This window comes from Salipiger sp. PrR007 (assembly GCF_010499845.1).
GTDB lineage: Bacteria > Pseudomonadota > Alphaproteobacteria > Rhodobacterales > Rhodobacteraceae > Salipiger > Salipiger pacificus_A.
The window spans coordinates 1-55,111 of sequence record NZ_JAAGOZ010000015.1 but is presented as its reverse complement, the minus strand read 5'-3'; the positions used below and the strand labels follow the sequence as shown (position 1 = coordinate 55,111).

58 protein-coding genes are annotated in these 55,111 nt (G+C 65.7%); 37 read left to right on the top strand and 21 right to left on the bottom strand.

Annotated elements, in window-relative coordinates; all coding sequences use genetic code 11:
* Window positions 1-318 precede the first annotated feature (318 nt).
* From G0Q01_RS06070 to G0Q01_RS06035, 8 genes are all read left to right on the top strand, one after another.
* Window positions 319-1,155, top strand: coding sequence for a transporter substrate-binding domain-containing protein (locus tag G0Q01_RS06070; RefSeq protein ID WP_164213092.1), 837 nt, complete (start codon window positions 319-321; stop codon window positions 1,153-1,155).
* 119 nt (window positions 1,156-1,274) lie between these two features.
* A complete protein-coding gene (locus tag G0Q01_RS06065; protein ID WP_164196036.1) occupies window positions 1,275-2,012 on the top strand; it encodes an amino acid ABC transporter ATP-binding protein in 738 nt (245 codons plus the stop codon).
* Complete coding sequence (locus G0Q01_RS06060) at window positions 2,009-2,677, top strand: amino acid ABC transporter permease (protein WP_108970913.1); 669 nt, start codon at window positions 2,009-2,011, stop codon at window positions 2,675-2,677. Before G0Q01_RS06065 ends, G0Q01_RS06060 begins: the two co-directional genes overlap by 4 nt.
* A 12-nt stretch (window positions 2,678-2,689) precedes the next feature.
* Complete coding sequence (locus G0Q01_RS06055) at window positions 2,690-3,358, top strand: amino acid ABC transporter permease (protein ID WP_164195951.1); 669 nt, start codon at window positions 2,690-2,692, stop codon at window positions 3,356-3,358.
* Window positions 3,359-3,380: 22 nt separating this feature from the next.
* Entirely contained in the window at window positions 3,381-4,307 is a 927-nt protein-coding gene (locus G0Q01_RS06050; RefSeq protein WP_164195953.1) for an N-carbamoyl-D-amino-acid hydrolase, read from the top strand.
* 88 nt (window positions 4,308-4,395) lie between these two features.
* Entirely contained in the window at window positions 4,396-5,850 is a 1,455-nt protein-coding gene (gene hydA / locus G0Q01_RS06045) for a dihydropyrimidinase (RefSeq protein ID WP_164213091.1), read from the top strand.
* Window positions 5,850-6,503, top strand: a complete 654-nt coding sequence (locus G0Q01_RS06040; protein ID WP_164195957.1) for an aspartate/glutamate racemase family protein — start codon at window positions 5,850-5,852, stop codon at window positions 6,501-6,503. Before hydA ends, G0Q01_RS06040 begins: the two co-directional genes overlap by 1 nt.
* Entirely contained in the window at window positions 6,500-7,441 is a 942-nt protein-coding gene (locus G0Q01_RS06035) for a LysR family transcriptional regulator (RefSeq protein ID WP_164195959.1), read from the top strand. Before G0Q01_RS06040 ends, G0Q01_RS06035 begins: the two co-directional genes overlap by 4 nt.
* Window positions 7,442-7,513: 72 nt before the next feature.
* On the opposite strand, the gene G0Q01_RS06030 is transcribed toward G0Q01_RS06035, so the two are convergent.
* The 5 genes from G0Q01_RS06030 to G0Q01_RS06010 all read right to left on the bottom strand — a co-directional run bounded on the left by G0Q01_RS06030 (window position 7,514) and on the right by G0Q01_RS06010 (window position 12,779).
* Window positions 7,514-8,314 (bottom strand): ABC transporter ATP-binding protein, encoded by an 801-nt coding sequence (locus G0Q01_RS06030; RefSeq protein ID WP_164195961.1) that lies wholly within the window; start codon window positions 8,312-8,314, stop codon window positions 7,514-7,516.
* Complete coding sequence (locus G0Q01_RS06025) at window positions 8,311-9,168, bottom strand: ABC transporter ATP-binding protein (RefSeq protein WP_164195963.1); 858 nt, start codon at window positions 9,166-9,168, stop codon at window positions 8,311-8,313. The genes G0Q01_RS06030 and G0Q01_RS06025 overlap by 4 nt, the downstream gene beginning before the upstream one ends.
* A complete protein-coding gene (locus G0Q01_RS06020) occupies window positions 9,165-10,097 on the bottom strand; it encodes an ABC transporter permease (protein ID WP_164195965.1) in 933 nt (310 codons plus the stop codon). Before G0Q01_RS06020 ends, G0Q01_RS06025 begins: the two co-directional genes overlap by 4 nt.
* Window positions 10,094-11,095 carry an ABC transporter permease gene (locus tag G0Q01_RS06015; protein ID WP_255455555.1) on the bottom strand — a complete coding sequence of 334 codons (1,002 nt, stop codon included), beginning with the start codon at window positions 11,093-11,095 and terminating at the stop codon, window positions 10,094-10,096. Before G0Q01_RS06015 ends, G0Q01_RS06020 begins: the two co-directional genes overlap by 4 nt.
* Before the next feature lie 67 nt (window positions 11,096-11,162).
* Window positions 11,163-12,779, bottom strand: coding sequence for an ABC transporter substrate-binding protein (locus tag G0Q01_RS06010; RefSeq protein ID WP_235939691.1), 1,617 nt, complete (start codon window positions 12,777-12,779; stop codon window positions 11,163-11,165).
* A 518-nt stretch (window positions 12,780-13,297) separates the two neighbouring features.
* Here G0Q01_RS06010 and G0Q01_RS06005 point away from each other — a divergent pair.
* From G0Q01_RS06005 to G0Q01_RS05990, 4 genes are all read left to right on the top strand, one after another.
* Complete coding sequence (locus G0Q01_RS06005) at window positions 13,298-13,642, top strand: RidA family protein (protein WP_164195967.1); 345 nt, start codon at window positions 13,298-13,300, stop codon at window positions 13,640-13,642.
* A 184-nt stretch (window positions 13,643-13,826) separates the two neighbouring features.
* Window positions 13,827-13,967 (top strand): glycosyltransferase, encoded by a 141-nt coding sequence (locus tag G0Q01_RS06000; protein WP_164213090.1) that lies wholly within the window; start codon window positions 13,827-13,829, stop codon window positions 13,965-13,967.
* A gap of 28 nt (window positions 13,968-13,995) precedes the next feature.
* Window positions 13,996-14,706, top strand: a complete 711-nt coding sequence (locus tag G0Q01_RS05995) for an IS6 family transposase (protein WP_164213089.1) — start codon at window positions 13,996-13,998, stop codon at window positions 14,704-14,706.
* Window positions 14,707-14,916: 210 nt separating this feature from the next.
* Window positions 14,917-16,392: an MDR family MFS transporter gene (locus G0Q01_RS05990; protein WP_164213088.1), complete on the top strand. Its 1,476-nt coding sequence runs from the start codon at window positions 14,917-14,919 to the stop codon at window positions 16,390-16,392.
* A gap of 170 nt (window positions 16,393-16,562) precedes the next feature.
* On the opposite strand, the gene G0Q01_RS05985 is transcribed toward G0Q01_RS05990, so the two are convergent.
* Both G0Q01_RS05985 and G0Q01_RS05980 read right to left on the bottom strand, forming a co-directional pair.
* Entirely contained in the window at window positions 16,563-18,686 is a 2,124-nt protein-coding gene (locus G0Q01_RS05985; protein WP_164213087.1) for an FG-GAP-like repeat-containing protein, read from the bottom strand.
* Window positions 18,687-18,837: 151 nt separating this feature from the next.
* A complete protein-coding gene (locus G0Q01_RS05980) occupies window positions 18,838-19,518 on the bottom strand; it encodes a hypothetical protein (RefSeq protein WP_164213086.1) in 681 nt (226 codons plus the stop codon).
* 727 nt (window positions 19,519-20,245) lie between these two features.
* Between G0Q01_RS05980 and G0Q01_RS05975 the strand changes: the two genes are divergently transcribed.
* From G0Q01_RS05975 to G0Q01_RS05960, 4 genes are all read left to right on the top strand, one after another.
* The gene (locus tag G0Q01_RS05975; RefSeq protein WP_108970973.1) at window positions 20,246-21,550 is read left to right on the top strand and encodes an AAA family ATPase; all 1,305 of its coding nucleotides are present in this window, start codon (window positions 20,246-20,248) and stop codon (window positions 21,548-21,550) included.
* Window positions 21,547-22,662 carry a ParB N-terminal domain-containing protein gene (locus G0Q01_RS05970; RefSeq protein ID WP_164195977.1) on the top strand — a complete coding sequence of 372 codons (1,116 nt, stop codon included), beginning with the start codon at window positions 21,547-21,549 and terminating at the stop codon, window positions 22,660-22,662. The genes G0Q01_RS05975 and G0Q01_RS05970 overlap by 4 nt, the downstream gene beginning before the upstream one ends.
* 713 nt (window positions 22,663-23,375) lie before the next feature.
* A complete protein-coding gene (locus G0Q01_RS05965) occupies window positions 23,376-24,893 on the top strand; it encodes a peptide MFS transporter (RefSeq protein ID WP_164213085.1) in 1,518 nt (505 codons plus the stop codon).
* Window positions 24,894-25,322: 429 nt separating this feature from the next.
* Window positions 25,323-26,984 carry an alpha/beta hydrolase fold domain-containing protein gene (locus tag G0Q01_RS05960; RefSeq protein ID WP_164213084.1) on the top strand — a complete coding sequence of 554 codons (1,662 nt, stop codon included), beginning with the start codon at window positions 25,323-25,325 and terminating at the stop codon, window positions 26,982-26,984.
* Window positions 26,985-27,020: 36 nt separating this feature from the next.
* Here G0Q01_RS05960 and G0Q01_RS05955 read toward each other — a convergent pair whose 3' ends face one another.
* The 4 genes from G0Q01_RS05955 to lysM all read right to left on the bottom strand — a co-directional run bounded on the left by G0Q01_RS05955 (window position 27,021) and on the right by lysM (window position 30,491).
* Window positions 27,021-28,307, bottom strand: coding sequence for a surface lipoprotein assembly modifier (locus G0Q01_RS05955; RefSeq protein WP_164195983.1), 1,287 nt, complete (start codon window positions 28,305-28,307; stop codon window positions 27,021-27,023).
* Between the two features lie 2 nt (window positions 28,308-28,309).
* Window positions 28,310-29,203 (bottom strand): transferrin-binding protein-like solute binding protein, encoded by an 894-nt coding sequence (locus tag G0Q01_RS05950; protein WP_164213083.1) that lies wholly within the window; start codon window positions 29,201-29,203, stop codon window positions 28,310-28,312.
* Between the two features lie 194 nt (window positions 29,204-29,397).
* On the bottom strand, window positions 29,398-29,880 hold the full coding sequence (locus tag G0Q01_RS05945; protein ID WP_164213082.1) for a CYTH domain-containing protein: 483 nt from the start codon (window positions 29,878-29,880) through the stop codon (window positions 29,398-29,400).
* A 191-nt stretch (window positions 29,881-30,071) separates the two neighbouring features.
* Window positions 30,072-30,491, bottom strand: a complete 420-nt coding sequence (gene lysM, locus G0Q01_RS05940) for a peptidoglycan-binding protein LysM (RefSeq protein WP_164195990.1) — start codon at window positions 30,489-30,491, stop codon at window positions 30,072-30,074.
* A gap of 261 nt (window positions 30,492-30,752) precedes the next feature.
* On the opposite strand from lysM, the gene G0Q01_RS05935 reads away from it, so the two are divergent.
* Together G0Q01_RS05935 and G0Q01_RS05930 are read left to right on the top strand one after the other, a co-directional pair.
* A complete protein-coding gene (locus G0Q01_RS05935) occupies window positions 30,753-30,923 on the top strand; it encodes a hypothetical protein (protein WP_159099745.1) in 171 nt (56 codons plus the stop codon).
* A gap of 127 nt (window positions 30,924-31,050) precedes the next feature.
* Complete coding sequence (locus G0Q01_RS05930) at window positions 31,051-31,539, top strand: MaoC family dehydratase (RefSeq protein ID WP_164195992.1); 489 nt, start codon at window positions 31,051-31,053, stop codon at window positions 31,537-31,539.
* A 54-nt stretch (window positions 31,540-31,593) separates the two neighbouring features.
* On the opposite strand, the gene G0Q01_RS05925 is transcribed toward G0Q01_RS05930, so the two are convergent.
* The 6 genes from G0Q01_RS05925 to G0Q01_RS05900 all read right to left on the bottom strand — a co-directional run bounded on the left by G0Q01_RS05925 (window position 31,594) and on the right by G0Q01_RS05900 (window position 36,362).
* Entirely contained in the window at window positions 31,594-32,292 is a 699-nt protein-coding gene (locus tag G0Q01_RS05925; protein WP_164213081.1) for a GntR family transcriptional regulator, read from the bottom strand.
* A 292-nt stretch (window positions 32,293-32,584) separates the two neighbouring features.
* Window positions 32,585-33,334, bottom strand: a complete 750-nt coding sequence (locus G0Q01_RS05920; RefSeq protein ID WP_164213080.1) for an SDR family oxidoreductase — start codon at window positions 33,332-33,334, stop codon at window positions 32,585-32,587.
* A complete protein-coding gene (locus G0Q01_RS05915; protein ID WP_164213079.1) occupies window positions 33,334-34,260 on the bottom strand; it encodes a dihydrodipicolinate synthase family protein in 927 nt (308 codons plus the stop codon). Before G0Q01_RS05915 ends, G0Q01_RS05920 begins: the two co-directional genes overlap by 1 nt.
* The gene (locus G0Q01_RS05910; protein ID WP_164213078.1) at window positions 34,257-34,766 is read right to left on the bottom strand and encodes a hypothetical protein; all 510 of its coding nucleotides are present in this window, start codon (window positions 34,764-34,766) and stop codon (window positions 34,257-34,259) included. Before G0Q01_RS05910 ends, G0Q01_RS05915 begins: the two co-directional genes overlap by 4 nt.
* Before the next feature lies 1 nt (window position 34,767).
* Window positions 34,768-34,932 (bottom strand): hypothetical protein, encoded by a 165-nt coding sequence (locus tag G0Q01_RS05905; protein WP_164213077.1) that lies wholly within the window; start codon window positions 34,930-34,932, stop codon window positions 34,768-34,770.
* Between the two features lie 542 nt (window positions 34,933-35,474).
* Window positions 35,475-36,362, bottom strand: coding sequence for a MurR/RpiR family transcriptional regulator (locus G0Q01_RS05900; RefSeq protein WP_164213076.1), 888 nt, complete (start codon window positions 36,360-36,362; stop codon window positions 35,475-35,477).
* A 138-nt stretch (window positions 36,363-36,500) separates the two neighbouring features.
* On the opposite strand from G0Q01_RS05900, the gene G0Q01_RS05895 reads away from it, so the two are divergent.
* The 7 genes from G0Q01_RS05895 to G0Q01_RS05865 all read left to right on the top strand — a co-directional run bounded on the left by G0Q01_RS05895 (window position 36,501) and on the right by G0Q01_RS05865 (window position 43,518).
* A complete protein-coding gene (locus G0Q01_RS05895) occupies window positions 36,501-36,728 on the top strand; it encodes a glycine cleavage T C-terminal barrel domain-containing protein (protein WP_164213075.1) in 228 nt (75 codons plus the stop codon).
* A gap of 3 nt (window positions 36,729-36,731) precedes the next feature.
* Window positions 36,732-37,490 (top strand): 3-keto-5-aminohexanoate cleavage protein, encoded by a 759-nt coding sequence (locus G0Q01_RS05890; protein WP_164213074.1) that lies wholly within the window; start codon window positions 36,732-36,734, stop codon window positions 37,488-37,490.
* Window positions 37,487-38,815, top strand: a complete 1,329-nt coding sequence (locus tag G0Q01_RS05885) for an aspartate aminotransferase family protein (protein WP_108970957.1) — start codon at window positions 37,487-37,489, stop codon at window positions 38,813-38,815. Before G0Q01_RS05890 ends, G0Q01_RS05885 begins: the two co-directional genes overlap by 4 nt.
* A 436-nt stretch (window positions 38,816-39,251) precedes the next feature.
* Window positions 39,252-40,709, top strand: a complete 1,458-nt coding sequence (locus G0Q01_RS27290) for an ATP-binding protein (protein ID WP_164213073.1) — start codon at window positions 39,252-39,254, stop codon at window positions 40,707-40,709.
* A gap of 35 nt (window positions 40,710-40,744) precedes the next feature.
* Window positions 40,745-41,335: a response regulator gene (locus G0Q01_RS05875; protein WP_203594919.1), complete on the top strand. Its 591-nt coding sequence runs from the start codon at window positions 40,745-40,747 to the stop codon at window positions 41,333-41,335.
* A 54-nt stretch (window positions 41,336-41,389) separates the two neighbouring features.
* Window positions 41,390-41,749 carry a response regulator transcription factor gene (locus tag G0Q01_RS05870; protein ID WP_164213071.1) on the top strand — a complete coding sequence of 120 codons (360 nt, stop codon included), beginning with the start codon at window positions 41,390-41,392 and terminating at the stop codon, window positions 41,747-41,749.
* 158 nt (window positions 41,750-41,907) lie between these two features.
* Window positions 41,908-43,518, top strand: coding sequence for an arylsulfatase (locus G0Q01_RS05865; protein ID WP_235939688.1), 1,611 nt, complete (start codon window positions 41,908-41,910; stop codon window positions 43,516-43,518).
* Between the two features lie 496 nt (window positions 43,519-44,014).
* Here the strand turns inward: G0Q01_RS05865 and G0Q01_RS05855 are convergent, their stop codons facing one another.
* A complete protein-coding gene (locus G0Q01_RS05855; RefSeq protein WP_164196016.1) occupies window positions 44,015-44,263 on the bottom strand; it encodes a hypothetical protein in 249 nt (82 codons plus the stop codon).
* A 148-nt stretch (window positions 44,264-44,411) separates the two neighbouring features.
* Here G0Q01_RS05855 and G0Q01_RS05850 point away from each other — a divergent pair, with 148 nt between their 5' ends.
* From G0Q01_RS05850 to G0Q01_RS05795, 12 genes are all read left to right on the top strand, one after another.
* Window positions 44,412-45,152, top strand: coding sequence for a Crp/Fnr family transcriptional regulator (locus G0Q01_RS05850; RefSeq protein ID WP_164196018.1), 741 nt, complete (start codon window positions 44,412-44,414; stop codon window positions 45,150-45,152).
* A 140-nt stretch (window positions 45,153-45,292) separates the two neighbouring features.
* Window positions 45,293-45,637, top strand: coding sequence for a hypothetical protein (locus G0Q01_RS05845; RefSeq protein ID WP_164196020.1), 345 nt, complete (start codon window positions 45,293-45,295; stop codon window positions 45,635-45,637).
* Window positions 45,638-45,742: 105 nt separating this feature from the next.
* Window positions 45,743-46,576, top strand: a complete 834-nt coding sequence (locus tag G0Q01_RS05840; protein WP_108970949.1) for a transglutaminase family protein — start codon at window positions 45,743-45,745, stop codon at window positions 46,574-46,576.
* A 144-nt stretch (window positions 46,577-46,720) separates the two neighbouring features.
* Complete coding sequence (locus G0Q01_RS05835) at window positions 46,721-47,215, top strand: hypothetical protein (protein ID WP_203594918.1); 495 nt, start codon at window positions 46,721-46,723, stop codon at window positions 47,213-47,215.
* 64 nt (window positions 47,216-47,279) lie between these two features.
* Window positions 47,280-47,585, top strand: coding sequence for a hypothetical protein (locus G0Q01_RS05830; protein ID WP_159099743.1), 306 nt, complete (start codon window positions 47,280-47,282; stop codon window positions 47,583-47,585).
* 217 nt (window positions 47,586-47,802) lie between these two features.
* Window positions 47,803-48,675, top strand: coding sequence for a transglutaminase family protein (locus G0Q01_RS05825; protein ID WP_164196022.1), 873 nt, complete (start codon window positions 47,803-47,805; stop codon window positions 48,673-48,675).
* A gap of 248 nt (window positions 48,676-48,923) precedes the next feature.
* On the top strand, window positions 48,924-49,130 hold the full coding sequence (locus G0Q01_RS05820; RefSeq protein WP_164213070.1) for a cold-shock protein: 207 nt from the start codon (window positions 48,924-48,926) through the stop codon (window positions 49,128-49,130).
* Entirely contained in the window at window positions 49,127-49,354 is a 228-nt protein-coding gene (locus G0Q01_RS05815; protein WP_164196025.1) for a hypothetical protein, read from the top strand. Before G0Q01_RS05820 ends, G0Q01_RS05815 begins: the two co-directional genes overlap by 4 nt.
* A gap of 247 nt (window positions 49,355-49,601) precedes the next feature.
* Window positions 49,602-49,766, top strand: coding sequence for a hypothetical protein (locus G0Q01_RS05810; protein ID WP_159099742.1), 165 nt, complete (start codon window positions 49,602-49,604; stop codon window positions 49,764-49,766).
* A 383-nt stretch (window positions 49,767-50,149) separates the two neighbouring features.
* A complete protein-coding gene (locus G0Q01_RS05805) occupies window positions 50,150-50,401 on the top strand; it encodes a DUF982 domain-containing protein (protein ID WP_108970944.1) in 252 nt (83 codons plus the stop codon).
* Between the two features lie 253 nt (window positions 50,402-50,654).
* Complete coding sequence (locus G0Q01_RS05800; RefSeq protein WP_164196027.1) at window positions 50,655-51,089, top strand: hypothetical protein; 435 nt, start codon at window positions 50,655-50,657, stop codon at window positions 51,087-51,089.
* Window positions 51,090-51,091: 2 nt separating this feature from the next.
* On the top strand, window positions 51,092-52,327 hold the full coding sequence (locus G0Q01_RS05795) for an HlyD family secretion protein (RefSeq protein ID WP_164196029.1): 1,236 nt from the start codon (window positions 51,092-51,094) through the stop codon (window positions 52,325-52,327).
* A gap of 257 nt (window positions 52,328-52,584) precedes the next feature.
* Here the strand turns inward: G0Q01_RS05795 and bioB are convergent, their stop codons facing one another.
* From bioB to G0Q01_RS05780, 3 genes are all read right to left on the bottom strand, one after another.
* Window positions 52,585-53,589 carry a biotin synthase BioB gene (bioB, locus tag G0Q01_RS05790; protein WP_164196031.1) on the bottom strand — a complete coding sequence of 335 codons (1,005 nt, stop codon included), beginning with the start codon at window positions 53,587-53,589 and terminating at the stop codon, window positions 52,585-52,587.
* Window positions 53,586-54,143: a biotin transporter BioY gene (locus G0Q01_RS05785; protein WP_164213069.1), complete on the bottom strand. Its 558-nt coding sequence runs from the start codon at window positions 54,141-54,143 to the stop codon at window positions 53,586-53,588. Before G0Q01_RS05785 ends, bioB begins: the two co-directional genes overlap by 4 nt.
* 83 nt (window positions 54,144-54,226) lie before the next feature.
* Window positions 54,227-54,889: a GntR family transcriptional regulator gene (locus G0Q01_RS05780; RefSeq protein ID WP_108970986.1), complete on the bottom strand. Its 663-nt coding sequence runs from the start codon at window positions 54,887-54,889 to the stop codon at window positions 54,227-54,229.
* Window positions 54,890-55,111 lie beyond the last annotated feature (222 nt).

The window sequence follows — 55,111 nt, the reverse complement described above, 5'->3', positions numbered from 1 at the left end:
CCGCAGGCATCGTAAAGGGGGGCTGCAGAGGCGCCTTGGCGCAATGCGCCGTCTGCGCGGGCGTCAGAAGGTCACGTCAGGTGGTCGGGCGAAGATAAAAATAACTCAATAAAATCATTGTCTTGTAATTGTGGTTTCCGCAACCGGCCGCGCCGATCCGAGCGGTAGCGAGCGGCCAAGTATAAACTGACCTTATTATTATAGTTCCATTATAATCCTGATTTGTATTGCTCCTCCCCGGGCCCGGCGGCTTTTTGAGATCACGTCTCGCATCCTCTCGATGCCAAGAAAACAGATCATCCAACACGGAGCCACCCCATGACACCCAAGAGCCTTCTGCTTTCTGCCGCGCTCACCGCCCTTGCCGCCATCCCGGCCCATGCCGAAGGGTACAAGGTCGCGCTCGACGGCACCTTTGCCCCCCACGCCATGCCCAGCCTCTCGGGCGGGGTCGAGGGCTTCAATATCGATCTCTCCGCCGCCATCGGCGAGAAGCTCGGCGTCCCGATGGAGATGGTCGCAGCGCAGTTCTCCGGCCTCATCCCGGCGCTGCAGGCGGGCACCTACGACTTCCTCGTCGCCCCCACCACCGTCACCGAGGAGCGCGCGTCGAACCTGCTCTTCTCCGAGGGCTTCATGGACACCAACTTTGCCTTCACTGTCCCCGCGGGGACAGAGGCGATGGAGGGTCTCGACGCCTTCAAGGGCAAGACCATCGCGGTCAACAAGGGCTCGGTCTACGAGAGCTTCCTGAACGACAAGGCCGGTGAATACGGCTGGGAAGTCGTCGCCTACGGCACCAACACCGACGCGGTCGAGGCGGTCTCGACCGGCCGCGCCGACGCCAACCTCGCCGGTGCCACCGTCTCGGCATGGGCGGCCAAGCAGAACCCGCGCATTGATCTCAGTTACGAGTATCCCACGGGCCTCGTCTGGGCCTTCCCGTTCCGCAAGGACGACGTCGAGACCCGCGACAAGATCGACGCCGTGCTGGAATGCCTGAAGACCGACGGCACCATGGTCGCCCTGTCCGAGAAATGGTTCGGCGTGACCCCGACCGAGGGCACCACCATCGTCACCCCGACCCCCGGCTACGGCACCCCCGGTTTCGACGGCTACGACGAGACCGCGCATGAGGTCTCCTGCGACTTCTGATCGCTGACACTGCTCCCTGACATCTCCGGGCGGGGCGCCCGCCGCCCCGCCCGTTCATCGAAAGTTTACGCATGCACGCAGCCCCCTCTCCCGCCTCTGCCAAGGTCCACCAAAGACCGATGCTCGAGATCAACCAGCTCGAAAAGCGTTTCGGCGACACCCAGGTGCTGACCTCGATCGACCTCAGCGTGAAGCCGGGCGAGCTGGTCTTCGTGATCGGCCCCTCGGGCTCTGGCAAATCCACCATGCTGCGCTGCTGCAACCGGCTCGAAGAGCCCACCTCGGGCAGCATCCTTCTCGACGGCGCGCATGTCACAGCCTGCCACGGCGCCGCGCTCGACAAGATGCGGCTGAAGATCGGCATGGTGTTTCAGGGCTTCCACCTCTACCCGCACAAGTCGGTGCTGGCCAACGTCATGCTGGCGCAGGTCAAGGCGCTGAAACGGTCGAAGCCCGAGGCCAAGGCCCGCGCCATGGAGATGCTCGAGCACGTCGGGCTGGCGCATAAGGCCGAGGCCATGCCGTCCGAGCTGTCGGGCGGCCAGCAGCAGCGCGTCGCCATCGCCCGGGCGCTGGCGCTCGATCCCAAGGTCATGCTCTTCGACGAGCCCACCTCGGCGCTCGACCCCGAACTGGTGGGCTCGGTGCTCAAGGTGATGAAACAGCTGCGCGACGAGGGCATGACCATGGTCGTGGTCAGCCACGAGATGGACTTCGCCCGCGAGGCCGCCGACCGCGTCGTCTTCATGGATGGCGGCGTGGTGGTCGAGGCCGGTCCCCCCGAGGAGATCTTCGGCAACCCGAAATCAGAGCGCCTGCGCGCCTTCCTCTCCCGCCTGCACCCGAGCGCCGCATGAGATTCCTCGACACCTTCTTCGACGGCACGGTGATGGCGAAATACCTGCCGGATCTGCTCTCGGCCATCGTCACGACGCTCTGGCTCAGCGCGATCATCGTGGTCGGCGGGCTCGCGCTCGGCCTCGCGCTGGCCTGCCTGCGCACGCTCGGCCGCTGGTACCTGACCCTGCCCATCGTCGCCTTCGCCGACATCGGCCGCGCGCTGCCGCCGCTGGTCGTCATCCTGATCTTCTACTTCGGCCTGCCCGGACTCGGCATCAACCTTTCGGGGCCGATGGTGCTGATCCTCGTGCTCGGCGGCGTGCTGGCCGCCTTCGCCGAGGAAATTTTCTGGGCCGGTCTCACCGCCGTGACCAAGGGCCAATGGGAAGCCGGCCGCGCCACCGGCCTCAGCTTCGCGCAGACGCTCTTCGAGATCGCGCTGCCGCAGGCCATCCGCATGGGCATCCCGCCGCTGGTCAACCGCGCGCTGGCGATCACCAAGATGACCGCGCTCGGCTCGGTGATCGGGGTGAAGGAAATCCTCGCGGTCTCGTCGTCGGCGCAGAGCTTCTCGGGCTCGGCAACGCCGCTGACCATGGCCGCGCTCGCCTACCTCGCGATCTTCCTGCCGGTGGTCATCCTCTCGCGCCTGCTCGAACGGCGCTACGCCTGGGCCGTGTAAGGGGCGCATGACATGAGCAACTTCATCGACCTCTTCTTCAACTTCGGCATCATGGCGCAGGCCTGGCCGCTGCTGCTCAAAGGGCTCGTCATCACGCTCGAGCTTTGCGCAGTGGTCATCGGGCTCGGCCTCGTCGGCGGTCTGCTGCTGGCGCTTGGTGCGCTGTCGCCGAGCAAGTGGTTGAAATGGCCGTCGGTCGGCTTCATCGACCTCTTCCGCGCGCTGCCGCCGCTGGTTCTGCTGGTCTTCGTCTTCTCGGGCCTGCCCTTTGCCGGGCTAGATCTGAGCCCCTTCATGGCCGTGGTCATCGCCTTCTTCCTCAACAACTCGGCCTATTTCGCCGAAGTCTTCCGCGCAGGCATCCAGTCGGTGCCGAAGGGCCAGACAGAGGCCGCCCGCGCCACCGGGCTCGGCAAGGCGCAGACCCTGACCCATGTGGTCCTGCCGCAGGCGGTGCGCAACGTGCTGCCCGACCTGCTTTCGAACACCGTGGAGGTGGTCAAGCTGACCTCGCTCGCCTCGGTCGTCTCGCTTTCCGAGCTGCTCTACTCGGCCAACATGGCCCGCTCGGTCACCTACAACTCCTCGCCGCTGATCCTCGCGGCGCTGATCTACCTCGCGATCCTCTGGCCGCTGGTGCGCCTGATCTCGCGGTACCAGCGCGGGCTCGCGGTGCACTGAACGTCCCTGAAAGGAAAGACCCATGACGAAGATGATTATCGGCGGCGCCCAGATCGGCGGCATCCAGAAGGACGAGACCCGCGACGAAGTCGTCGCCCGGATGGTCGCGCTGATGGACGAGGCCCACGGCAAGGGTGTGAAGTTCCTCGTCTACCCCGAGATGACGCTGACCACCTTCTTCCCGCGCTTCTACGTCGAGGACCGCGCCGAGTTCGACCACTGGTTCGAGACCCAGATGCCGAACCCGGCGGTGCAGCCGCTCTTCGACAAGGCGAAGGCCTGCGGCATGGGCTTCACCTTTGGCTATTGCGAGCTGACCCCTGAGGGCGAGCACTTCAACACCTCGATCATCGTTTCCCCCGAGGGCGAGATCGTGCTGACCTATCGCAAGACCCACCTGCCCGGCCATGCCGAGTTCGAGCCCGAGCGCACCCACCAGCATCTCGAAAAACGCTACTTCCTGCCCGGTGACACCGGCTTCGGCGTCGTCAGGAACCAGGACGTGATCATGGGCATGGCGATCTGCAACGATCGCCGCTGGCCCGAGACATGGCGCGTGCTCGGCCTGCAGGGCGTGCAGCTGGTGACCATTGGCTACAACACCCCCTCGCAGAACAACCTGTCGAAGGAAGAAGGCATCGAGCGCCGCATGTACCACCACGAGCTCTCGGTTTGCGCCGGCGCCTACCAGAACTCGACCTATGCCGTGGCCGTCGCCAAATGCGGCATGGAAGACGGCAACCACATGTTCGCCGGTTCGATCATCGTCGACCCCGACGGCTTCGTTGTGGCAAAAGCCGAAGGCGAGGGCGACGAGCTGATCGTGCATGAGGCGGATTTCGCCAAATGCGACTTCGGCAAGTCGACCGTCTTCAACTTCGCGGCGCACCGCCGGATCGAGCACTACGGGCTGATCGCCAGCCAGACCGGCGTCAAGGTGCCCGAATAAGACAGGCGCGCCGGGGAGCCCTCCCCGGCGCCCGTCCCCGCGGGGACAGACGGACAGCGGCCCATGGCGGCCGGCAAGGAGAGACGAGATGCAATTCGACACGGTGATCCACGGCGGCCTGATCGCGACCGCCGATTACACGGCGAAGGGGGACATCGGCATCCGCGACGGGCGCATCGCCGCGGTGGCCGAAAAGCTCGAGGGCGGCGACCGCCGCATCGACGCGGGCGGGCGCATCGTCGTGCCCGGCGGCATCGAGGCCCACGCCCATATCGCGCAGGAAAGCTCCTCGGGTGTGATGACCGCCGACGACTACCTCTCGGGCTCGATCTCGGCGGCCCATGGCGGCAACTCCTCGTTCATCCCCTTCGCGGCGCAGCAGCGCGGCCAGTCGGTCGACGACGTCATCGCCACTTATGACGCCCGCGCCGCGCGCTCGGTCATCGACTATTCCTACCACCTGATCATCTCCGACCCGAAGCCCGAGGTGCTCGAGGACCAGCTGCCCCGCGCCTTTGCCCGCGGCATCACCAGCTTCAAGGTCTTCATGACCTATGACCTGATGAATCTCGGCGATGGCGGGATGCTCGACATCCTCACCGTCGCGCGCGCACATGGCGCGATCACCATGGTCCATGCCGAGAACAACGACATGGTCAAATGGATGAACAAGCGGCTCGCGGCCAAGGGGCTCACGGCACCGAAATACCACGCCATCTCGCGCCCCGAGCTGGCCGAGGAAGAGGCGATCAACCGCGCCATCCAGCTGGCCAAGCTGGTCGACGCGCCGCTCTTCATCGTGCACGTCTCGACGCAAGGCGGGGCCGAGATCGTCCGCCGGGAGAAATTCAACGGCGCCAAGCTCTTTGCCGAGACCTGCCCGCAGTACCTCGCCCTCACCCGCGAAGACCTCGACCGGCCGGGCATGGAAGGCGCGAAATACATCTGTTCTCCGCCGCTGCGTGACCACCGCACGCAGGACGCGCTCTGGCACCATATCGCGCAGGGCACCTTCGAGAGCGTCAGCTCGGACCACGCGCCCTACCGTTTCGACGAGACCGGCAAGTTCCTGAACGGGAAGGACATTCCCTATCCCAAGATCGCCAACGGCATGCCCGGCATCGCCGCGCGTCTTCCCTATCTCTTCTCCGAAGGGGTGGTGAAGGGGCGGATCACCCTCGAGCAGTTCGTGGCGCTTTCGTCCACCAACGCCGCCAAGACCTTCGGCTGCGACCGCAAGGGCCGTATCGCGCCCGGCATGGACGCAGACATCGCCATCTGGAACCCCGAGGCACGGGTGACCGTCACCGCGGCAGACCAGCACGACAACATGGACTACACGCCGTTTGAAGGCATGGAGATCATCGGCAAGCCCGAGCTCGTGATGAACCGGGGCGCGGTGATCGTCGAGCACGGCGAGCTGAAGGCAAAAGAGGGCCAGGGCCGCTTCGTCGCGCGCCAGCCGGTCGACCTGCGCGGCAGGCCCGGCGTCACCGCCAAGGAGTTCGATCCGGCGCAGAACTTCGGCGCGGAGCTGCGCTGATGGGCCCGATCCTGATCATCAACCCCAACTCCGCCGCCAGCGTCACGCAGGGCATCCGCGACGCCATCGCCCATCTCGCCCCGGCCCACGGCCCGGCGTTCGAGGTCACCGATCTGCCCGCCTCGCCCGCGACGATCATGACCGCCGAGGACGTCGCCCGCGTCGGGCTCGGCGTCGCCGAGGCGGCGCAGGCGCGGCCCGATGCCGCCGCCTATGTCTCGGCCTGCTTCTCCGATCCGGGCGTGGAGCTGACCCGCACGCTGGTCAAGCAGCCGGTGATCGGCGTGCAGGAGGCGGGCATTCTTACCGCCATGGCCCGCGCCGATCTCTTCGGGATCATCGCGCTGGCCCCCGGCTCGGTCGCCCGCCACCGAGTGAAGATCCGTGCCATGGGGGTTGAGAGCCGCCTTGCCGCCGAACTCGCCCTGCCCGGCGTCTCGGCCGAGGCTTCGGGGCGCGACCCGGAGATCTATGGCATGTGCGTGACCCTTGGGCGCGAGTTGGCCGACAAGGGCGCGGGCGCGGTGGTTCTGGGCTGCGCCGGCATGGCGCCGATCCGGGCACGGCTCGAGCGCGACATCGGCATCGCGGTGATCGATCCGGTGCAAGCCGCCGCCGCCATGGCGCTGGGACTGGTCGGAGCCCCCGAATGACCACCGAGCCGGGCCTTCCGGACGTCTCGCTGCGGCTCTTGGAGATCTTCGCGGCGATGATGCGCTGCGCCACCACTGTCGAGGCCGCCGAGCAGCTGCGCATCTCGCAGCCGGCGGTCTCGGCGGGGCTGCGACAGCTGGAAACCCAGCTCGGGCTCACCCTCTTCGAGCGCACCGGGCGAAGGTTGCAGCCCACCGCCGAGGCAAAGGCGCTCTACGAGGAAATCCGCCCGGTCTTCGCGCTGATGCGCGGTTTCTCGCAGCGGGCGCGCGACATGAAGCTCGGCATGGCCGGGCGGCTCAAGGTGATTGCCACGCCGCCGCTCGGCTACTCGGTGGCCCCTGTCGCCCTGCGCCGATTTCTCGAGGCGCGGCCTGACGTCTCGGTCGCCTTCGACGTGCGGCGGCTGGAACAGGTCAAGGACGCGGTGCAGAGCGGTCAGGCCGACATCGGCCTTGCCATCGACCACGACCGGCAGACCACGGTGAACGTCGACGTGCTGCAGCGCGCCCATATGGTGGCCCTGGTGCCGAAGGGCAGCCCGCTCGCCGCCAAGCCCCATCTCACCGCGCTCGATCTGCAGGCCGAGCCGCTGGTCGGGCTGGAGATGGGCTCGAACCTCGGGCAGCTGGTCCGCAAGGCCTACGAGCAGGTCGGCGCCACCTACGCCCCGCGCATCGAGGTGCGCTATTGCGCCACCGCCACGGCGCTGGCGGCGCAGCACCTCGGGGTGACCGTGGTCGATCCCTATTCCGCCACCACCCATGCCACCGAGGCGTTGGTCTGCAAGCCCTTCCTGCCCGCCTGCGAGGTCAAGGCGGTGATGTACACCCGCCGGGGCGTGCCCTATTCGGGGCTGCTGCACAGCTTCATGTCGGACCTGCGCGCCGCCTTCGCCGACAGCGACCTGCTGATCGCGGAGCCGCCCCGGAGCTGATCCTTTCCCCAGAATGAGAGCACCCGGACAGGTGCCTGCCCGGGTGCTGATGGCGCGCGAAGGGCGCCGGCTTCAGATCGCCGAGCGCTCTGCCTCGGCCATGCCCGCGTGGCCCGAGGAGCGCAGCGCGCTGTCCAGCAGGTGGCGGGTATAGGGGTGCTCGGCTTGCAGCCTGCGCATCGCCTCCACCTCCAGCGTCTCGACGATCTCGCCGGTCTGCATCACCGCCACGCGGTCGCACATGTGGCCGATGACGCCCAGGTCGTGGCTGACCATCAGATAGGTCAGGCCGAACTCGGCGCGCAGGTCCGACAGCAGGTTGAGGATCTCGGCCTGCACCGACACGTCGAGCGCCGAGGTCGGCTCGTCGAGCAGCAGCACCTTGGGCTCGGGTGCCAGCGCCCGGGCAATCGCCACCCGCTGCCGCTGCCCGCCCGAAAGCTGGTGCGGATAGCGGAAGCGAAAGCCGCCGCCCAGCCCCACCTGTTCCAGCAGCTTGTCGATGCGCGCATCCACCCGGTCCTTGATGCCGTGCAGCGCCAGCGTCTCGCTCAGCACGCGGTCCACGGTCTGGCGCGGATGCAGCGAGGCATAGGGATCCTGAAACACCATCTGAACCGTGCGGTAGAATGCCTTCGAGCGGCCAAGCCGCTGCAATGGCTCACCGCCGACGCTCATCGTCCCCAGCCAGTCCGGCACCAGCCCAACCAGCGCGCGCAGCACCGTCGACTTGCCCGAGCCGGACTCGCCGACGAGCCCGTAGCTCTCACCCTGCGCAACGTTCAGGTCGATCCCATGCACCACGCGGGTGCGCTCGTGACCGTCGCCGAAGAAGACCTCGAGCCCCTCGATCTGAATCTCTGGCTGGCTCATAGCATCGCACTCACGGAAGGGGCCTCGCGCCAGTTCGGATCGCGCGCAAGCGCCTCCAGCCGCGGCCGGGGGCGTTCGAGATCGGGGACCGAATTGAGCAGTCCCAGCGTGTAGGGGTGTTTCGCCTCGTGCAGCTTGCCCGCCTCGCAGACCTCGACGATCCGCCCGGCATACATCACCGCCACCCGGTCGCAGAACCCGGCCACGAGGTTGAGATCGTGGCTGATGAAGATCAGTCCCATGCCGCGCTCGCGCACCAGCTTGTCCATGATCTCAAGCACCTGCAGCTGCACCGACACGTCGAGCGCCGAAGTGGGCTCGTCGGCGATCAGGATCTCGGGGTTGGGGATCAGCATCATGGCGATCATGATGCGCTGGCCCATGCCGCCCGAAACCTCATGCGGGTAGAGCTTCATCACCCGCTCCGGCTCGCGGATCGCCACGGCCTCGAGCATCTCGAGCGCGCGCTTGTAGGCCTCGGCCTTGTTCACCTTCTCATGGGTGCGCAGCGCCTCGATGATCTGGTCGCCCACCGTCATCACCGGGTTCAGCGAGTACTTGGGATCCTGCATGATCATCGAGATATGCTTGCCCCGGATCGCCCGCATGCGCTTGGGTGAGGCGGTGAGAAGGTCTTCGCCCTGCATCTCCAGCCGGTCCGCAGTCACCTGCCCCGGCTTGCGGATGAGGCCAAGGATCGCCCGGCCGGTCATCGACTTGCCCGAGCCGGATTCGCCGACGATCCCCAGACGCTCCTTGCCGAGCGAGAGCGAGATCCCCCGCACCGCCTCGAAGGTGCCGGAGCGCGTGGGAAAGCGCACCGAGAGGTTCTCGATATCCAGAAGATTGCTCATTTGCCGCTCTCCTTCGGGTCGAGCACGTCGCGCAGACCGTCGCCAATCAGGTTGAAGGCGAGCGAGATGGCGAAGATGGCGAGACCGGGGATGGTGGCGACCCACCAGTAGTCGAGGATGTACTTGCGCCCCTCCGAGATCATCGCGCCCCATTCCGGGCTCGGCGGCTGCGCCCCGAGACCGAGGAAGCCGAGACCCGCCGCGGTGAGGATGATCCCCGCCATGTCGAGCGTCACCCGGATCACCAGCGACGAGATGCACAGCGGCCAGATGTGCTTGGTGATGATCCGGACCGGCCCCGCGCCCTGCAGGCGGACGGCGTGGATGTAGTCCGAGTTGCGGATGGTCAGCGTCTCGGCCCGGGCGATCCGCGCATAGGGCGGCCAGGCGGTCAGTGAGATCGCCAGCACCGCGTTCTCGATCCCCGCCCCCAGCGCCGCCACGAAGGCCAGCGCGAGAATGAGCCGCGGGAAGGCGAGGAAGATGTCGGTGACGCGCATCAGCACCGTGTCGACCCAGCCGCCGAAATAGCCCGCGGTGGTGCCGATGATGAGGCCCAGCAAGGGCGCCACCAGCGCCACCAGAAGCACGATGTAGAGCGAGATCCGCGCGCCGTAGAGCAGCCGCGAATAGATGTCGCGGCCAAGGCTGTCGGTGCCGAAGATATGCCCCTCCCAGCCCGGCGGCTTGAGCCGCGCGCCAAGGTCCTGAACGAAGGGATTGTCGGTGGCCAGCATCGGCGCGAAGAGCGCCGCCAGCACCAGCAGCACCAGCACGATGAGGCCGAGCGAGGTCAGCTTGTTGGAGGTCAGTTTCAGCCAGCCCTGGTACCAGGCGGCGGCGCGCGCCTGCCCGCGGGACTGCGGCGTGTCGCTCAGCAGCCAGGCCTTCAGGCCCGGCTTGGCGTCGGTAGGTGTGTGCGAGGTCATTTGGCCCTCGGATCGAAGAAGCGGTAGAGAAGGTCCGAGAAGATGTTGATGCACACGAAGATCGTTCCGATCACGACGGTGCCCCCAAGGACCGAGGCCATGTCGTTGGCCAGAAGCGAGGTGGTGATGTAGCTGCCGATGCCGGGCCAGGCGAAGATGATCTCGGTCAGCACCGAGCCTTCGAGCAGGTTGGCATAGGCCAGCGCGATCACCGTGATGAGCTGGATGGCGATGTTGCGGAAGGCATGGCGCCAGACCACGTGCCATTCGCTCAGCCCCTTCACCCGGGCGGTGATGACATATTCCGAGTTCAGCTGCTCGAGCATGAAGCTGCGGGTCATCCGGCTGATGTAGGCCAGGCTGAAATAGCCCAGCAGGCAGGCAGGCAGGATGATGTGCGACAGCGCGTCCTTGAACACGTCCCAGTCGCCGGCGATGATCGCGTCGACCAGCAGCAGGCCCGTGCGCGTCGGCACCAGCCCCTCGTAGAAGACGCCGAGCCGCCCGGGCCCGGCCACCCAGCCAAGGATGCCGTAGAAGATCAGCAGGCCCATGAGGCCGAGCCAGAAGATCGGCATGGAATAGCCGACAAGGCCGATCAGCCGCGAGATCTGGTCGATCCAGCTGCCGCGGTAGACCGCGGCGAGAACGCCCAGCGGAACGCCGAGGACGACGCCCAGAAGCGTGCCCAGCGTGGCGAGTTCCAGCGTGGCGGGGAAGACGCGCGCAATGTCCTCGGCAACCGGCTTGCCGGTGCGGATCGAGGTGCCGAAATCGCCCTGCAGCACGTCCCTGACATAGATGCCGAACTGCACGATCAGCGGCTGGTCGAGGCCGAGCTCCTGGAAGACCTGGTCGTATTGCGCCTGAGAGGCGCGCTCGCCGATGACCGCGAGCACGGGGTCGATCGGCATCACGCGGCCGATCATGAAGGTGACGAAGAGCAGGCCCAGAAGGGTGATCGCCACGGTGAAGGCAAGGCTGACGAATTTCTTCAGCCAGCTTGGCGGAAAGGAGGACGCAGCGCGCCCTCCTCCGGTGTTGGTTGCAGACTGGCTCACGGGCTTACTTCGTCACGACCCAGTAAGAGACCGCGGTGGTTGCGCCACCTGCCACGAAGTGCTCGACGCCGTCCTGCATCGCGTTCTGCTCGATCTGCTGGAACATGATGCCGAAGGGGCTGGTCTTCATGAACTCGCGCTGTAGCTCGCGGTACATCTCCGCGCGCTTCTCGCTGTCCTGCTCGACCACGGCCGCGAGCGTCTCTTCACTCATCTTCGGCAGATCCCAGGCGTTGCGCCAGGCCAGCAGGCCGGTCGCGCCTGCCTCATCCGAGTTGTCGGGGTTGTAGGCGAAGGTGCCGGCGTTGGTGTTGGGGTCGGGATAGTCCGGGCCCCAGGCACCGAGATAGATGTCATGCTCGCGGGCGCGGTAGGTGTCCAGCGTCTGCGCGCCGGTGCCCACGATCATCTCGACGTTGATGCCGATTTGGCCCCAGGTGTTCTGCAGCGACTGGCCGATGTCGATCCGGTCCTGCGCATCACGCACGTTGATGGTGATGTCGAAGCCATCCGGGTAGCCCGCCTCTTCGAGCAGCGCCTTGGCCTTCTCCACGTCGAAGCTGTAGGGCAGATCGTCGACCGCGCCCATGAACGTCTTCGGCAGGAAGGCCTGGTGGTTGATGTACTGGCCCTTCAGGAAGCTGTCCTGCATCCCGGTGTAATCGGTGGCGAACTTCATCGCCTCGAGCACCTTCGGGTTCGACAGGTACTCGTTCTTCTGGTTGGCGGACCAATACATCAGGCGGCCGCGCAGCTCGTCGACCACCTTGACGCTGTCGACGCCTTCGAGACCGGCCACATCCTCGGGCGAGAGGTTGCGGGCGATGTCGACGTCACCGCGCTCGAGCTGCAGACGCTGGGTGGCGCTTTCCTGGATGTGCTGCACGATCACGCGCTTCATCGCGGGCGCGTCGCCGGTGTACTCGGGGTTCAGATCCAGCGTGTAGCTCTCGTCGGGCTTCCAGGACGCCAGCTTGTAGGGGCCAGACCCGGCGGTGTTGTCCCGCAGCCAGGCGTTGCCCATGTCGCCGTCCTGCTCGTTGGCCATGACGGTTTCCATGTCGACGATGCCGCCGATGGTCGCCGCAAGGCAGTTCAGCACGAAGGACACGGCATAGGCCTTGTCGAGCTTCAGCACGAGGGTCTTCTCGTCGGGTGCAACGATGGTCTCTTCGACGTTTTCCGGCGTGAAGCCGAACTGGGTCAGGATGAAGGACGGGGTCTTGTTCAGCAGCACCGCCCGGCGCAGCGAGAACTCGGCGTCCTTCGCCGTCACCGGGTTGCCCGAGGCAAAGACGTGGCCATCGGCCATGGTGAAGGTGATCTGGGTGCCATCCTCGGACACTTCCCAGCTTTCCGCCAGCGCGGGCTGGAAGCCGGCGTCGAGATCCATCGGGTCGAAGTCGACCAGGTTCTCGTAAACGTTGCGGCTGATGTCGGAGCCGGTGAACTCGAAGCTCTCGGCCGGGTCCATGGTCTTTACGTCGTCGATGCGCTGCGCGATCACCAGCATGTTCGGCGGCGTCTCGGCCTGCGCGGTCAGCGCGGTGCTGGACAGCAGCGCGGCGGTCAGCAGTGCTGCACCGATGCGCATGGTCCGCGACGGGGTATGTCGGGTCATGGTCGTCTCCCTGAAGTTTCTTGGTCTCTCGCTGCGCGCTCCGGCGCCGCTGCCGCCAATCTCCCCACCCCGAGGTCGGTTCAAACAGGCTTCGCAGCGTCACGAGGCGCGATTGCTCAAGGTTCGGTCAGTTTTTGCTCTGTGTCGATCATTTTATGATCAAATAGGAAAAGCCCGCAGGGGTTTCGTCGCGTCACGAAGGGCGCCTCGGGAGGCCCTTCCGAAGCGCCGTTGCGCAAGCTTTTGGGGGGCCTGGGTTTTTGACACTTCCCGGGGCGGCGCGGGCCTCAGTCCATAACTTGGGATCATCGCCTGCGGCTGCCGCGCGATCCCATCGGCTGGCTGGGCTACTCGGTGCAGGCCGCCCTGGTTTGACCGGCCCGACAGACCTTGATGCGGTCAGGCGCGGCGGTCTAACTGGGGCCGATGGCGCGGGGCAGCTCCTGCCCGCCCGCGCGCATCTTGGCCCGCGGCAGGGTCTCCAGAACGATGCCCGCCGCCCCTTGAAAGGACGTTTCATGACCATCACCCGCATCGAACCCGGCGCCCGCATGAGCCAGGCCGTCGTGCACAACGGCATCGTCTACCTCGCTGGCCAGGTCGGCGAAGGCGCGGATGTCACCGCGCAGTGCAAGGACGCGCTCGCCTCGATCGACCGGCTGCTGGCCGAGGCCGGCTCGGACAAGTCGCGCCTGCTGACCACCACGATCTGGCTGGCCGACATGGCAGATTTCGCCGCGATGAACGCCGTCTGGGACGCCTGGGTCGACCCCGCGAACCCGCCGGCCCGCGCCACCGGCGAAGCCAAGCTCGCGACCCCCGACTATTTCGTCGAATTCATCGTGACCGCCACCGTCGGCTGAGCCGGCCCTGCGGACAACGATACTCCGCGCCCTGCGGGGCGCGGAGCTCTCTCCTCGGCATCTGGCAGCGCCCACCCCGGATATTTTAACTAAATCGCAAGGACTTTCGCGAAGTCTGGCCCCTGTCCACCTGCGGCACCGCCGCCGGCGCGGACAGTGACACCCCCAGCCTCGGTCCGCCGCGATGAGCAACCCCGCGCTCTCCATCGTCATCCCGCTCTACAACCGCGCCGCGCTGATCGGCGCCTGTCTGGCCTGCCTGCCCGAGATCGAGGTCATCGTCGTCGACGACGGGTCGCGCGACGGGGCTTTGTCAGGTTGTTGACGCCGCATCAGCTGGGTAGTTCTCTGTCATGCTGAACATCGAAGATTTGTCCCGGATCAAAGGCTTCCGGTTTCCACTGAGCGTGATTGGTTACGCGGTTTGGGCCTACCATCGGTTTGCTCTGAGCCTGCGCGACGTCGAAGATCTGTTGGCGGAACGCGGCGTTTCAGTTTCGTACGAGACGATCCGTGACTGGGCGAACCGGTTGGGGCATCAGTTTGCCGCAAAGATCCGCCGGGACCGTTCAGCGCCGGCGGATAAATGGCATCTCGATGAAGTCGTGATCCGGATCAAGGGCCGGAGCCACTGGCTTTGGCGGGCCGTTGACGCCAAGGGCGATGTGCTCGAATTCCTGATCCAGTCGCGCCGCAACAAGGCCGCAGCCCTCCGCTTTTTGCGGAAACTCATGAAACGGTGGGGCCAGCCCCGTGTCCTGGTGACGGATAAACTGCGATCTTACGGCGCCGCCAAGGAACAGATCGCACCCGACGTAGAACATCGTCAGCACAAAGGGTTAAACAACAGGAGCGAGGCGTCCCATCGGCACACGCGGCGGCGCGAGAAGATCATGGGCCGTTTCAAATCGCCGCGTCAGGCACAGCGGTTTCTATCCGTCCACGATCAGATCGCTAACTTGATCCGCCCCAAACGCCACCGCCTATCCGCCAGATCCTATCGCCATGCGAGGTCAGATGCGTTCGGCCTCTGGGCTGGCTATGCCGCAAAACTGACCGCCTGATTACAGGAAGTCACCCATGGGTATCGTCGCGCGTCAACAACCTGACAAAGCCCCGGTTTTCCCTTGCCGTCCGGCGCCGCCGCGCCGGTGCGGCGGGCGCGGGTCGATTGCGCCTTGCAAGGCCCGCCGGTGCCGCCTACCAAGCAGGGGTTCCCCAAGGGTGCCCGGCCATTTCCGCCCGCCCCTCCCCTGTCACCAGAGATCATCACCATGCAGAGTTCCCCCGTTTCCGCCGGTGGAGCGGACCCCGTTTCCGATCCCGACCTCGCCGCGCGCAACCGCCTTGTCATCCTGCTGCTGCTGGTCTCGGCCTTTACCGTGATCCTCAACGAGACGATCATGGGCGTCGCCCTGCCCCGGCTCATGAAGGATCTGGACGTCACCGCCAATGCCGCGCAATGGCTGACCACGGCCTTCCTGCTGACCATGGCGGTGGTGATCCCGATCACCGGATTCCTGCTGCAGAGGCTGCACACGCGCACGGTCTTCACCATGGCGATGGGTCTTTTCAGCACCGGCACTCTGATCTGCGCGCTCTCGCCGGGGCTCGCCATGCTGATCTTCGGCCGCGTGGTGCAGGCCTGCGGCACGGCGATCATGATGCCGCTGCTGATGACCACGGTGATGACGCTGGTGCCGCCCGAGAGCCGCGGCAAGACCATGGGCAATATCTCGATCGTCATCTCGGTGGCCCCGGCCATCGGGCCGACGATCTCCGGCATCATCCTCAATGTGCTGGACTGGCGCTGGATGTTCTGGCTGGTGCTGCCCATCGGGCTCGGCGCGCTGGCGCTCGGCTATGCCCGGCTGCAGAACGTCACCGAGCCGCGCAAGGCCCCGCTCGACCTGATCTCGGTGCCGCTCTCGGCGCTGGCCTTCGGCGGGCTTGTCTACGGGCTCTCGACCCTGGGCGAAGGCCACGGCAGCGGCGGCGCCGTGCCGGTCTGGGCGCCGCTGGCGGTGGGCTTCGTGGCGCTGGCGCTGTTCATCGCGCGGCAGATCCGCCTCGCCCCGCAGGGACGGGCCCTGCTCGATCTGCGCACTTTCCGGGTGCGGGTGTTCAGCGTCGCCGTGGTGATGATGGCCTTTTGCATGATGTCGCTCTTCGGGATGATCATCCTGCTGCCGATCTACATGCAGAACGTGCTGGGGATGGAACCGCTCGAGGCCGGTCTCCTGTTGCTGCCGGGCGGGCTGGCGATGGGGCTCATGGCGCCCTGGGTCGGACGCACCTTCGACCGGATCGGCGCGCGCAAGCTGGTGATCCCGGGATCGGTGCTGGTCTGCCTCGGGCTCGGCTCGATGTCCCTGCTCGGCACCGGCAGCGCAATCTGGCAGGTGCTGGTCTGCCACCTGCTGCTCAGCATCGGCCTCGCGCTGCTCTTCACGCCGCTTTTCACCTCTTCGCTCGGCTCGCTGCCCAAGGATCTCTACTCCTACGGCTCGGCGGTGATCGGCACGGTGCAGCAGGTGGCCGGCGCGGCGGGCATCGCGCTCTTCGTGTCGATCATGTCGATCCGCATCGGCACCGAGATGGCCGCGGGGGCCGAACTGGTGGACGCCACCGCCGCCGGGGTGCGCGCGGGCTTCCTCACCGGCGGGCTGATCTCGCTGCTGATGATCGGCGCGAGCTTCTTCGTTCGCCGCCCGCCAGCGATCCCGCCGACGATGCCCGGCGGGCACTGACCGCGGGCCCCTGGCCCGGCGGCCGCGGCGCCTCCCCTGCCCCGTGAAGAGAGACCGTGAAGAGATACCGGCCGCGCCATGGCGCGACCGGCTCCCGGGGGTGCGGTGCCCCCGTCCCCGCGTGGTCCCGGTTCCGCAACCGGGCCCCCGCATCCGGTGTCGGTAGGGCATCAGGCGACGAGAAGCTCTGCGAACTCGCCCGCCCGTTGCCAGCCATAGGTTTCGTCGAAGTCCGCCAGGCCGGTCGGAACGGCGGTGAAATTGGCGTTCCCATCGTTGAGCAGCAGATAGGGCGCCGCGCCAATCGGGGTGCCACTGGCGCGGAGGATCAGGTCGATGTCGCCATCGCCGTCGAAATCCCCCTGCGCCGTGATCTGCCCGACGATGCTCGGATCGAGCTTGTCGACCACGATGTCTATCATCCCGTCCTCGACCGGGAACTCGAACACCCGCAGCCCGGGGTCGAGATCCTCGGAGCTGCTCTGGATGCTGGCATTGACCATCTCCAGCGCGCCATCCCCGTCGAAATCGGCGATCTGCAGCCCACCGATGCCGTTCAGCTCGCCCTTGGGGAACCATGGTCCGTAGCTGTCGCTCGCCCCGGTCCCGTCGTTGATATAGGTGTTGATGCCGCCGCCGTCGCTGATCGCCACGTAGAGCACGTCAAGATCGCCGTCCCCGTCGAGATCGGCGGGAATCTCGGTGCTGTTGCCATCGTCACTGCCGCCATACCTACCGACCCAGTCGAAGTTCCCGGCACCGTCGTTGATAATCACCTGCGTCGAGCTGGTCTCCCAGGCAACGCTGAGCAGGAGGTCGAGCAACCCGTCGTCGTTCATGTCGGCCAGCCGGATGTAGTTGCCGCCCTCGCTGAGTTCGCCAGCGAAGAAATGCTCCGACGGGATCGGCAGCACCGACAGGCTGAAGCTGTCGTCGCCGTTATTGTCGAAGAGCAGCAGCTCGTTGCCAAGCCACGACGCCCCGACGAAATCCACGTCGCCGTCGCCATCAATGTCACCGGCCTCGCCCACCTCCAGGATCTGCCACGCCCGCCTGACATCCTCGGCGGGCCAGCCATAGACTCCGGTCCAGTAGCTGGTGGTGTCGGTGGCCACGACGCTGAAGCCGCCGCTGCCGTCGTTCTCATAGACCGTGGTTTCGACGACAAACTCGAAGTCGTCGGTGTAGCTGGAGGGATCGGGCAGCGGGAACGGGTCGGCCACCTCGACGCGCAGGAAATCGAGATCGCCGTCGCCGTCCATATCCACGGCGCGCAGCGAGCCGCCAGCCGCGAGACCGGTGTCGACCTCGGTGAAGGCGCCGCTGCCGTCATTGAGCGCGACATAGACTTCGGCGCCTCGCGTGTACCAGAGATCCAGCGTCCCCTGCGGCGGGGTCGGCCCGTTCGGCCCATTCGCCACCGCGGTGAACTCCAGGTAGTCGACCCGCAGCGGCTCGCCGCCGTCGCCTTGGCCGCGCAGCTCGATCACGTCGCCGAGCCCCAGCGCGAGCCCCTCGATCACCTCGCTGGCCTTGCTGGCGGTGCTGGCGATCGCCGCGCCGCCGGTCGCATCCCAGGCCCAGTCCGCCACGACGGTGCCATTGACCAGCACCTGCATCCATGACGCGCCGTCGGTCTCGTCGAAATAGCCGATGGCCAGATCGAAACTCCCCGCCTGCTGCACGGTGTAGCTTGCCCGCGCGGTACCGCCGCCCACGTGCTGCAGGGTCTGGTCGCCCGAGGCGGCGCCGTTGCTGGCGATGCTGAAGCCCGACAGGATCTGCAGATCCTCGGCCTCGATGACAAAGCTCTCGCCCACCGCCGGCGTTGCACTGGCGAGGATCTCGATCGCATCGGTGCGCAGAGGTTCACCGCCGTCCGCCATGCCGCGCAGCTCGATCACATCGCCCGGCGCCAGCACCAGCCCGGCGATCGAAGTCACCGCCGCCGAGGCCTTGGTGACGATGGCATCCCCGCCGGTCGCGTCCCAGTCAAAGGCCACGACCACCGCGCCATTCACCAGCACCTCCATGTGAGAGACCCCGTCGGTCTCGTCGAAATAGCTCAGGTTGATCTCGTAGAGCCCGACCGGACCTTCGAAAACGCCCCCCGCGCGCGACGTCGCGGCGGTCGCCTGCAGGTAGCGTCCGCCCGAGGCGTGTGGGTTCGAAACAACCGCGAACCCACTGTCAATGCTTAGATTTTCGGCTTCGGTCAGGCCGGCGAACAGGCTGGCCGAAAAGCTGACCTCGGGAAAGCCGACAAGCGACGGCGTTGACTGCGTCGTGGGCATGACCTGCCTCCGAAATAGGGATTTTCAAAATGCGAAATTCAAATGCCCAGCCAGAGTGCTCTGCCCGAGAGAAAGCGTCAACTGTGGCCTGTGAATCGGCGGTTCTTTGCGCAGCTACGACAGGGTCCCGAACGGCCGCTGGACCGGTGGGTCAGGCGATGACCTGCACCTCGTCGATGCCCGCATCTACGCCGCGACAGACGCTCAGCAGCCGCGCCCCGAGATGGCCGGCGACATAGCTGGCATGAAAGCGTGTCGGCGCGCCCAGCACGAGCCGCGCCCCTGCCCTCTCGCGCCGCTCGAGCGCGGCGAACCAGGCGGCATAGAGCGCCGGATCCTCCTCGTGCAGGATAGCCTTGGCCAAGCCCCAGTCGGAATCGTCGGTGAGATCCGGCGCGGGAATTTTTCCCTTGATCGGGAGGGGCACGATCTTCTCGTCCGGCTCGCTGCCCGAGAGCCTCTGTTCGAAGTCCGGCCCGACGTCGCCCCAGCGGTCGCGGCTGTCCTCGAGGATGCGCTCGATGGCGAGGGAATATTCGCTGACCCTGCCCCGGGCGCCCTGCCGCTTGACCCGCAGCCAGCCCATGGCGCGCAGCTTGGCCATCTCGCGTTTGACCGTGCGCTCATCCACCATCCAAAGCCGGGCAATCTCGCGCTGCCCGACGGCGAGCTCGTCGCGCGCCCAGTTGTAGCGGGCGGTGATCAGCGTCATCAGCCGCAGAACCAGCACCTGCCGGCCCTTCTCCTGCGCCAGCGCAAAGGCCCCCATCACGGTGAGCAAATCATATTTTAGGGCCGAGGCATTGCGCCCGACCGCTTTCGTGGCAAGCATGTCGCTGCCCCTCGCTCTGTCCCCGCCTGTACGCGGTGCCTCTGTGGTTCCGGGCTCTGCTGGCCCGTTGCGTCGGTGGCGGGGAAAGCGCGGGGCCACTTTCGGTCAAACCCAACGCTCTTTCCCAACCTTGGGCTATTTGCGTCCGGTTTCTCGATTCTGTCAAGCGGCGGGCGAGGACGGGTCTGCCCCTCTTCGCATTTCAGAATGAAAAAATGGGTATTCTGGTATGGGGGGACATGCAGGATGTCCCCTATTGAGGCAAAAATGTCCCCCAATATGTAGCGGGAGGCCAGATCGTGTCCCCCATTATTCGGTCCCTCTCCCCAGGGTGCGCGGCGAATTTCCCGAATCGGTTCCGACCCTTGCGACTCGCGCGGCGCCCTGTGGGGACGGGCGCTGCGGCGGGGACCGACCCAAAAGCCACGCAATTTCGCTGATCACGCGTTTCCAGAGTATTAGCTTTTGCCTTGATTGCAAATTCGGCGTAAATTCCAGCCCATCGGAAATTAGCGTCCCGCGTTTTCGGAAAGCCTGTCCCCGCGGGGACAGGGTGGTTTCGGAGCGCGGCCCCGGGCAGAAGCCGAGAGGGTGTCCCCGCGGGGACACCCCCACGGTCCGGCGTCCCCGCGGGGACAGAAACGGCAGAGTGTCCCCGCGGGGACAGAGGCAAAGCGCCCGCAGTGGCGCGACACTATAAGGTGTCCCCGCGGGGACAGGAGGCAGGATGTTTACACATGAAGACCTTGCGCGGCTGCAGGCGCAATCGCTGAAGATGCAGGGATGGATCCGGCAGCAGACCTTCTCGCCCGAGATGGAAAAGACCCTGCGCCGCTTCTCGAGCTGGGAGGTCGCCGAGCTGATCCTGCAGGTCAACCAGTCCACTCTGCGGGGACGCATGGCCGCCGACCCGCACCTGCCGCAGGGCCTGGTGGAAGAGGACGGCCGCCAGCGCTGGTACTCGCTCGAAGAGATCAACGAGATCCGCCGCAAGCTGAAGGTCAACCGCAAGAGCCTGATGCCCTACCGCCCGGCGAAGAAGCGGGCCTTCCGCGTCGCCATTTCCAACTTCAAGGGTGGTGCCGGCAAATCCACGGTGGCGCTTCATTTCGCCCATGCCGCCGCGCTTGACGGCTACCGGGTGCTCTGCGTCGACTTCGACCCGCAGGCGACGCTCAGCCACTCCATGGGCCTTTCGGACGTCACCGAGGAATACACCGTCTGGGGCATCATGGCCCGCGACCTGATCCGCGAGACCGAGCGGATGAACGCCGCAACCCGCGGGGCCGAGAGCGGCTCCGCCCTGCCCCAGCGCAAGCTGCCCGAGGCGATCACCTCCATGGGCCTGCGCGACCTGCGCGCTGCCGACTTCATCAAGCCGACCTCCTGGCCGACGATCGATGTCATCCCCAGCTGCGCCAACGCCGCCTTCGTCGAGTTCGCCAGCGCGCAGTACCGGCACCTCAACCCCGAGTGGTCCTTCTTCGCCGCGGTCAGCCGCTATCTCGACAGCCTGCCGCCCGACGCCTACGACCTGGTGATCTTCGACTGCCCGCCCGCCATCGGCTACCAGAGCATGAACGCGGTCTTCGCCGCCGACATGCTCTATATCCCCTCGGGGCCGGGCTACTGGGAGTACGACTCCACCACCTCCTTCATCGGCCAGCTCTCCGAGGCGCTCGGCGATCTGTCGGGCTTCGAGGGGGTTGTCCCCGCGGGGACGCTCACTTTGCCCAAGGCGTTTCTCGACGTGCGCTTCTTGCTCACGCGCTACGAGACCGGCAACGAGCTGCACCGCGCGATGCGTCAAGCCTTCCAGAAGGTCTGGGATGAAAGAATGACCGAGCACCCGATCGAGATGACCCGCGCGGTCGAACAGTCCGGGCGCTTCCTGAGCTCGATCTACGAGATCGACTACCGCGAGATGACGCGGGAAACCTGGCGCCGGGCGCGCGCCTCCTTCGATCGCGCCTACGAGGAATTCCGCACCCATGTCCAGGCGGCCTGGGACAAGCTGGAGGATGAGGCATGAGCAAGCGACGCGGTTTCGACATCGACTTCCCCGCGGGGACGGAGGCGCCGGCGGAGGAAGAGTTTCCGCGCGGCCCCGAGGGCTATTACACCGGCGGCGGCCGGGCCAAGCCGGGCGCGTCCCGGCGGGGGCCGATGGCGGCGGCGATCTCGGAAAACGCCGAGGCGCTGCGTGACCGCGCCGAGGCCGAGCGCGCCATCCGCGAAGAGAACGACCGGCTTGCGCATGATTACGTCCGGCTGAAGCGCGCCGGGCTGATCACCGATCTCGTACCGATCGACGCGGTGCTGACCACCAAGCTGACCCGCGACCGCGCCGCCGGGCCCGACCCAGAGATCGAGGAGCTGAAGGCCTCGATCCGCGAGGTCGGCCTGTCGAACCCGATCCGGGTCGAGCCGGTGGACGACCACTACGAGCTGGTCCAGGGCTTCCGGCGTCTGTCGGCCTACCGCGAGCTCTATGCCGAGACCGGCGACGAGGCCTATGCCCGCATCCCCGCGGGGCTAGTTGCCTCGGGCGAGGCGCTGGTCGGCCTCTATCGCAAGATGGTCGACGAGAACCTTGTGCGCCGCGGCATCTCCTTTGCCGAGATGGCGCAGCTGGCGCTCAGCTTCGCCCGCGATCCCAACACCGAGACCACCGACATCGAAGAGTCGATCACCCTGCTCTACGCCTCTGCCGGACGGCAGAAGCGCAGCTACATCCGCCATTTCGCCACGCTGCTCGAGGAGCTGGGCGACGATCTGCACCACGCCGAGGCGATCCCGCGCAAGCTGGGTCTCGACCTGGTCAAGCGCATGGGCGACGAGGAGGGCTTCACCGACGGGCTGCGCGAGATGCTGTCGGGGCAGGGCGAGGTCTCGTCCGATTACGAGGTCGCACGGCTCGCCGACGCCCTGAAGAGCGCGCCCAAGGCCGGCCCGAAACCGAAGGGCAGCTCGGCCAATGCCGCGGCCAAGACCACCTTGCGCTGTACTGTCCCCGCGGGAACAGTCCGCTGCGCGGCGCGCGACGGCAAGGTCGAGCTGGCCATGGAGCGCGATTTCTCCAGCATCGACCGCCACCGGCTCGAGGCCGCAGTTGCTGCCTTCATGGCAGCGCTCGACGACTGACGCGCGGCACATCGCCAGCAGGGCCGCGCCCCTGTCCCCGCGGGGACAGGGGCTTTTTCGTGCCCGCTGTCCAGCATGCGGGCGCCGCACCGACGCTGTCCCCGCGGGGACACGCCGGGATATCGCCACGGCCAGCCGCGCATCTGTCCCCGCGGGGACAGCCTTGCCGAGGGCGGGTGGGCGCCGCGTTTGTGTCCCTGTCCCCGCGGGGACAGGGGTTTTGCGTGCGCGCGAACCAGCCTGCTGGTTCCGCATCAAAGCTGTCCCCGCGGGGACAGGCTGAGATATCGCCATGGCCATCCGCGCGTCTGTCCCCGCGGGGACAGACTTGCTGAGGGCATTTGGCCGCCGCGTTTGTGGTCCTGTCCCCGCGGGGACAAGGGCTTCTGCATGCGCACGGACCCGCCTGCGGGTGTCGCATCGAACGTGTCCCCGCGGGGACACCCCGGGGTAATGCCATGGCCAGCTGCGCATCTGTCCCCGCGGGGACAGCCTTGCTGAGGGCGTATGGCTGCCGCGCTCGCGACCCTGTCCCCGCGGGGACAGCGGGTCTCTGCAAAGGACCTATATTAGTATTATGTTAAATATATGCCTCAGTCCCGGGCACCGCGTCGGCAAGCCGCCGCTCGCAGGAGGCGAGTTGCCGCCAAATCTCACCCGCCGAAGGGAAAATCGCGCTATCAATGAAAGATTGACTGCATCGAGGGCCCTTGATGTCCAGATTGTCCAGATACCCCGCCGGATTGCCCGCGCTCTTCCTCGTCGAGATGTGGGAACGTTTCAGCTTCTACGGCATGCGGGCCATCCTCGTGCTGTATCTCGTCGATGCGGTGGAGACCGGCGGGATGGGTCTGGACACCGCAGAAGCGGTGGCGATCTACGGCATCTACACGGCAGCGGTCTACATCCTCGCCTTGCCGGGCGGCTGGGTGGCAGACCGGTTCTGGGGCGCGCGCAAGGCGGTGGCGGCGGGCGGCGTGGTGATCATTGTCGGGCACATCCTGCTCGCGATCTCGGGCGCAACCGCTTGGGTATTCCTTGCAGGGCTGTCGTGTATCGCGCTGGGGACGGGGCTGCTGAAGCCCAATATCTCGACCATGGTCGGCGAGCTCTACCCCAAGGAGGACGTCGGCGGGCGCGATGCGGGCTTTTCGTTCTTCTACATGGGCATCAACGTCGGCGCGATCCTCGGCGGCTTCGTCGCGGGCTATCTCGGCGAGGTCTGGGGCTGGCACTGGGGCTTCGGCGCCGCGGCGGTGGCCATGGCGATCGGGCTGCTCAATTTTCTCTATGCCGGTCGGCGCTCGCTGCGCGGCAAGGGCGAGCGGCCGCCGCCCAAGATGGTGGATGCGGCGACGCACCGGCGCGACCGCCGGGTGAGCCTCGGGATCACCGGCGCCGTGGTGGTGATCCTGGCGCTGCTCATTGGCACCGGGGTGATCGAGGTGACCAGCGCGGCGGGGGTGGCGCAGGCGACCGGCGTGCTGATCGTGACCGTGGCGGTGGGCTTCTTTCTCAACATCTACATCGCCGGGGACCTGTCGAAGGACGAGAGGAAGCGGATGATCGTGCTCGCCGTGCTCTTCGTCGCCGCAGCAGTCTTCTGGTCGCGCTTCGAGCAGGCCGGCTCGTCGTTGTCGATCTTCGCCGCAGAGCTGACCCGCCGCGACCTTCTGGGCTTCGAGGTGCCCGCCTCGTGGTTCCAGAACCTCAACCCGGCGTTCATCATCCTGCTGACGCCGCTGTTTGCCTGGTTCTGGACCCGGGCGCAGGACAGGGGCTGGGAGATCTCGGTCTTCGTCAAGTTCGGGCTGGCGCTGGTGCTGGTGGGGCTGGGCTTTTGGATCCTCGTGCCGGCGGCGCAGATCGCGATGACCGGGGCCAAGGTCTCGGCGCTGTTCCTCGTCGGCACCTTCTTCATCCACACCTGCGCCGAGTTGCTGCTGAGCCCGGTGGGGCTATCGACCTTCTCGCGGCTCGCACCCGAGCGGTTCGTCAGCCAGATGATGGGCTTTTGGTTCCTCGCCGCCTCGCTCGGCAACCTGCTCGCGGGGCTGCTCGCTGCGGGCATGGACACCGAGAGCCCCTCGGCGCTGCCCGGCCTGTTCAACCAGCTCTTCTTTGGCAGCGCGATCGCCGGGCTGGTGTTGATCGGGCTCTCGTGGCCGCTGACTCGCTGGGCGCTGTCCGGCAAGGCGGCGCTCGAGGATGAACGGCGCCCGGTCCAATAGGGCAGGGGGGCCGGTTCGGGAGCGCAAGGGCGCCGCATTTTGGCCTATCCCGACGCGTGGCGCCCAAGTCTCGGGCGGTGTTGGACAAATCCCGACGGTCCGGCGGTGCAACAATGTTCGCCGGAGTTCCTTTGACACGGCAGGGCCACCTCGGGTCGTGACGTGGCTCGCAAATCACTATACCGTGGGACGTGTCATTGGACATAGGGCAGGGGTCGTGCCGGTTTCGGTCGTCGGCGCCCGTCCGAAGGCCGTGATGATTTTGAACGATCTGTTTAATTAAGAATTTTTTTTGGCGCCTTGCGGCGCGGGTACGGGGCGGCGTCACACGCATCGGCATTTGCATGTCTCGAGGATTGTCTCGGGGCGCGGCGCCGGAGCGGTCGAGAGGCGGGCGCGGCTCCCGAAGTTTTCGAGCGGAGTGATTACATGGAGGAGAGCATCGTGACGAATTCCGGTCCGGCATCCGACGACACTGGGGCGGCACGTCGCCACTGGAAGCAGAATCCCGAAGCGGTGCGGGCGAACATCCTCGAGGTGGCCCGCAAGGCCTTCGTGGCGCATGGGCTGACCGGGGCGAAGATCGACGAGATCGCGGCGGGCACCGAGACCTCCAAGCGGATGATCTATTATTACTTCGGCGACAAGGAAGGGCTCTACCGCGCGGTGCTCGAGGATGCCTATGCGCAGATGCGGGCGGCCGAGGACGAGCTGGAACTGGCCAGCCTGCACCCGGTCGAGGCGCTGCGGAGGCTGGCGGAATTCACCTTCGACCATCATGCCTCGCACGAGGATTTTGTGCGGCTGGTGATGGTCGAGAACATGCACAAGGCGCGCCACATGAAGAAGGCGGCCGATCTGTCGGGCCAGAACATCTCGGCCATCCGGCTGCTCGACGAGATCTACCAGCGCGGCTGCACCGAGGGGCTGTTCCGCCGCGGGCTCACCGCGATCGAGCTGCATTGGCACATCTCGGCACTGGCGATCTTCAACGTCGCCAACCGCGCGACCTTTTCCAGCCTCTTCGGCACCGCGCTCTTCGAGCCCAAGGGGCAGCAACAACTGCGCCGCCACGTCGGCGACATGCTGCTGCGCTTCTTGATGAAGCCGGGGCTGTCCGTCGAGGAGGCCTCGACCAAGCCGATCGCCGAGGCGCGGGCCATCCATCCCGACATCTACCGCTTCCGCGAGACCTGGGACGCCACCTGGGCGACGCTGCCGACCGAAGGCGATGCGGCGACGCGGCGGCTACATTTCGAATCCGTCTCGCGCTCGTTGCGGCTGCCGAGCCCCGAGGGGGTGGAGACCGACGAGGAGCATTGGATTGACACGGACCGCGGGCCCGTGCGGGTGCGGCTGTTCCGCCCCCCGGGCACCGAGCCGCTGCCGGGGATGGTGTTCCTGCACGGCGGTGCCTGGCGGCAGGGCAGCCCAGAGACGCATTGGAACATCACCGCGCGGCTCGCCGCCTGGTCCGGGCATCTGGTGATCTCGGTGGATTACGCGCTGGCGCCCGAACAGACCTATCCCGCGGCGCTGGAGCAGATACCGGCGGTGCTCGGCTGGGCGCGCGATCATGCCGGGACGCTGGGGCTGGACCCGGAGCGGCTGTCGATCGGCGGCGACGGGGCGGGGGCCAACCTTGCCGCCGCCGCAACGCTGATCTGCCGCGATGCCGGGGTGAAGCTGTCGGCGCAGCTGCTGATCTACCCGGTCTGCGATTTCGACACGACGCGGCCCTCCTGCACGGAATATGCCGAAGGCCCGCTCTGGACGCTGGCGCAGCTTTTGTCGGCGCATGCGCAATATTGCCCCGACACCACGCGGCGCCTGAGCGATCCGCTGATCTCGCCCTTGCTGGCGCGGGATCACGCAGGGTTGCCGCAGGCCTACCTGGCGCTGGCCGAGCACGACCCGCTGCGTGACAGCGGCATCGCCTATGCCGAGGCGCTTCGGTCCGCCGGGGTCGCGGTGGAGGTCGATTCCGGCAAGGGGCTGGTGCGCGACTACCTGCACGCCATCGGCTTCGGCAGCGCCGCCGAAGACCGGCTGCGCGAGATGAGCGCCTGGATGAAGGCAGTCGCGGGGTAGTGGGGGCGCGGCCCCTCCGGACTGAGCGGGCCGCGGTCAGAAGGCGCTGGTCAACCCGGCACTGAGCCGCAGGTCGCGGTAGCTGTAGGCGTCGAAAGTGCTTTCGCGCCGCGCCGCCTCGATCTGCACGTAGGGGGTGAGCCGACCGAAGAGGAAGGTGTCGGTCTTGTCGACCCGCAGCTCGAGCCCGTATTCGGTCTCGTGGCGGGCCTCGCCGAGTATCGGGTTCGCGCCGATCTGGTCGTAAGCGGCAGCATAGGCGGAGGGCTCCAGCAGAAAACCGCCGCCCACCTCGACCCGGCCGGCGAGGCGCAGCTCGGCGTAGTCGTAGGAGAGGTCGTCGCGCTCTGCCTCCTGGTGCTGCAGCGACAGGCTGCCGCCGATCTGGGCGCGGCCGCGCAGCGGGCGGATCACCGTGAGCTTGGCGCTGGCGCGCTGCACGTCGATACCCGGATAGCGCTCGAGATCGACGTCGAGCCATTCGGCCTCGAGCGTGGTGGTGAGACCCGAGGCGGTGCGCCAGCTGACGCCGGCCCCGATGCCGAGACGGTCCTCGAGCTTGTCGCCGCCGAAGTAGTCGGTCCCGGCGATGGCCTCGGCCCAGGCGGTGGTCTGCGGCCATGTGAGCTGCAGGCCGGCGCTGAGATCGGCGCCGAGCTCGTCCCAGTCACTTCCGGAGGTCTGGTAGAGATCGCCCTCGGCCTGCAGGTAGCCGGTCAGCCGGGCGCCGCCCTGGCGGGCGTGCAGCGGCCATTGCTTGCGGAGCGCGCCCGAAAGCTCGAGCCCGGTGAGCGGTGCCTCGTCGCGGTCCATCGTCAGAACCACGGGACCGGAGCCGAAATCGGTCACGATCTCGTCGCTGTCGTAACTGCGTCCGGCCCCCGCGGGGGCGCGCAGAGCAAAGGAGAAACGGCTGCGCAGCCCCTGGCGTTCATCGATGGCGCGCAGGAAGCGGAGCACGTTGGCGCGCACAGCCGGGGGCAGGTCGGGGCTGGAGAGCACGATGCGGAACTGCTCGCGCGATTGGGCATATTCGCCGGCCTCGAAGAGCGCGCGCGCCAGCTCGAGGCGCACGCGGAGCAGGCCGGGATCGACGGCAAGCAAGCCGCGCAGGAGGCGCACCGCGGCCCCGGGCTGGCCACCGGCGAGGGCGGCCAAGGCCTGCTGGAAACGGGCCTCGATCTGGGTCGGGGCAGGGGAGGCGGTCGGGGATACGGGGGCAGGGACGGCGGCCTGCTGGGCCTGCACCCCCGGTGCCCCGACCACCGGCGCCATCGCGGCAAGCGCGAGCACGGTGGTCAGGGCCCGTGGCGGGCGGAGCATGGTCAGCGGCTGCTGTCGACCGCGCCGAAGCCGCCGAAGTAGGTGCTGTCGGCGGTGCTGCCCGAGAAGGTGCCGCCCACCTCCTGCGCATTGTCGCCGTAGAACTGCCCGTCGACCGAGCCGGTCAGCACGCCGGTGTCGATGTCCGCCGCGAAGCCGGTACCGCTGACGCTACCGGCGGTGTAGAAGTCGAGGTCGGAGCGGTCGCCGGTGATCGCCCCGGTGGTCGGGTCGGCGGTGACCGTGTCGCTGCTGTAGATCTCGACCATATCGAAGTCGGTGTCGACGGCGATGTAGGAGGTGGTCATTTCCACCTTGTCGCCAGTCACCACCTGGCCGAGGCTGTCGCCGTAATAGCTGGCGGTGCCGGTGGTCGGCATCTGGCTTTCCGAGGTGCGCACGCCCAGCGACCCGGCTCCCGCCACGCGCGAGGTGCCGTTGAGCCCGGACTGCCAGGCGCCGAAGGTCTGGTAGCTGTAGCCGCCCTTCGTGGGGTCCGCGGCCACCAGCATGACATCGCCATCAGCACTTGTCGCAAGGATGCCGTTGAGCACGGTGCTGACGTCGAAACTGTCGCCATCGGCGGTAGAGAGGGTGACAGTGCCCTTGCTGGTGGTCAGCGTCACGGCGGTCAGAAGGCCATCCTCGTAGGTCATGTCCGCGGTGATATCGGTCTCGGTCTCGGGTGTGCCGAAGGAAAGCACCTTGCCCGAAGCATCGGTGGTGTACCCCGAGGAGACGGCCATGCCGCTGGCGCGGTAGGTGCCGTCTTCGGGGGTGGTGAAATCGGTGAGCGGGGTGACTGCGCTGGAGTGGCTGCTGCGGGCGCTGGTCTTGCCGTCGCTGCAGGCTGCCAGGAGCGCCAGCGCGGCTGTACTGACTAAAAGGTACTTCATAATTCCTCACGATCAAAAAACACGACAAAATAGGGTCTGGTCTGTTCCGGCACGGCGATCGAGATGCCGGGCCGGGGTCACAAATTATCCGCGAGCCGCGGGAGAGGTTAAAAATTCTACAATAATCAAGCGCGACTCGCCTGTTCGCCCTGTCAGGGAAGCATATAAGCCGGCGTTCTGCAAAGGTTTCCACCTCAGGCGCTGTCCGCCAGAACCATCCGATGTCGCTGCAGCAGCGCCGACTGGCGGTAGCGCCGGTCGTAGGTGACCTCGGCCCCAAGCCACGCGGGGCGGGCGAAATCCGTCTCTTCGGAGGGCAGCTCGATCTCGGCAATCAGCGTGCCTTCGAGCGCGCCGTGGTACTCGTCCACGGTCCAAGGCTGCCCCTCGTGCTGGACGTGGTGGCGGGTCTTGCAGATCGGCGGGCCATCGCAATGCAGCGTCAGCAGCGCCCGGCCGTCCTCGAGCGGGATGGGATATTCGAACTCGTCGCGCGACATGCCGGTGCGCGGACCCTTGACGGCGAGGGTGGCATGGTTGTGGCCGTAGAACCGCAGGCGAACCTTGCGCCCGTCGCGGAAGGCGATGATCCCGTCGCGCAGGTCGACCCGCGAAACAACTGCAGAGCGCCAGCCTTCGGATGCGACCAAGAACTTTCGTTCGATTTCGCGTGCCATGACCACTCCGCCATTCCTGACCAAGGTACTGTCACCGCGGTCGGCCGAAAAGGCAAGCTGGCGTTGTGGCGCGCCCCGGGCCCGGGGCGCGCCGGGGCGGGCTCTGCCCGGCGGATGGGCAGCCGCGTGCTGAAAATCGCGCCAGCACGGCGGCTCCCGGCACGCGACTGGCCCGGCCGCTCGAGGGGCGATCAGGCGGGGATGCGCAGCACCTGACCGGGGTAGATCTTGTCCGGGTCGCTGAGCATCGGCTTGTTGGCCTCGAAGATCTCGCTGTAGCGCGCGCCGTCGCCCAGCGTCGCCTCGGCGATCTTCCACAGGTTTTCGCCCTCCTTGACCTCGTGGAACACCGGGGCGGGGCCGTCGGCCTCATCCTCGACCTCGGCCACGCCCTCGATGTTGCCGACGGCGAGGATCATCTTCTCGCGGGTCTCCTGGTCCTTGGGCTGGCCCTTGATCTTCACCTTGGAGCTCTCCGGCTCGACCTCGATCTCGACGCCGCTTTTGTCGAGCCCGAGGGTGTCGAGTTCGGCCTCGAGCTCGGCCTTGGCCGGTGTCGCCTCCGTGCCGAGCTTCTTGCCCTTGCCCTTGAGGAAGCTGAAAAGTCCCATGCTGAATCTCCCGTAAAATGGATTGGGTTGAATGGCGGCAGTGTCGCTCAGCCGCCGCGTGCCAGCCACCGGAAAGATTTCGGGTGGCGGGAGTTGGCCTGCCGGGGAAGGGGGCCTATCCGTTTGGGGAGCGCCGCACCCATCCGCCACCCTGGGCCATCCCGCCGCGGGTCTCCGCGCGCCGCGCGTGCCGGGCTATGGTGATCTCACGCCACCGGGACCAACCGATATCCGGTGAGGCAGGTCGAGAGGAGAATGAAAATGGTCAACGGACTCCTGAAAATGGCTGGGTATCGCGTCGAATACGTCTGCGAGTGGGGCACCTACGACCGCCGCTACGGCGACATGGAATATTACGTCAACCTCCCCATCACCCCGGAGATGAAGATCGCGCCGCCCTGGGCCGAGAAGCGCATCGTCCGCAAGCACTGACCCTGCTGCGCGCCCGCCGCGCGAAGCGCGCTGCGGGCTGGACCTCGGCAGGGCCTATCCGTCATATGCGCAGGTGCCCGGAGTTGCCGGGCGCGCAGGCGGACAGACCCAGGACGTGACCGAGCAGATGACGCAGACCACACCGACTCCAGCCAGCGGCGTTGCCGCGCCCCGCAACCTTCATCTCGAGGATATCGCCGTGGGCGACCGGTTCGTCAGCGGCGAGCACGCGCTCGACGCCGATCAGATCAAGGCTTTCGCCGCGCAGTACGACCCGCAGCCCTTCCATCTCGACGAGACCGCCGCCGAAAGCAGCCTCTTCGGCGGGCTCGCCGCCAGCGGCTGGCACACGGCGGCGCTGACGATGAAGCTCTTTGTGGCCTCCGTTCCCGTGGCCGACGGGCTGGTCGGTGCCGGGGTGGAGGTGAGCTGGCCGAAGCCGACGCGGGCCGACGACATCCTGCATACGCAAAGCACGGTGACCGAAATCAAGCCGTCGCGGTCGCGCCCCGGGCGGGCGATGGTGACCTTCGAGACGCTGACCCTGAACCAGAATGGCGAGACGCGGCAGCGGCTGGTGTCGCGGGTGGTGATGTTCGCCCGCGGCCAGGGGTAATCAGGGCGCGCGACCCCGAGAGACGGATTCGCCGTCTTCCGGCGCGCCGGACGCTCAGAGTTCGAGCGGCGAGTTTTCGTCCGCGATGAGCGCGCTCAGCAGGCCGCGGCGGGTGTTCTCGGTGTGCAGGCTGATCGCCTCGCGCGCCGCCGCGCCGTCGCGGGCGCGCAGGGCGGCGACGATGCGGCTGTGGTCTTCCTCGGTCTCGGGGGTGACGTCGCGGATCGTCGCGCCCATGTGGAAGAGCCGGGTGCATTCCTCGAGATAGCCGGTGATCAGCGCGTGCAGCCGGGGCACCCGGGCGCCAAGCGCGATGGCGGCGTGGAAGCGGTTGTTGGCGGCAACGAACTCGAGCACCGGCAGGCCCTTGTCCTGCCCGTAGGTCTGATGCGACAGCGCCTCGAGCTCGTCGAGCTCCGCGTCGCTCATGCGCAGCGCGGCGAGCTCGGCCGCCACGGCTTCGAGCGCCTTGCGCACGGTGAAGATGTCGGTGATGTCCTTCACGGTGACCGGGGTCACCCGGTAGCCGCGCCGCGGGAAGGCCTCGACCAGCCCCTCGAGGGTGAGCCGGGCCAGCGCCTCGCGCACCGGCGTCTTGCTCATCGACAGCCGCGCCGCCAGGTCCTGCTCGCCGATATCGGTGCCCGGGCGCAGCGCGCAGGTGATGATTTCTTCGCGCAGCCGGGCGTAGGCCTGATCTGTCAGCGAGGGCGCCTTGCCGCGCTCGGCTGCGGGTTTTTGCAGTTTCGTCATGCCTGCTCCCTGTGGTCCCGCACGGCCCCCGCCATGCGCTGCAGTGCCTTGTCCCGACGCTCCGGCTTGCACCCGTAGTTGAGCCGTGCCCAGCCCTCCAGATCCGCCTCGAGGTCGGCGCGTTTGCTCAGCGCCGGGCGGGCGACAATGGCCAGCTACTCGGGCTCGATGTGCCGGCCATTGTCGCGCAGCTTCGCCCGGACGGGCGCGTCGCATTGTCCGTTCGGGGCCCGGCCCTAGTCAAGCACGCCACGGTCGGAGCCGCGCCGGTCCGGCGCTGTCAGCCTCGTCATCAGAGCCCCCGGATCATCCCGCCATCGACCCGGATCATCGAGCCGGTGACATAGCCCGCCTGCTGCGAGCAGAGGAAGGTAACCATGGCACCGAACTCCTCCGGTGCGCCGTAGCGGCCGGCGGGGATGGTCTTGCGGCTGGCCTCCTGCACCGCCTCGAGCGAGGCGCCGGACTTGTCGGCCTTGATCCCGTCGAGCTGCGCCAGCCGGTCGGTCGCGATGCGGCCCGGCAGCACCATGTTCACCGTCACGCCATGCGGCGCGACCTCCTCGGCGAGGGTCTTGGACCAGCCCGCCACCGCGCCGCGCACGCCGTTCGACAGTGCGAGGTTCGGAATGGGCTGGACGATGCCCGAGGAGCCGATGGTGACCACGCGGCCCCAGCCCTTGGCGATCATGCCGGGCAGGGCGGCGTCGGTGATGGCGAAGATCGGCGCGGCCATGGCCTCGAAGGCGGCCTGCCAGGCGGCGCTGCTCTGGCCCTTGGCGGGCCCGGCGGCGGGGCCGCCGCAGTTGTTCACCAGGATGTCGACCGGCCGCTCGGCGAGCCGGGCGATCAGTGCCTCGACGCTGGCGGCATCGGCGAGGTCGAGCGTCAGCCCTTCCATGCCCTCGGCCGGGGCCTCGCCGCTGCGCGAGGCGGCGATCACATGCGCGCCCTCGGCGGCCAGAAGCGTGGCGCTTGCCGCGCCAAGCCCGCGGCTCGCGCCGAGCACCAGCGCCGTCTTGCCCTTCAGTCCCAGATCCATCAGTTCAGCTCCTTCAGTCGTTTTTCTTGCCGGGCCAGCAGACGCTCGACCTCGGCGATGGCCTCGGGGGCAAGCCCCGCGCCCGGGGCGCGCAGCGCCGCCGAGCCGATCGCCCCGCGTTTTGCCAGCACGTATTTGCGCACCGCCAGCCCGGCGCCTGGCTGCTGCTCGTAGCGCACCAGCGGCAGGTAGGCGTCGAAGACGTCCTGCGCCCGGTCCATATCTCCCGCCGCGGCGCGTTGCACAACCTCTGCCAGCATCTCGGGAAATCCGAAACCGGTCATCGCGCCATCGGCACCGCGCGCCATTTCCTCGGGCAGGAAGACCCCGCCGTTGCCGCAGAGGATCGAGATCCGGCGCCGGCCCCCGGCCTCGGCGCGGCGCAGCTTGCTGATCTTGGCAAGGCCCGGCCAGTCCTCGTGCTTGAGCATGACCACCTGCGGGACGTCGTCGATGATCCGGCCCAACACCTCGTCGGAGATCTGCACGCCGGTCGCCAGCGGGAAGTCCTGCAGCACGAGAGGCACCCCGTCCCCGAGCGTGCGGGCCGCTTGCGCGAAATAGCCGTGGATCTGCGGGTCGGTCTTCAGGCTGCCGGGGGTGGTCACCATGCAGCCGGCGGCGCCCATGTCCATGACCGCCTTGCCCAGCTCGCCGATGGCGGCAAGCCCGGGGGCCGAGACGCCGACCACCACCGGCTTGCCGGCGGCGCGCTTGATCACCCGCTCGGCCACGGCGCGGCTCTCGGCCTGGGTGAGCTTCGGCGCCTCGCCCATCATGCCAAGGATGGTGAGCCCGTCGGCGCCCTTGTCGAAGTAGAAATCGGTCACCCGGTCGAGGCTGTCCCAATCGATCTCGCCCTGATCGGTGAAAGGGGTGAGGGAGATGACGTAGACGCCCTTGGCGTCAGAGGTGAGCTGGGTCATTGGTCGTGTCCTTGATCGGCGAACCAGCCGGTGGCGCCACGCGCCACGTAGCGGCCGCTGCCGGGGGTGTTGAGGATTTCCGCGCCGTCCCAGACCGGGGCGCCGCGCAGGTAGGTGGCGGCGACGCGCAGGCTGAAGCTGTCGCCGTGGAAGGGGAACCATTTCAGCCCGTCGCGCCCGGCGGCGCGGGTCTCGGCCAGCCGTTCGGGGCGGTCGAGCGGCAGCGGGTTGTCGTAGGGCATGTCCACAAGCGTGGTCACCCCGCCGGCCAGCGCGCCGCGGGTGGTCTCGGCGATGCCGGCCATGCCCTTGGCGCTGGTCGCATGGGTCTGGCCGTCGAGCACCCCGGGCAGGATCAGCGCGTCGCCATGGTCGATGGTCCGTGCGGCGGCGGGAGCGTCCGGGCCCTGTCCGACCGCGGCGATGCGCCCGCCGGAGACCGCGATCCAGCCGTTTTCCAGCGTGGTCCCGGGCGTGACGATCGTGCCGCGAAGGAGAAGGTCCATGTCAGGCATGTCCGGCTCCGGTCTTTGCAAATGCGTAGTCGTCGAGGTCGAGCGCGGCGATGGCGGCGTCACTCTCGATTCCGGCGGGGGCGCCCGCCAGCTCGGTGCGCCAGCCCTGCGGCGTGCGGACCTGTGTGGTGAGCTTCAATACCGAAAGAAGGGACATGGTGACTCAGCCGGGAGGTGAGGGGCGATTTACTGACGATCCGATCCGTTGGCTCAGGTATAGATATTCCACGTAATACATCAAGATAGAAGTGCGTGCGGAGTTCTCCCTGCAGGCACGAGATGCCCAAACGCGCCGTATAATGCTGTTGATCTCGCTGGATGAGCACGCCTGCTTCCCGATACGAAGATGCGGGACTCCAGGGATAAATATGCAAGAAATCGGATGCCAGCTTTGAAATAAATATTTCACCTGATATATCAAAATCTGGAAACGCCAACGGCAACCCGCGACATGGTCGCGCCACAACCGCCGCGACCCGATCCAACACAGGCGCGAATATGTCCCGTGCGTTCAGATCCTTCGCGGCGCGCTCCGGCCTTGCACCACGTCGCTAAGGACTTCGATCCGGTTCGCTCGCGCGCGCTCGATGCCGCGATACAGGGGCTGCGCCCGGCCTTCTCAGGTCTGGCGCCCATTTTTGGTGCAAGCATAAGAAATAACGGATTCAGCACGCATACTCTGATTGGAACACTGCGAAACTAGCGTTTTTTCGTTGCGGACCAATACACTTGGCTCTTGTTGCGCAACTCTTCGTAAGAGGAGATCCGGGCTTGGGCCTCGTCTCCTCCGCGGGCCACCAGCATCGCGATCAGCGTTTCGATCAGCGCCATGGCACCCGCGTAGCAGCCGAAATGATAGGTCGACAGGACCGAGACGAGCAGGGTCTCGTCAGCGCTGAATTCCGGTGAGACGATCTCGCTGTCGGAAATCATGATGAGTTTCATGCCCTTGCTCTGCGCAAAGGCACAAGCTTCGATGGTCTCGCGCGAATACGGGGTGAAGGTGATGGCGATCATCACATCACCGGCCTCGGCAGTGTGCAATTCGTCGATGGCGCTGTTCATGTGGCGCGGGATGAGCTGTAGCGAGGGCAGGGCCATCCGGCCGACGTAGTGAAGAAAGTACGCCAGCGAGTAGCTGGCGCGCACCGCCGTGAGATAGACGCTCGGCGCCTCCATGAGCATGTCGACGACGCGCGACATCTGATCAAGGTTCTGCCGCTCGAGGCTGCGCTGCACGATGGCCATCTCGTTCATCGCGGCCTCGGCCTGGACGGCTCCCAGTGCGCCCCCGTCCCGTAAACCGTCAACCCAGGCGGGGCGTTCGGCCACAACCGCGGCGGACACCAAGGCCTGGCGGAACGGTTCCCGCATCCCATCATAGCCGCCGAACCCAAGCCGCTCTGCAAGGCGTACGAGCGTGTAGGTGCTGACACCGGCCTTCTTCGCGGTCTCGCGGATCGAGTCGAGGCCGAAGTCCGAGGGATGATCGATGACATATTTTGCGCCCGTTCGGAGGCCTCGCGGCAGGACTGGGATCTGCGCTCGCAGTGCGGCGATCGTCCGGTTTTTGAGCGTCGGGTCCATGGCTGTAAATCTCAGGCTTGAGTGGTACAAACGTTATTTTCCATAGCCATTGACCGTTTTCGTTTTGCTGGCAAGTGTTGGGGGGACGCAAACCAGACGCAAACGGCTCTCGGGCCGTTCCTCCTGCGGAAAGAAACCATGGCCGACCCTTTTCCCTCCCACGCCGCGCCCTTGCGCAAGATTGCCGGGCACACGTCGTCCTGCACTTTTGGCTTCCGCGTCAGCACACCGGTCGCGCTGGGACATGCGCACCATGCTGTCGCCGATGGCACCCGGGTCCATATCGATGCCGCAGAAATCCTCTTTGATGCCACCATGGTTGAAGGCTCGCTCTTCGATCCCGAAGGCAACCGGATGAAGGTCTGAGGCATGACACGCCCCTACATCATGGTCGCACCCAATGGCGCGCGGCGGGGCAGGGCGGATCATCCTGCCCTGCCGGTCACCACCGAGCAGATCGTCTCAACGGCGGTATCCTGCCGCGCCGTGGGCGCAGATGCGCTGCACCTGCATGTGCGCGACGACGACGGCCTGCATTCGCTCGACGCTGGCCGGTATGCCGAAACCTTGGCGGCAATCTCGGAACGTGTGCCTGACCTGCGCTTGCAGATCACGACAGAGGCGGCGGGGGTTTTCGACGTGCCCGCGCAGCTTCAGTGCCTGTCGCAGGTCAGGCCCGGCTGGGCCTCCATCTCTGTGCGCGAGATCGCGCGCGATCCGGAGCTCGCGCCGCGTGTCTATGGCATCTGCGATGAACAGGGCACCGAGGTGCAGCACATCCTCTATGATACCGAGGACATTGCGCTGCTTCGGGATTGGCAGGCGCGGGGCATCGTCAGGCAAGATCAGAGGGCGGTGCTCTTTGTGCTGGGCCGCTATGCCGCCGGACAGGTGTCGTTCCCTGGGAACCTTCATCCGTTCCGCGATGCGATGCCAGAAGCCCGGGACTGGATGGTCTGCGCTTTCGGCCCGCAGGAGCACGCCTGTCTTCTCGAGGCGGCAAAGCAGGGCGGTGCCTTGCGCGTCGGCTTCGAGAACAGCCTCACCGACCACTGCAATCGCCCACATCCCGACAATGCGGCCTCGGTCGCCGCGCTCCGCTCCCTGCTCGAAAGGCAGCTTTCATGAGCCATGTATTTCCCCGCCACTGCCATTCCGACCTGCCCACCGCCGTGGGCGGCGAGGGCTGCTACCTGATCGACGCCGAGGGCAAACGCTATTTCGATGGCTCGGGCGGCGCGGCGGTCTCCTGTCTGGGCCATTCCAACCAGCGCGTGCGGGACGCGATCAAGGCGCAGGTCGAGAAACTCGCTTTCGCGCACACTGGCTTCCTGACGTCCGAACCCGCCGAAGCGCTGGCCGATCTGCTGATCGCCAATGCGCCGGGCGACCTTGATCGGGTCTATTTCGTCTCGGGTGGTTCCGAGGCGGTGGAAAGCGCGATCAAGCTCGCCCGGCAATACCATGTCGAGCGCGGCGAGCCGCAGCGTCGGCATCTGATTGCCCGCCGTCAGAGTTACCACGGCAACACCATCGGCGCGCTTTCGGCGGGCGGCAACGCCTGGCGGCGGCAGCAGTTCGCCCCGCTGCTGGTCGAGATGAGCCATATCGCGCCCTGCTACGACTATGCCGAACGTCCCGAGGGCGAGAGCCTCGAGGCCTATGGGCTGCGTGTTGCCGACGAGCTCGAGGCCGAGATCCTGCGCCTCGGGACCGACAGCGTGATGGCCTTCATCGCCGAGCCGGTGGTCGGCGCAACGCTGGGGGCGGTTCCCTCGGTGCCGGGCTACTTCCGCCGCGTGCGCGAGATCTGCGACACCTATGGTGTGCTCTTGATCCTCGACGAAGTCATGTGCGGCATGGGGCGGACCGGGCATCTCTTTGCCTGCGATGCGGAGGGCATTGCTCCCGATATCCTCTGCATCGCCAAGGGTCTCGGCGCAGGCTACCAGCCGATCGGCGCGATGCTCTGCTCGAAGCAGATTTACGAGACGATCGCCAATGGCACCGGCTTTTTCCAGCACGGGCACACCTACCTCGGCCACCCGGTCGCCGCGGCGGCCGGTCTCGCGGTGGTGCAGGAGATGCTCGAGAACGATCTTCCGGCGCAGGTGCAGGCGCGCGGCGCCTACCTGCAGTCCGCACTGGAGGCACGTTTCGGGCAGCATGCCCATGTCGGCGATATTCGTGGACGCGGCCTGTTCCGCGGGCTGGAATTCGTGGCCGACCGCAGCACGAAAGAACCTTTCGATCCCAAGCTGGGCATTGCCGGAAAGTTGAAGAAGGCTGCCTTTGCCGAAGGGCTGATCTGCTACCCGATGCCCGGTACCCGCGACGGCCGGCATGGCGACCACGTGCTTCTGGCGCCGCCCTTCATCGCCACCGAGGCCGAGCTTGACGAAATGATTGTTCGCCTCTCCCGCGCGGTCGACACGGTGATGGCCGGCCTCTGACCCGGAACCGCCTCCCTTCCCTCGGGAAGGGGCGGTCCCTGCGACCTCCGATGCGCGAGGCAGCCTGCCGCGGGTGGCCGCCGGCCTCCGCAGCCTTTCGCATAGCTGCCTCACCGGCACTTGCCCGTCGCAGCGCGGCATCGTCGGCGCGATTGCCAGCTTCATTGCCGCCGAGTCATTTCAGCCGACGCGAAGCAGGAGATTGAGCGCCGGTGGGTCCTGGGGCAGGTGAATTGTCAGCCTGTGGGCGAGATACGAGATATATGGCGAGTATCGCGATGCGCAGAGATTTCCCGGCGCTGCCGCAGAACACCGTTTCGTCGACGCCCTCGTCACGAAATACACCGATCAAACCCTCGGCGCCATCGTGACGGTCGGACCAGAAGCGCTGCCCGTGGCAATCGAGTTCCAAACGAGGACCGGCTCGGAGGCGCCGGTGATCTATGGCGGCGTTCAGGCCGCGACCCAATCGCAGTATTCCGGTGTCGCCGGGTTCTATGGAGTGCTTTCGTCCTTCGACATGCGCGGCACTTTTGACCTGGCGCGGCAACTGCAGCCGGAAGCGAAACGGGCCTTTATCTTCACCGGATCGGCAGTCTTCGATGAGCGGTGGAAGTCTATTGCGGAAGACATGATGTCGGATGTCCGCGACATGGAGGTCCTATTCGTCTCCGGTCATTCCCTGCAGGAGTTCCGGGACCGGGCGGCGGGGCTCGACGCATCGGATATCCTGATCATTCTTACGATCTTCGAGGATGCCGACGGGCGCCGCTTCGTGCCGGCCGATGTCGTCGCGACGATTGCCGAGGTCTCGGGCGCTCCGAGCTATGGCGTCTACAGTTCCAACATCGGCCGAGGCGTCGTCGGCGGCAGCTTTTCCTCCTTCGAGGCTACGGGCGCCGTGATGGCTCAGCAGGCTTTGAAGGTTCTCAATCATCAGTCCAACGTGGCACCAAGCGTGACCGTGCCGGTGACGTCCGTGCTCGATTGGCGAAAGCTCAAGCGCTACGGCCTCGATGCGGAAAGGCGCCCTGCGGACAGCCAGTTGCTCTTTTACGCCCCTGGTCCCTGGGAGCGGTACCGGGTGCAGATCGCCGCGGCCATTGTCATCATCCCCCTCCAGTCGAGCACGATTGCCGCGTTGGTCGTCATGAATCGCCGCCGTCGACGGGCCGCCGAGGAACTTGGCCGGCGGCGGATGGAGATGGCGAGACTGTCGCGTATAGCGCAGCTCGGGGAACAGTCGGGCGCCATTGCCCACGAGTTGAACCAGCCGCTGACGTCGATCCTCGCGAATGCCGAGGCGGGGTCAGCGATGCTTGCGCAGGATCCGCCCGACATCGTCGAAGTCGGCGAGGTGCTGCGCGACATTGCCGAGGACGACAGGCGCGCGGCGGACATCATCACCAACCTGCGGCGGCTCATGTGCAATGGCGGCGGGGGGGCTGAGATGGCCGACCTGAACGAGATGGTACGATCGACCCTGCGCCTCGTCTCGAGCGAGATGCTGGCGCGCGGGGTGGCCGTGCAGCTGCGGCTCTCCCGCGACCCGCTCACCGTGAACGCGGATGTCCGGCAATTGCAGCAGGTGCTGCTCAATCTTGTGATCAACGCAGCGGATGCGATGGCGGATGAAGACACGCGCAGGCTGACGATCGTCACCGGACTTGGCGACGGCGACCGGCGTGTGCTGTCGGTGTCCGACACCGGCCCCGGGTTGTCGGAGGGGTTGCGCGACAGTCCCTTCAAGCCCTTCGCGACCTCCAAGGCACAGGGCATGGGGCTCGGTCTTTCGATCAGCCAGAGCATCGCGGAGAGGCATGGCGGCACGCTGCGCTTTGCCAGCAGCACCAGCGAGGGGGCACGTGTCGAGCTTGCCCTTCCAGCGCCATGAGTGGGGAATTGTCAGGAGTGTTCCACGTTCACATCGTGGACGACGACGACCGCGTACGTCGCGCCCTGAAACGGCTGGTGTCGAGCGCGGGGTTCGATGCCCGCATGCATTCAGATGCCGAGACCTTCCTGGGCAATTTCGATCCTGCTCTGCCAGGGTGCGCAATCCTCGACATGTACCTTCCGAAGCTGAACGGCTTTGACCTGCAGCAAAAGATCGCGGCGATCGCGCCGAACTGCCCGGTCGTGTTCCTTACGGGCCGCGGCGACATCGGCATGGGGGTCAAGGCGATGAAGGTGGGGGCTTTCGACTTTCTCACCAAGCCGGTTCACTCGCAAAAGCTCTTGGCGACGCTCGCGGCCGCCGAGGCGCGGGTGGAAGAGTCGCTGGCCATCACGCGCGATGCTGCACGATACGAGGAGCGCCTTCGGAACCTGATGCCCCGCGAGGCCGAGGTGCTTGCGGCCGTGGTGGAAGGCAATTTGAACAAGCAAATCGCACATGACCTCGGCCTTGCCGAGAAGACGGTGAAGGTTCACCGGGCACGGGTCATGAAGAAAATGGGCCTGCGCAGCATAGCCGACCTCGTGCGCGCCAGTATCACGAAGCGGATCGACGGGCCGTGATGTAGGTACAGAGGCCAACTATGCCTGCGAGGCGGGGCTGTCTAGATTTCCCGCATGGAGCCGAAACCCAGAATTGTCCTGATCGTTGAAGATGACGCGGCCGTCAGCCGCGCGCTGTCACGTGCGGTCCGATCCCTCGGGTTTTCCGTCTACGCCTTCGAGAGCGGAGAGGCGCTGCTCGCCAGCGCGTTGCCCAGATCATCCGCCGTCCTTCTGCTCGATCTGCATCTGCCCGGGATCGGCGGTGCCGAGCTCATTTCAGCGCTCGCGGCGGAGGCGCCTGACCTGCGTATCGCCGTGATGACGGGCCGAGATGTCGCCGGCGCGCGGGAGGCGTGCTTGGAGGCAGGGGCGGCCTGCTACATCACCAAGCCGATCCCGCGGAGCGATCTTGCGGCGCTGCTCGACAGCTGACTCCGCACCTGCGAGCGCGGTGTAGGTACTTGGTCCACCTATACGGACGACGCAACGGCACCCAAGCTTCCCCTGCGGTGCAGGCCAATGCCGCGGAATCGACCTTTGCCCTTGGACCTGCGCTGTACCGAGCGAATTACGCTGACAGGGAGACAGTCATGTCACCAAGACACAAAGCGCATCTATTTCTGATGGCCGTGGCCGCAGTCGCGGTATCGGGCGGCCGACTCGCGGCACAGGACACGGCAACCGCCGCGAAGCCGAACATTCTGGTGATCTGGGGCGATGATGTGGGCCAATCCAATATATCGGCCTACACGAGGGGGCTGATGGGCTACGAGACGCCCAACATCGACCGGATCGCGAAGGAGGGCATGATGTTCACCGACTACTACGGTGAGCAATCCTGCACAGCCAGCCGTTCCTCCTTTATCATGGGCCAGTCGGTGTTCCGCACAGGTTTGTCAAAGGTCGGCCTGCCCGGCGCGCAGGAAGGCATGCAGGTCGAAGATCCGACCATCGCGGGCCTGCTCAAGGCCGAGGGCTACGCGACCGGCCAGTTCGGCAAGAACCACCTCGGCGACCGCGACGAGCACCTGCCGACCAACCACGGATTCGATGAGTTCTTTGGCAACCTTTATCACCTCAACGCCGAGGAAGAGCCCGAGAACGAGGACTATCCGGCCGACATGATGACCGCTGACGGCCAAACCTTCCGGGAAGCCTTCGGTCCACGCGGCGTCAAACATTCCTACGCTGACGGCGAAATCGAGGACACCGGACCGTTGACGAAGACGCGCATGGAAACCGTGGATGACGAGACCACCGCTGCGGCGATCGATTTCATCGAACGCGCCAACGAGCAGGGCACGCCTTGGTTCGTCTGGTGGAGTGGCACCCGCATGCACTTCCGCACGCATGTCAGCGAAGAGAACCGCGCAAGAGCCAACGAGATCGTCGGCAAACAGGTCGACGAATACACCGCAGGCATGATCGAGCATGACGCCGATATCGGCGTTTTCCTCGACAAGCTGGACGAGCTCGGGATCGCGGACAACACCATCGTCTTCTATTCCACCGACAACGGCCCGCATATGAACACCTTGCCCGATGCCGGGATGACGCCGTTCTGGGGCGAAAAGAACACCAACTGGGAAGGCGCGTGGCGCGTGCCTGCGATGGTGCGCTGGCCGGGGCATATCCCTGAGGACGAAGTGGTCAACGAGATCGTCCATCACATGGACTGGCTGCCGACCTTCCTTGCCGCTGCCGGGAACGAGACGATCAAGGACGACCTGCTGGAAGGCATCACTGTCGCCGAAGTGGGCGGTGGCCGTGACTACAAGGTCCATCTCGACGGATACAACATCCTGCCGCTGCTGACCGGCGAAACCGAAGAGAGCCCGCGCAAGGAGATCTTCTATTTCTCCGATGATGGCGACCTGATGGCGCTGCGCTATGCCGACTGGAAGATCACTTTCCTCGAGCAAAAGGCCTGGGCCACGTTCCGCGCCTGGATCGAGTTGCTGACGCCGCTGCGCACGCCGCTCGTCTTCAACCTGCGCCGCGATCCCTATGAGCGGGGCTACCGGACGTCGAATACCTTCTACGACTGGATGCTCGACCGTGCCTACATGTTCGTGCCGGCGCAGACCTACGTGGCCAACTTCCTCGAGAGCTTCAAGGAATACCCGCCACGTCAGGAAGCGGCATCCTTCGGCCTCGACAAGGTGATGGAGAAACTCGCGCAACCGGGCGGCACGCAGTGAGCGCTGGCGCGTGGCTTTAAAAATTTTGGCCCTGCGGGATGAACGCGGGGCCGTCCTTCAGCATGCTGGTGCATCACACCGGCGCGGACCGGGAGTTCGCCTATGACCCGCGACCGCCACGTCGGGCAACTGGACCTCGGGCTGGACGAAGGCGAAGGGCGCGGTTGGCTGATTGTCGATATGGCACAGGACTGGAGCAGAATGTCCCGAGCGGTGCGCTGAAAACGCCATCTCGATTTCGCTATTGCCGCTGTGGCTTGCGACGTCGGCCCCCCCCCCCCCGGAAAGTCAAAGTGCGGTCTGCGCATCCCGTGATGGGTTTGTCTGATGCTGCGCATGCGAACCCCCCTTGGATGCCGCCGTCTTGAACGTCGAATTGGGGCTCGCAGCCCAACTGCGGCACAGCAGCAGGAGCCGTAGCTCGGCCCGCCAGACGGATGGAGCTACGCGGCATCGCCAGGTTTTCTGGTTCCCTCAAACTTTCTGGTTCAGAAAATCAGCGCTCTTGTGTGGCCGCCGCTCGGCCAGCGATGATGCCGTTGATGATGGCCGCGACCTCGCGGTGCATCTCGATGGTTGCTGGCTGGTGGGATGCCTTTGCCGCGTTTTCATGTGTTGCGGCGGCATCCTTCAAGAGTCCCATAATCTCGCCGTCGGGAAGGACCTCGTTTTCGCTCAGGGCAAGCAGGAGCGCCTCGCAAATGGAGACCGCGGCAACACCGAGGTATTCGACACCGTTGCGCATCTTGATCTTCTCTCCTTCGTGAAGCGGGAAGAAACGGCTCTCCGTTTGTCGTCTGCACTTTGGCCGGAACCCTGCTATGGTGCGCTAACCTGAAGCAGTCATTTAGATTTTTTGGGAGCCGCGAAATTCCGAATTCCATGAGGGCCCAATGACTTCCGCAACAGACAGCCCTCTCGCCCGCAAACTCTCGGCCTTCGCGGTTTTCAACGACAGCGAGATGGCGGTACTCGAGCGCCTTCACGAGCGCCGCAGATCCTTCTCAGCTGGGCGAGACCTTGTCTATCAGGGGCAATCGCGGCAAGCGGCCTACGTTCTCGCCTCCGGATGGGCCTGCTCGTACAAGATCCAAGCAGACGGCACGCGGCAGATCGTCGATGTCCAGATCCCCGGCGATTTTCTCGGACTGCGCAGCGTTCTTCTGCGCACCTCCGACCACAGCTTCGAGCCGATCACCGACATCGAGGCGATCGAGGTGCTGTCCGAGGATCTTCTGAACGTCCTGACTCAGATGCCGCGTCTTGCAACCGCGATCTTCTGGGCCGCCTCTCGGGACGAGGCCATGGTGGTCGAGCATCTCGTCGGCATCGGTCGACGCGATGCTGCGGCGCGCATGGCGCATTTTCTTTTGGAACTCGCGTGCCGTTTGTCGCTGGTCGGGCTGGGAGGCCGAGGCGGCTATGACTGCCCTTTGACACAGTACCACCTGGCGGATGCCCTGGGTCTGAGCGCCATCCATGTGAACCGCGTGCTGCGGCAGTTGCGGGAAAGGGGGCTGGTCACATTCCGGGACGGCCACGTGTCGTTCCAGGATTACAACGGGCTCGTGACGCTCGCGGATTTTGATCCGACCTATCTGGACCAAGAGGGACCGTTGCTGCCGGGGGCATGATCCGGCGCGCGGTCGCGTTGGCGTGCGGGCGGCCGCTAACATGTGTAAGCGCGTGCGCGCTCCCACTGCCGTATGACCAGCGTGGCATCCTCTCCAAGAATGGTGGGACGTGCATGGTCACTTCCTTGGAGGACAATAAAATGAAAACCGTCTCTTGGCTCAAACCGGGCGTTTATGGCGCCGCCATCGGGGCTGTCGCCCTTGCCGTCCTCGGGTTCTCTTGGGGCGGCTGGCAGACCGCAGGAGGCGCCGCGACACGCGCGCAGACCGCAAGCCATGACAGCGTCATTGCGGCAATGGTCCCGGTTTGTCTTGACTTGGCGCAGAGTGACCCTGAGCGCAGCGCGAAGATGGAAACGATCCGCGCGGCCAACACCTACAAACAAAAAGACGCCGTAATGTCGGCGGGTTGGGCGACGGTCCCCGGCGCCGAGAAGCCGGATGCGGACATCGCCAAGGCTTGTCTGAGCGCGCTCGCCCTCTGATCCGTATCCTGCCCCCGCAGTCCCGAGGCGCGCTTCCTCAACTTTCCTGCGCTGGCCAGTTTCGCCGCAAACCATCGGCGCCCATGCGGCGCCAAGGAGATCCAAATGCGAGTTAAAATAGGCTGCCGCCTGCAATATACCTTCGTGCAGCCGACACCATTGATCGCGATGCTGAACGTCCACTACTCACGCTTCGGCGATCTTGAGCAGGCGGACTATCTTGTCACCTCCCCCAGCGTCTCGCTCGAAAGCTATCGCGACGGCTTCGGCAACTGGTGTACCCGGATGCTTGCCCCGGCCGGGGAGTTCACCTTGTCCAGCAGCGGCATCTTTCGCGATACCGGGCAGCCCGATCCGACGTTTCCGGGGGCACGCCAGCACAATGTCGAAGACCTGCCGTTCGAGACGCTCGTGTTCCTGCTGGGAAGCCGCTACTGCGACACCGACATCCTATCCGAGCAGGCGTGGCAGCTTTTCGAAGGCACCCCCCCGGGCTGGGCGCGAGTCCAAGCCATCTGTGACCACGTCCACCAGACGATCAGATTCGATTACATGAAGGCCGATGCGACGCGCACGGCGTCACAGGCCCTGTCCGCCCGGCATGGCGTGTGCCGCGACTTTGCCCATCTCGCGATCACCTTCTGCCGGTGCATGAACATCCCCGCCCGATACTGCACGGGCTACCTGAGCGACATTGGTGAGCCGGAGCCGCACCCCCCGGGCGATTTCGCGGCCTGGATGGAAGTGTTCCTCGACGGGCGCTGGTGGGTCTTCGATCCGCGAAACAACACGCGTCGGACCGCGCGAATTCTCATTGCCCGGGGGCGAGACGCGGCGGACGTTCCGCTGACGCAGACTTTTGGGCCGAACACGCTCACGGGCTTCCAGGTCTGGACCGAGGAGGCTGAGCTGGCCGGCAATCCAGAAACCGTGGAGTGACGCCTTTTCCAGCTTCATGGAGGTGCCTGACGCTCTCTTTGGCCTGACACGCAAGGATCCACTGGTGGCTGCGCCAGATCAGCGGAGACGCTTCGCTATTCCGCCCACAGCCTTACGACCAAGAGTTTTGCCGGGAGACCAGACATGACCACTCCGATCCCCACCATCGTCGTCTTTCACAAACCCTTTGAGCTCGAGAGCTTTGATGAAACACTGCCAGCTGGCGAGTACCTCATCGAGAGCGAATTGCTTAGCATAGGTACCGTAAGAGCCGACGAAAGCCTTGCCGCGTCGGTTCTCGTCCATCTGCACCCCCAGATCGCTCACCCGGGCCTCGCACGCACCCTGACCGTCCCGCTTGGCGAGCTGGAGCAGGCCATGGCGACCGACAGGATGGGGGAAACGGAGCTGAGAGACACTTTCCTCGAGAAGATGCTGGCGGATCCGCTCATTCGGATGGTGATGCTGGCGGACGGCGTCAGCGAGCGAGAGCTGCGCCACTATTATGCCACAAGATCACCCACAAGCGGCAGTCCCTTGCATCGTGCCCAAGGTGCCCACCCTCCTGCCAGAGGCGCGGGCAGCAAGCCCGACATGTTCCCCTTTTCGGGGTCTTCTCGGCCGGGCATCGGTGAATGATGCATCTCGATACGCGCCGGTTCTGGGGGCGGGCGGTGAAGCTGGCACTTCGGGGAGCCGCACCGTGACAAACCTTCCCATCGACCTCGACCGCCACAGGACGCCCAGTGGTCGGCTCGAAAGCCGCATTCGCCGTATGGCGGCGAATTCCGGACTTCTGGCCCATCTCGATCACAGCGGCGTCGAAATCGACGTGATGTTGCTGGCAGATTCACTGCGCCGGTGGATCGAGGCGATGGAGCAAGTGCGTATCCTGCTGCGGCAACACCAGAATGAGCCTGAGATCAGAGAGGCCATGATCCAGACGATCATCGAAGAGGCGCTCAAGGATCTCGATCTGCTCAAGGAAGGCGAAGGACCGACACTATGACCGAAGACGAAGAGAGGCGGCCGGCTCTGACCAAGGCCCGCGGTGACGTGGAGGCGGAGCGCAAGTGTTTGCGCTGCGGCGCGCGTTTCTTGAGCACGGGTTTCGGCGAGAGAATCTGTGGTCACTGCAAACGGTCGGCCACCTGGCGATCGTCCCGGCCGGCCGACTCGGGCCGTGCCCGGCATCGCGCCTCCGGCGTGGGGCCATAGGAGCTCTCATGACAACGCTGAGCATCTCGCACATCACAACGTATCGCTACGGAAAGGCCGTGGCCATTGGCCCCCATCGCTTGATGCTCCGCCCCCGAGAGACGAGAGACTTGCGCCTGGTCGCATTCGATCTGCAGATCTCACCCTCCGCTCGGATCGACTGGGCTCAGGACGTCGCTGGCAACGCGGTCGCATCGGCCACCTTCGACACCTCCTCCGAGCTTTTGTGCATCCAATCGCGGATGACGGTGGAGTTGAGTGCTCCGACTTGGCCGGTCTTTGCGATTGCCGCCTCTGCGGCGTCCTATCCCTTTCGTTACGAGGGCGATCATTGGACCGATCTCGGGCCGCTTGCCCAGCCCCAGTATGCGGACGACGCCGGCAGGCTGGCACGCTGGGTGGATAGCTTTGTGATGGATGGGCCGACCGACACCCTGTCGCTGCTCAAGGACGTGGCGAACGGGGTGAACGCCTGGGTTTCCTATCAAAGCCGCTCGTCGGAAGGGACCCAGGGGCCGCTCGAGACCCTGGACAGAGGCTGGGGCTCGTGCCGGGATCTCGCGGTCCTCTTTGCCGAGGCTGTGCGCACGCTTGGCTTTGGCGCGCGGCTCGTCTCCGGTTATCTGCACGACCCCGCAGGGGAAAACCTTGGCTCATTCGGCGCGGGATCGACCCATGCCTGGGTCGAGGTCTTCGTTCCCGGGGCGGGTTGGATCGCTTTCGACCCGACCAATCGCTCCGTGGGGTCGGCGAACCTCATCCCGGTGGCGGTCGCGCGCAACATCGCCCAGGTGACGCCGGTGAGTGGCGGGTACTACGGGACGGGGTGCGATCTTCTCTCTCTGGAGGTGGGGGTGAGCGTAAGCGTGGATGGTCCCTGAACGGCAGATCGGAAGCTGCCCAAGGACTGGGCCCCGTGCCGGGTGCATCGGCCTCGCCCTGGCAAACTTTAATTTTCGCCAACTTCCGATTGTCCTTGTAAACCTGCGCGGCAGTCTCCACATGTATTGAGCTTACGCTTTTCTCTTCGAAATGCTGCTTCCGCTAACCCGGTTTCGGTTGATCGTCTTGGATCGACATTTGCCGGGCTGCCGCATGTCGTGGGCAGCATATTCAGGAGACTACGGACATGGCCAATGGCACCGTAAAATGGTTCAACAGCACCAAAGGCTTCGGCTTTATCGCGCCGGAAAGCGGCGACAAGGATATCTTCCTGCACATCACGGCGCTTGAAAGTGCCGGGATTTCGCGCATCGACGACGGTCAGGCAGTGACCTTCGATGTCGAGACCGGTCGTGACGGTCGCGAGTCCGCCAGCAATCTGGCCCTGGCTTGAAGCGCTCGCTGGACGATCTGCTGAAGGGCATTCCGGCGCAGACCGGGAACGGCGGGAAACCGCCTCAGCCCAAAGGGACGTCTGGTGAGAAGCGGACCGGGCCGGAAACCCAGCTCGACAGGATCACGGCGGGCGCCAAGCGCGTCTTGCAAGAAGAAGCCGACGAGCGCGCCGAGAAACTGGAGCGTCTCAAAGCTGCACGCGAAGCGCGCGACAAGACGTGATCACCAAGACATGGCCGGTGCCGAACGGGTGGATTGCCCGTCGGGCGCCGTGCCGCGATTGCAGACGACGGTTTGACCGGCCCGCACGCTTTGGGCCAAGCAGATCGGATTTCCGGGTGAGCGCGTCGAGTGGATTGGTCCATCCTGTGGGCCTCGACCATTCCGCATCAGTCTTACCTGGAGGAGCTGCTGCAGGGCTTGCCCTGCGGCAGCTTCCATTCACTTTGACGATTTAGAGGAGAGAGACATGGGCTATTCGCCTTCGAAAAAGCAGCTGGACCTCAAGGACTTCCTGAGCCAGCCGGCAAAGAAACGGCCTGGAGCAAAGACGTTCGGCTATCAGAGAACTCGGACGGCGCCGACACCGGTTCCGAAGCCCGAAGCGCAGCCGACCGAGGAAAAGTCGGAGTAAAATCCGATCCGGCGGCTTGCCCTTTCGGGCGCCGCAAGATGGGCCGATGTTGGTCAACATGGCTCATGCAGGTCATCGCTGGGCGGACCCCCGCCGCAACGATCAACCTTGAGCGAATTCGGGCCTGAGAGTTTCCGGCGGACCCAAGGGTCTGGCTGGTGGCGCAGAACCATTTGCGCCTCGAACTCCGGCCGGGCGTCTCTCACCCTAGACGCCCGCTAAAATGAAGACGCTGTGGTCAGGATCAATCCGGCCACCCGGAGCGCATGAGCGGTCCCGCGTCCGGACATCTTACAACGCCGCAGGCACCCCTGATTGGTCTCCTCGCAAGAGAGGCCGCAATCGGCGGCACCGTGGCTTCACGAATACGAAAGAGAACACACATGATGGAAATTTTCTGGGGAGACCCCCTCATCCTGATCGACCCGAAAGACGGGGACGTCACGCGCTTCTGCACGATCGAGAAGGTGCATTACTGGCTGCGCCGCAAATGGCCAGTGGCCGATGCCGCACAGCAAACCGCCTTGGCGAAGGTCGAGGCGGCCATGGACTGCATGAACTCCGTCGACGATGCCCGCAACGCGTTCCTGAAGGCCGCCCGTTTGGCAGGTTTCAAGCAAGCCGCCATGGTTTGACGGGCGGCGTGCCAACTGGCAGGCGCTGAAACAGGCGTCTGCTCTTTGCAAGCCCTGCCGAAATGACTGTTCGGGCCCGAGCCTGGGTCAAGAGTCCATCGGAACCTGTGCTGCCGACTTTCAAGGCAACCGCCAGGTTTCCCCCGGGGCGGGCTCGGGTAGACTTCGACCAGAAAAAGGACGTGGGGCGAAAAAGCTAACCGACCCGACGCGAATCTGCCTATTCTAAAGCAATTGATTGAATTCTAAGGGGATGGCAGTGGAAGCGATCGCGGTTCACCCATTGGCTCCTGACCACATTCCCGGGTACGTGGTCGGCGCTGATGGCACTGATACTTTGTTTACGGTGATGACGGTTTTCGGCATCGCGCTCGTCATCGGCCTTGGGGTCATATACCTGACGCTGCATGCGATCCCCGAGCGCATGGCGCACAAGTCGAGCCACCCGCAATTGCAAATCGTCGGCATCCTCGCATTGCTGGCGCTGTTCACCCACAACAACCTGTTCTGGGTCGCAGCGGTGCTGGTCGCGGGCTTTCAGTTCCCCGACATGCTGTCGCCGCTACAGTCGATCGCGCGCTCTCTCGCACGGCTCGCCGGCCGGCCCGTGGAGGAGGACATTCCGCAGCCCGATGGTTCTGACCCGGCTGCGGAGCCTGCGTTCCGCCATCGCGACGGGGAGGCCTGATTTTGCTCGAAGCCATCCTCTGTTCGCTTGTCTCGCTGCTGCCGGACTATCTCTATCGCCGCTACGGGCAGGGGAAGCGGTTCGGACACGAGCTGACGCTTTTCTCGGTGTGGTACGAGCTGCGCTGGGGGCTGACGCTCTGGATCTTCCTGACCGTCTCGCTGATCACTGTGCTCTTCTACTACCACCCGGCCAGCATGTCAGTGTCCTCCTATTTCCGCACAGTGACCATCCTGCCGCAGGTGAGCGGGCGGGTCTCGGACATTTACGTGGTGAACAACCAAAAGGTCTCGGCGGGAGATCCGCTGGTGCGGCTCGACGGGCTGTCGCAGCAGGCGCAGGTCGATGCGGCGCTGGCGCTGCTGGCCGAAACCGACGCTTCCGCAAAGCTGGCTGAAACCGATCTGGCGCAGGCCGACGCAGGAATCGCCCAGGCCCGCGCGGCGCTTGTACAGGCGCAGGAAGAGCTGCAGCGCAACGAGCAGTTGCGCGACCAGGGATCGAGCGCCGTTCGCCTGGTGGATATCGAGCGTTTCGAGAACCTGGTCGACCAGCGCGAGGCGCAACTGCGCGCCGCCGAGCTGCAGAAGGAAAGCGCCCAGCAACGGATCGATGAGGTGCTGCCCGCCAAGCTCGAAAGCGCCCGCGCGCAGCTGGCGCTGGCCGAGGCCGAGCTGGGCAAGACGTTGATTTCGGCCGGGGTCGACGGGCGGATCGAGCAGCTTGCGCTTCAGGTCGGCGACTTCATCAGCCCGCTCGCCCGGCCTGCCGGCATCTTCGTGCCGAGCGGCGCAGGGGCGGAGCGGTTCCAGGCTGCCTTCAACCAGATCGCCGCGCAGGTTATTCACCCTGGCATGGTCGGCGAGATGGGCTGCCTCAGCAAACCCCTCGACATCATCCCGATGGTGGTGACCGAGGTCCAGGATGTGATCCCCTCGGGGCAGCTGCGGCCGAGCGACCGGCTGGTCGATCCGCAGGACGATGTGCGCCCCGGCAGCGTGCTGGTCTACCTCGAGCCGCTCTACACCGATCAGCCGACCAATGTGCCTCCGGGCAGCAGCTGTACCGTCATGCTCTATACCAACAACCACCACCGGCTCGAACATGAGGAGTTGGGCACCGGCACGCGGATCTTCTTGCACGTGGTCGATACGATCGGCGTGGTGCATGCGGCGGGACTGCGGTTGCGCATGCTGTTCCTGCCGGTGCAGACGCTGGTGTTCTCGGGCGGGCACTGACATATGCGGAGCCGGGTTCCGGCCCGAGCTCCATCATAGCCGCCCGCGCCACGGCACATGCCTCCGGGTCACGGGCTGCGGGTGTCAGCTGATTGCAGCGGGTCAGCCGGGACGCCTGAACAGACATCCGAAGACCATCTACAAGACCGCTTACCGGCAAGGCGACACTCAGGCGTTGAGCCCTCGCGGTTCGCTGGTTGCCAAGAAAGCTGCAGCGGAACTTGTACTGGCGGGCGACCAAGGCCCGCCAGAAGTCTCTACAAAGGTTGATGCGAACGTGCGGTGTCAGCAGATGTCTTGCGCGACCTATGCGGCGCCACCTTCGCGATGCGCATGCCGAGCCGCGCCAGCAGCGCCGCATCCTGGCTGGCGGATGGGTTGCCTGTGGTCAGCAACTGCTCCCCCACGAAGATCGAGTTTGCACCCGCCACGAAGCACAGCGCCTGCAACTCGTCGCTCATCCTTGTGCGTCCGGCCGAGAGCCGTACGACCGAGGCGGGCATGAGTATCCGTGCAAGCGCCACCGCCCGGACAAGCGAAAAGGGGTCCACCGGTTCGGCGTATTCCTGCACCGGGACGCCGTCGACGTCATTCCACAGGTTCACCGGAACGCTCTGGGGATGCTCGGGCAAGGTGGCGAGCGTTACCAGCATCGCGATCCGATCCTCTTCGGTTTCGCCCATCCCGAGGATGCCACCGCAGCAGACCCGGATCCCGCCGTTTCGGACATGGGACAGGGTCTCCAGCCGGTCGTCCATCGTCCGGGTCGTGGCGATTTGCGCGTAGTAGTCGGGGGAGGTGTCGATGTTGTGGTTGTAGAAATCGAGCCCGGCATCCTTCAGCCGCGTCACCTGTTCCGGGGTCAGCATCCCCAGCGTCATGCAGGTCTCGAGGCCGAGCTCCGCAACGCCCTGAACCATTTCGCAAAGATGGTCCATATCGCGGTCCTTGGGGCCGCGCCATGCCGCGCCCATGCAGAAGCGCTGCGCCCCGGCGTCCTTTGCCCGTCGCGCGGCTGCAAGAACCGCCTCTGTGCCCATCAGCTTGCTTGCTTTCACCCCGGTGTCGTAATGCGCCGACTGCGAGCAGTAGCCGCAATCCTCCGGGCAGCCGCCGGTCTTGATCGACAAGAGGCTGGCGGTCTCGATCTCGGTGGGGTCGAAATGAGCACGGTGCGTGGCCTGCGCCTGCGCCAGCAACTCAGGAAAGGGCAGGGCGTGGATGGCATGTGCCTCCGGTATCGTCCAATCCGTGCGGATCATGCAAGGCGACCTTTCAGACTGCTCGCGCCTGAAACCAGCGTCGCGGCCAGCGCGACCTTCAAGAGATCGCCAAGCACGAACGGCGTGAGCCCCGCTGCGAGCAGCTTCGGGCTCGGAACGAAGAGCGCCAGCCAAGCGAGGCCGAAGGCATAGACGAGGGCAAGGCCCGCAACCATCGCCGCGGCCATGCCAAGCCAACCACGGCCCCGTGCGAGGGTGCCGATAAGCGGTGTCGCCAGCAGGTATCCCGCGAGGTAGCCGCCGGTAGGGCCCATCATGTAGGCGAGACCGATGCCGCGCTCGGGGGTGCCCGAAAACACCGGCAGCCCGAGCGCACCCGCGCCGAGATAGGTCGTCATGGCAGCAAGCCCGAGCCGCGGCCCTAGCCCTGCCGCGACGACGCAGATCGCCAGCGTGTGAAGAGTCATCGGAACTGGCCAGAATGGGATCTGGACCTTGGCCCCAATCGTGATCAGCGCGGCGCCGGCAAGGGCAAAGGCAAGGCTGCGCCAGAGCGGCAGGCCACGCGCGTGCGTGGGCGTCAGGGGTGTCATCGAAAGGCTCTCCTCGGCTGGTTGGATGATGATCATCAACCTCGGGCAGAGAGCGGTTTCAAAACAACGCAGATTATAGATAATTATCCAGAAATGTCGTATGTATCAGTAATAATGGCGTTTTTTCTCGCTGCCTTGCGCTTTCCGATCCAGCCGACGTGCCGTGCTAGGACGGTGCAGGCCAAGTCGACCTGCCCCTTCCGCAACGCCTCGAGGATGGCCCGATGGTCATGGTCGGTGCGCGACTCCCAGTCCCGTCGCCAAGCGGCGAAGAGGAAGCGTGCGCTGGCGGTATGCAGGTCATCGATACTGCGAAGAAGACGCGGCATCTGACAGGGCGAAAGGATGAGCCTGTGGAACTGCCGGTTCGCGGCTTCCCAGTCTCGGACGCTGCAGGCGCGGTCGCCCTGCCGCGTGACCGCATCAGCCTCGGCTAGGATCGCGCGGGTCATTTTGGGCGCGGCGTTGCGCAGCGCCAACACTTCGAGGCTGGCCCGCATCTCCGCCACCTCTCTCAGCTCGGCAACGTCGAAATCGGTCACGCGGTATCCGCGGCGCAGCTCGCCCTCAGCGAGCCCTTGTGCCTCCAGCGTACGGAAGGCCTCTCGCACCGGCACATGGCTGGCCTGAAATTCGATAGCGATATGATCCTGGCGAAGGCGGGCACCGGGCGGGATTTCACCCGAGATGATCCGATCCGCGAGCACCCGCGCGATACGGGCCGACTGGGTTTCTTTGCGTGTCATGCCAGACCCATAGCGCGGCGGCATCAGCTGTGTCATGCGCCGGATGCCGCCCGTGGATCGAGAAGCCGCCCTAAGGCCGGTGGATTGGCCGCGCCTTGGGGCAACGGTTGCCGAGGTCAGTGTAAACCGACGGTAAGAATGCCCGTTGTTGATTTCCACCCAGAACTGACCCGGGAGAGCGCGTAATTTCCATTGAGATTTGACCCATGTGACCCTCCCCGC

Bases quoted from the DNA above. Each gene is read 5' to 3' on its own strand.
- G0Q01_RS05960 (WP_164213084.1), top strand. From the start codon at position 25,323: ATGGAGGAGAGCATCGTGACGAATTCCGGTCCGGCATCCGACGACACT.
- G0Q01_RS06030 (WP_164195961.1), bottom strand. From the start codon at position 8,314: ATGAGCCAGCCAGAGATTCAGATCGAGGGGCTCGAGGTCTTCTTCGGC.
- G0Q01_RS06000 (WP_164213090.1), top strand. From the start codon at position 13,827: ATGAGCAACCCCGCGCTCTCCATCGTCATCCCGCTCTACAACCGCGCC.
- G0Q01_RS05800 (WP_164196027.1), top strand. From the start codon at position 50,655: ATGGCAGTGGAAGCGATCGCGGTTCACCCATTGGCTCCTGACCACATT.
- lysM (WP_164195990.1), bottom strand. From the start codon at position 30,491: ATGGGACTTTTCAGCTTCCTCAAGGGCAAGGGCAAGAAGCTCGGCACG.
- G0Q01_RS05925 (WP_164213081.1), bottom strand. From the start codon at position 32,292: ATGACGAAACTGCAAAAACCCGCAGCCGAGCGCGGCAAGGCGCCCTCG.
- G0Q01_RS05945 (WP_164213082.1), bottom strand. From the start codon at position 29,880: ATGGCACGCGAAATCGAACGAAAGTTCTTGGTCGCATCCGAAGGCTGG.
- G0Q01_RS05820 (WP_164213070.1), top strand. From the start codon at position 48,924: ATGGCCAATGGCACCGTAAAATGGTTCAACAGCACCAAAGGCTTCGGC.
- G0Q01_RS05810 (WP_159099742.1), top strand. From the start codon at position 49,602: ATGGGCTATTCGCCTTCGAAAAAGCAGCTGGACCTCAAGGACTTCCTG.
- G0Q01_RS05785 (WP_164213069.1), bottom strand. From the start codon at position 54,143: ATGACACCCCTGACGCCCACGCACGCGCGTGGCCTGCCGCTCTGGCGC.
- G0Q01_RS06070 (WP_164213092.1), top strand. From the start codon at position 319: ATGACACCCAAGAGCCTTCTGCTTTCTGCCGCGCTCACCGCCCTTGCC.
- G0Q01_RS06010 (WP_235939691.1), bottom strand. From the start codon at position 12,779: ATGACCCGACATACCCCGTCGCGGACCATGCGCATCGGTGCAGCACTG.
- G0Q01_RS05970 (WP_164195977.1), top strand. From the start codon at position 21,547: ATGAGCAAGCGACGCGGTTTCGACATCGACTTCCCCGCGGGGACGGAG.
- G0Q01_RS05835 (WP_203594918.1), top strand. From the start codon at position 46,721: ATGACCACTCCGATCCCCACCATCGTCGTCTTTCACAAACCCTTTGAG.
- G0Q01_RS05905 (WP_164213077.1), bottom strand. From the start codon at position 34,932: ATGTCCCTTCTTTCGGTATTGAAGCTCACCACACAGGTCCGCACGCCG.
- G0Q01_RS06035 (WP_164195959.1), top strand. From the start codon at position 6,500: ATGACCACCGAGCCGGGCCTTCCGGACGTCTCGCTGCGGCTCTTGGAG.
- G0Q01_RS05995 (WP_164213089.1), top strand. From the start codon at position 13,996: ATGCTGAACATCGAAGATTTGTCCCGGATCAAAGGCTTCCGGTTTCCA.
- G0Q01_RS05910 (WP_164213078.1), bottom strand. From the start codon at position 34,766: ATGGACCTTCTCCTTCGCGGCACGATCGTCACGCCCGGGACCACGCTG.
- G0Q01_RS05855 (WP_164196016.1), bottom strand. From the start codon at position 44,263: ATGCGCAACGGTGTCGAATACCTCGGTGTTGCCGCGGTCTCCATTTGC.
- G0Q01_RS05895 (WP_164213075.1), top strand. From the start codon at position 36,501: ATGGCCGACCCTTTTCCCTCCCACGCCGCGCCCTTGCGCAAGATTGCC.
- G0Q01_RS05850 (WP_164196018.1), top strand. From the start codon at position 44,412: ATGACTTCCGCAACAGACAGCCCTCTCGCCCGCAAACTCTCGGCCTTC.
- G0Q01_RS05915 (WP_164213079.1), bottom strand. From the start codon at position 34,260: ATGACCCAGCTCACCTCTGACGCCAAGGGCGTCTACGTCATCTCCCTC.
- G0Q01_RS06005 (WP_164195967.1), top strand. From the start codon at position 13,298: ATGACCATCACCCGCATCGAACCCGGCGCCCGCATGAGCCAGGCCGTC.
- G0Q01_RS05825 (WP_164196022.1), top strand. From the start codon at position 47,803: ATGACAACGCTGAGCATCTCGCACATCACAACGTATCGCTACGGAAAG.
- G0Q01_RS05950 (WP_164213083.1), bottom strand. From the start codon at position 29,203: ATGAAGTACCTTTTAGTCAGTACAGCCGCGCTGGCGCTCCTGGCAGCC.
- G0Q01_RS05975 (WP_108970973.1), top strand. From the start codon at position 20,246: ATGTTTACACATGAAGACCTTGCGCGGCTGCAGGCGCAATCGCTGAAG.
- G0Q01_RS05990 (WP_164213088.1), top strand. From the start codon at position 14,917: ATGCAGAGTTCCCCCGTTTCCGCCGGTGGAGCGGACCCCGTTTCCGAT.
- G0Q01_RS05805 (WP_108970944.1), top strand. From the start codon at position 50,150: ATGATGGAAATTTTCTGGGGAGACCCCCTCATCCTGATCGACCCGAAA.
- G0Q01_RS06020 (WP_164195965.1), bottom strand. From the start codon at position 10,097: ATGACCTCGCACACACCTACCGACGCCAAGCCGGGCCTGAAGGCCTGG.
- hydA (WP_164213091.1), top strand. From the start codon at position 4,396: ATGCAATTCGACACGGTGATCCACGGCGGCCTGATCGCGACCGCCGAT.
- G0Q01_RS06055 (WP_164195951.1), top strand. From the start codon at position 2,690: ATGAGCAACTTCATCGACCTCTTCTTCAACTTCGGCATCATGGCGCAG.
- G0Q01_RS06025 (WP_164195963.1), bottom strand. From the start codon at position 9,168: ATGAGCAATCTTCTGGATATCGAGAACCTCTCGGTGCGCTTTCCCACG.
- G0Q01_RS05840 (WP_108970949.1), top strand. From the start codon at position 45,743: ATGCGAGTTAAAATAGGCTGCCGCCTGCAATATACCTTCGTGCAGCCG.
- G0Q01_RS05955 (WP_164195983.1), bottom strand. From the start codon at position 28,307: ATGCTCCGCCCGCCACGGGCCCTGACCACCGTGCTCGCGCTTGCCGCG.
- G0Q01_RS05920 (WP_164213080.1), bottom strand. From the start codon at position 33,334: ATGGATCTGGGACTGAAGGGCAAGACGGCGCTGGTGCTCGGCGCGAGC.
- G0Q01_RS05780 (WP_108970986.1), bottom strand. From the start codon at position 54,889: ATGACACGCAAAGAAACCCAGTCGGCCCGTATCGCGCGGGTGCTCGCG.
- G0Q01_RS05865 (WP_235939688.1), top strand. From the start codon at position 41,908: ATGTCACCAAGACACAAAGCGCATCTATTTCTGATGGCCGTGGCCGCA.
- G0Q01_RS05885 (WP_108970957.1), top strand. From the start codon at position 37,487: ATGAGCCATGTATTTCCCCGCCACTGCCATTCCGACCTGCCCACCGCC.
- G0Q01_RS05870 (WP_164213071.1), top strand. From the start codon at position 41,390: ATGGAGCCGAAACCCAGAATTGTCCTGATCGTTGAAGATGACGCGGCC.
- G0Q01_RS06050 (WP_164195953.1), top strand. From the start codon at position 3,381: ATGACGAAGATGATTATCGGCGGCGCCCAGATCGGCGGCATCCAGAAG.
- bioB (WP_164196031.1), bottom strand. From the start codon at position 53,589: ATGATCCGCACGGATTGGACGATACCGGAGGCACATGCCATCCACGCC.
- G0Q01_RS05900 (WP_164213076.1), bottom strand. From the start codon at position 36,362: ATGGACCCGACGCTCAAAAACCGGACGATCGCCGCACTGCGAGCGCAG.
- G0Q01_RS05930 (WP_164195992.1), top strand. From the start codon at position 31,051: ATGACGCAGACCACACCGACTCCAGCCAGCGGCGTTGCCGCGCCCCGC.
- G0Q01_RS06060 (WP_108970913.1), top strand. From the start codon at position 2,009: ATGAGATTCCTCGACACCTTCTTCGACGGCACGGTGATGGCGAAATAC.
- G0Q01_RS06040 (WP_164195957.1), top strand. From the start codon at position 5,850: ATGGGCCCGATCCTGATCATCAACCCCAACTCCGCCGCCAGCGTCACG.
- G0Q01_RS05985 (WP_164213087.1), bottom strand. From the start codon at position 18,686: ATGCCCACGACGCAGTCAACGCCGTCGCTTGTCGGCTTTCCCGAGGTC.
- G0Q01_RS05845 (WP_164196020.1), top strand. From the start codon at position 45,293: ATGAAAACCGTCTCTTGGCTCAAACCGGGCGTTTATGGCGCCGCCATC.
- G0Q01_RS05935 (WP_159099745.1), top strand. From the start codon at position 30,753: ATGGTCAACGGACTCCTGAAAATGGCTGGGTATCGCGTCGAATACGTC.
- G0Q01_RS05980 (WP_164213086.1), bottom strand. From the start codon at position 19,518: ATGCTTGCCACGAAAGCGGTCGGGCGCAATGCCTCGGCCCTAAAATAT.
- G0Q01_RS06065 (WP_164196036.1), top strand. From the start codon at position 1,275: ATGCTCGAGATCAACCAGCTCGAAAAGCGTTTCGGCGACACCCAGGTG.
- G0Q01_RS05965 (WP_164213085.1), top strand. From the start codon at position 23,376: ATGTCCAGATTGTCCAGATACCCCGCCGGATTGCCCGCGCTCTTCCTC.
- G0Q01_RS05890 (WP_164213074.1), top strand. From the start codon at position 36,732: ATGACACGCCCCTACATCATGGTCGCACCCAATGGCGCGCGGCGGGGC.